General features: G+C 70.8%; 59 protein-coding genes and 1 pseudogene (1 of these 60 cut by a window edge). 28 read left to right on the forward strand and 32 right to left on the reverse strand.

The genetic code is table 11. The features are described 5' to 3' along the window. Positions 1-267: 267 nt before the first annotated feature. Both thrC and thrB read left to right on the forward strand, forming a co-directional pair. A complete protein-coding gene (gene thrC / locus C3K08_RS13530; RefSeq protein ID WP_104991762.1) occupies positions 268-1305 on the forward strand; it encodes a threonine synthase in 1038 nt (345 codons plus the stop codon). After that, positions 1302-2228 (forward strand): homoserine kinase, encoded by a 927-nt coding sequence (thrB, locus tag C3K08_RS13535; protein ID WP_104991763.1) that lies wholly within the window; start codon positions 1302-1304, stop codon positions 2226-2228. The genes thrC and thrB overlap by 4 nt, the downstream gene beginning before the upstream one ends. Positions 2229-2318: 90 nt before the next feature. Here thrB and C3K08_RS13540 read toward each other — a convergent pair whose 3' ends face one another. Next, entirely contained in the window at positions 2319-4547 is a 2229-nt protein-coding gene (locus tag C3K08_RS13540; RefSeq protein WP_104991764.1) for an MMPL family transporter, read from the reverse strand. A gap of 48 nt (positions 4548-4595) precedes the next feature. Further along, positions 4596-5384, reverse strand: a complete 789-nt coding sequence (locus tag C3K08_RS13545) for an APH(3') family aminoglycoside O-phosphotransferase (protein ID WP_104991765.1) — start codon at positions 5382-5384, stop codon at positions 4596-4598. A gap of 52 nt (positions 5385-5436) precedes the next feature. On the opposite strand from C3K08_RS13545, the gene C3K08_RS13550 reads away from it, so the two are divergent. From C3K08_RS13550 to C3K08_RS13560, 3 genes are read left to right on the forward strand one after another with little or no spacing between them, the layout of a single operon-like run. Beyond that, complete coding sequence (locus C3K08_RS13550) at positions 5437-6330, forward strand: hypothetical protein (RefSeq protein ID WP_104991766.1); 894 nt, start codon at positions 5437-5439, stop codon at positions 6328-6330. Continuing rightward, positions 6327-6695 carry a hypothetical protein gene (locus C3K08_RS13555; RefSeq protein ID WP_104991767.1) on the forward strand — a complete coding sequence of 123 codons (369 nt, stop codon included), beginning with the start codon at positions 6327-6329 and terminating at the stop codon, positions 6693-6695. Before C3K08_RS13550 ends, C3K08_RS13555 begins: the two co-directional genes overlap by 4 nt. A 9-nt stretch (positions 6696-6704) precedes the next feature. After that, positions 6705-7499, forward strand: a complete 795-nt coding sequence (locus tag C3K08_RS13560; protein WP_104991768.1) for a CDP-alcohol phosphatidyltransferase family protein — start codon at positions 6705-6707, stop codon at positions 7497-7499. Here the strand turns inward: C3K08_RS13560 and C3K08_RS13565 are convergent. The 11 genes and pseudogenes from C3K08_RS13565 to C3K08_RS13615 form a co-directional block, all read right to left on the reverse strand. Beyond that, positions 7478-8152 (reverse strand): DUF2270 domain-containing protein, encoded by a 675-nt coding sequence (locus C3K08_RS13565; protein WP_104991769.1) that lies wholly within the window; start codon positions 8150-8152, stop codon positions 7478-7480. The two genes, C3K08_RS13560 and C3K08_RS13565, sit on opposite strands and share 22 nt — an antisense overlap. Before the next feature lie 54 nt (positions 8153-8206). Next, a complete protein-coding gene (locus C3K08_RS13570) occupies positions 8207-8851 on the reverse strand; it encodes an MBL fold metallo-hydrolase (RefSeq protein ID WP_199776945.1) in 645 nt (214 codons plus the stop codon). Positions 8852-8867: 16 nt separating this feature from the next. Further along, positions 8868-9809 carry a DNA polymerase III subunit delta' gene (locus C3K08_RS13575; protein WP_104991771.1) on the reverse strand — a complete coding sequence of 314 codons (942 nt, stop codon included), beginning with the start codon at positions 9807-9809 and terminating at the stop codon, positions 8868-8870. A gap of 64 nt (positions 9810-9873) precedes the next feature. Further along, positions 9874-10635 carry a metallophosphoesterase gene (locus tag C3K08_RS13580; protein WP_104991772.1) on the reverse strand — a complete coding sequence of 254 codons (762 nt, stop codon included), beginning with the start codon at positions 10633-10635 and terminating at the stop codon, positions 9874-9876. Positions 10636-10655: 20 nt separating this feature from the next. Beyond that, positions 10656-11687, reverse strand: coding sequence for a S66 peptidase family protein (locus C3K08_RS13585; protein WP_104991773.1), 1032 nt, complete (start codon positions 11685-11687; stop codon positions 10656-10658). Positions 11688-11811: 124 nt separating this feature from the next. Further along, complete coding sequence (locus tag C3K08_RS13590) at positions 11812-12171, reverse strand: macro domain-containing protein (RefSeq protein WP_104991774.1); 360 nt, start codon at positions 12169-12171, stop codon at positions 11812-11814. Further along, positions 12152-13243 carry a transposase gene (locus C3K08_RS13595; protein WP_102128614.1) on the reverse strand — a complete coding sequence of 364 codons (1092 nt, stop codon included), beginning with the start codon at positions 13241-13243 and terminating at the stop codon, positions 12152-12154. The genes C3K08_RS13590 and C3K08_RS13595 overlap by 20 nt, the downstream gene beginning before the upstream one ends. Positions 13244-13303: 60 nt before the next feature. Next, a pseudogene (locus C3K08_RS13600) lies at positions 13304-13498 on the reverse strand (macro domain-containing protein); the annotation flags it as partial. A 4-nt stretch (positions 13499-13502) separates the two neighbouring features. Continuing rightward, on the reverse strand, positions 13503-14234 hold the full coding sequence (gene gmk / locus C3K08_RS13605; protein WP_369848333.1) for a guanylate kinase: 732 nt from the start codon (positions 14232-14234) through the stop codon (positions 13503-13505). A gap of 63 nt (positions 14235-14297) precedes the next feature. Next, positions 14298-14744, reverse strand: a complete 447-nt coding sequence (locus C3K08_RS13610) for a hypothetical protein (protein ID WP_104991776.1) — start codon at positions 14742-14744, stop codon at positions 14298-14300. 215 nt (positions 14745-14959) lie between these two features. After that, positions 14960-15256 (reverse strand): Lrp/AsnC family transcriptional regulator, encoded by a 297-nt coding sequence (locus C3K08_RS13615; RefSeq protein ID WP_199776946.1) that lies wholly within the window; start codon positions 15254-15256, stop codon positions 14960-14962. A gap of 150 nt (positions 15257-15406) precedes the next feature. On the opposite strand from C3K08_RS13615, the gene C3K08_RS13620 reads away from it, so the two are divergent. After that, complete coding sequence (locus C3K08_RS13620) at positions 15407-16474, forward strand: Lrp/AsnC family transcriptional regulator (protein ID WP_104991778.1); 1068 nt, start codon at positions 15407-15409, stop codon at positions 16472-16474. A 52-nt stretch (positions 16475-16526) separates the two neighbouring features. Here C3K08_RS13620 and C3K08_RS13625 read toward each other — a convergent pair whose 3' ends face one another. Continuing rightward, on the reverse strand, positions 16527-17438 hold the full coding sequence (locus C3K08_RS13625) for an SDR family oxidoreductase (protein WP_199776947.1): 912 nt from the start codon (positions 17436-17438) through the stop codon (positions 16527-16529). Positions 17439-17531: 93 nt separating this feature from the next. On the opposite strand from C3K08_RS13625, the gene C3K08_RS13630 reads away from it, so the two are divergent. Further along, a complete protein-coding gene (locus tag C3K08_RS13630; protein ID WP_104991779.1) occupies positions 17532-17798 on the forward strand; it encodes a hypothetical protein in 267 nt (88 codons plus the stop codon). Between the two features lie 63 nt (positions 17799-17861). Here C3K08_RS13630 and tkt read toward each other — a convergent pair whose 3' ends face one another. Further along, a complete protein-coding gene (gene tkt, locus C3K08_RS13635; RefSeq protein WP_104991780.1) occupies positions 17862-19853 on the reverse strand; it encodes a transketolase in 1992 nt (663 codons plus the stop codon). A 345-nt stretch (positions 19854-20198) separates the two neighbouring features. On the opposite strand from tkt, the gene C3K08_RS13640 reads away from it, so the two are divergent. From C3K08_RS13640 to C3K08_RS13650, 3 genes are read left to right on the forward strand one after another with little or no spacing between them, the layout of a single operon-like run. Then, positions 20199-21107 (forward strand): GNAT family N-acetyltransferase, encoded by a 909-nt coding sequence (locus C3K08_RS13640; RefSeq protein ID WP_104991781.1) that lies wholly within the window; start codon positions 20199-20201, stop codon positions 21105-21107. After that, positions 21104-22054, forward strand: coding sequence for a GNAT family N-acetyltransferase (locus C3K08_RS13645; RefSeq protein WP_104991782.1), 951 nt, complete (start codon positions 21104-21106; stop codon positions 22052-22054). The genes C3K08_RS13640 and C3K08_RS13645 overlap by 4 nt, the downstream gene beginning before the upstream one ends. A 15-nt stretch (positions 22055-22069) precedes the next feature. Then, the gene (locus C3K08_RS13650; RefSeq protein ID WP_104991783.1) at positions 22070-22270 is read left to right on the forward strand and encodes a hypothetical protein; all 201 of its coding nucleotides are present in this window, start codon (positions 22070-22072) and stop codon (positions 22268-22270) included. Positions 22271-22343: 73 nt separating this feature from the next. Here C3K08_RS13650 and C3K08_RS13655 read toward each other — a convergent pair whose 3' ends face one another. From C3K08_RS13655 to C3K08_RS13680, 6 genes are read right to left on the reverse strand one after another with little or no spacing between them, the layout of a single operon-like run. Continuing rightward, the gene (locus C3K08_RS13655; protein ID WP_234009094.1) at positions 22344-22796 is read right to left on the reverse strand and encodes a hypothetical protein; all 453 of its coding nucleotides are present in this window, start codon (positions 22794-22796) and stop codon (positions 22344-22346) included. Then, positions 22793-23983, reverse strand: coding sequence for a DUF1501 domain-containing protein (locus tag C3K08_RS13660; protein ID WP_104992089.1), 1191 nt, complete (start codon positions 23981-23983; stop codon positions 22793-22795). Before C3K08_RS13660 ends, C3K08_RS13655 begins: the two co-directional genes overlap by 4 nt. Before the next feature lie 27 nt (positions 23984-24010). Next, positions 24011-25276, reverse strand: a complete 1266-nt coding sequence (locus C3K08_RS13665) for a DUF1800 family protein (RefSeq protein WP_104991785.1) — start codon at positions 25274-25276, stop codon at positions 24011-24013. A gap of 2 nt (positions 25277-25278) precedes the next feature. Beyond that, positions 25279-26049 (reverse strand): transcriptional regulator, encoded by a 771-nt coding sequence (locus C3K08_RS13670; RefSeq protein WP_234009095.1) that lies wholly within the window; start codon positions 26047-26049, stop codon positions 25279-25281. Beyond that, positions 26046-26300: a hypothetical protein gene (locus C3K08_RS13675; protein ID WP_104991787.1), complete on the reverse strand. Its 255-nt coding sequence runs from the start codon at positions 26298-26300 to the stop codon at positions 26046-26048. The genes C3K08_RS13670 and C3K08_RS13675 overlap by 4 nt, the downstream gene beginning before the upstream one ends. A 23-nt stretch (positions 26301-26323) precedes the next feature. Then, positions 26324-26878 carry an RNA polymerase sigma factor gene (locus tag C3K08_RS13680; protein ID WP_369848335.1) on the reverse strand — a complete coding sequence of 185 codons (555 nt, stop codon included), beginning with the start codon at positions 26876-26878 and terminating at the stop codon, positions 26324-26326. A 100-nt stretch (positions 26879-26978) separates the two neighbouring features. Here C3K08_RS13680 and C3K08_RS13685 point away from each other — a divergent pair, with 100 nt between their 5' ends. Genes C3K08_RS13685 through xth form a run of 6 tightly spaced genes read left to right on the forward strand, consistent with a single transcriptional unit; the run spans position 26979 to position 31964 of the window. Beyond that, positions 26979-27647 (forward strand): metal-dependent transcriptional regulator, encoded by a 669-nt coding sequence (locus C3K08_RS13685; protein ID WP_104991788.1) that lies wholly within the window; start codon positions 26979-26981, stop codon positions 27645-27647. Next, positions 27644-28546 (forward strand): metal ABC transporter solute-binding protein, Zn/Mn family, encoded by a 903-nt coding sequence (locus C3K08_RS13690; protein ID WP_104991789.1) that lies wholly within the window; start codon positions 27644-27646, stop codon positions 28544-28546. The genes C3K08_RS13685 and C3K08_RS13690 overlap by 4 nt, the downstream gene beginning before the upstream one ends. After that, on the forward strand, positions 28543-29337 hold the full coding sequence (locus C3K08_RS13695) for a metal ABC transporter ATP-binding protein (protein WP_104991790.1): 795 nt from the start codon (positions 28543-28545) through the stop codon (positions 29335-29337). The genes C3K08_RS13690 and C3K08_RS13695 overlap by 4 nt, the downstream gene beginning before the upstream one ends. Further along, positions 29334-30266, forward strand: a complete 933-nt coding sequence (locus tag C3K08_RS13700) for a metal ABC transporter permease (protein ID WP_104991791.1) — start codon at positions 29334-29336, stop codon at positions 30264-30266. The genes C3K08_RS13695 and C3K08_RS13700 overlap by 4 nt, the downstream gene beginning before the upstream one ends. After that, the gene (locus C3K08_RS13705; RefSeq protein ID WP_104991792.1) at positions 30263-31132 is read left to right on the forward strand and encodes a metal ABC transporter permease; all 870 of its coding nucleotides are present in this window, start codon (positions 30263-30265) and stop codon (positions 31130-31132) included. The genes C3K08_RS13700 and C3K08_RS13705 overlap by 4 nt, the downstream gene beginning before the upstream one ends. Before the next feature lie 55 nt (positions 31133-31187). Beyond that, positions 31188-31964 (forward strand): exodeoxyribonuclease III, encoded by a 777-nt coding sequence (gene xth, locus C3K08_RS13710; protein WP_104991793.1) that lies wholly within the window; start codon positions 31188-31190, stop codon positions 31962-31964. A 10-nt stretch (positions 31965-31974) separates the two neighbouring features. Here xth and C3K08_RS13715 read toward each other — a convergent pair whose 3' ends face one another. Further along, on the reverse strand, positions 31975-33309 hold the full coding sequence (locus C3K08_RS13715) for an MATE family efflux transporter (RefSeq protein ID WP_234009096.1): 1335 nt from the start codon (positions 33307-33309) through the stop codon (positions 31975-31977). 29 nt (positions 33310-33338) lie between these two features. Continuing rightward, positions 33339-34589 (reverse strand): phosphotransferase family protein, encoded by a 1251-nt coding sequence (locus C3K08_RS13720; RefSeq protein WP_104991795.1) that lies wholly within the window; start codon positions 34587-34589, stop codon positions 33339-33341. A gap of 61 nt (positions 34590-34650) precedes the next feature. Here C3K08_RS13720 and C3K08_RS13725 point away from each other — a divergent pair, with 61 nt between their 5' ends. Together C3K08_RS13725 and C3K08_RS13730 are read left to right on the forward strand one after the other, a co-directional pair. Further along, on the forward strand, positions 34651-34890 hold the full coding sequence (locus tag C3K08_RS13725; protein ID WP_104991796.1) for a hypothetical protein: 240 nt from the start codon (positions 34651-34653) through the stop codon (positions 34888-34890). Then, positions 34883-35509, forward strand: coding sequence for a phosphoribosylanthranilate isomerase (locus tag C3K08_RS13730; protein WP_104991797.1), 627 nt, complete (start codon positions 34883-34885; stop codon positions 35507-35509). Before C3K08_RS13725 ends, C3K08_RS13730 begins: the two co-directional genes overlap by 8 nt. Before the next feature lie 286 nt (positions 35510-35795). Here the strand turns inward: C3K08_RS13730 and C3K08_RS13735 are convergent, their stop codons facing one another. Next, positions 35796-36650, reverse strand: a complete 855-nt coding sequence (locus tag C3K08_RS13735) for a metalloenzyme domain protein (protein WP_104991798.1) — start codon at positions 36648-36650, stop codon at positions 35796-35798. Between the two features lie 61 nt (positions 36651-36711). On the opposite strand from C3K08_RS13735, the gene C3K08_RS13740 reads away from it, so the two are divergent. Both C3K08_RS13740 and bshB1 read left to right on the forward strand, forming a co-directional pair. After that, complete coding sequence (locus C3K08_RS13740) at positions 36712-37635, forward strand: carbon-nitrogen hydrolase family protein (RefSeq protein WP_104991799.1); 924 nt, start codon at positions 36712-36714, stop codon at positions 37633-37635. A 94-nt stretch (positions 37636-37729) separates the two neighbouring features. Then, positions 37730-38452 carry a bacillithiol biosynthesis deacetylase BshB1 gene (gene bshB1 / locus C3K08_RS13745; protein WP_104991800.1) on the forward strand — a complete coding sequence of 241 codons (723 nt, stop codon included), beginning with the start codon at positions 37730-37732 and terminating at the stop codon, positions 38450-38452. Positions 38453-38462: 10 nt separating this feature from the next. Here the strand turns inward: bshB1 and C3K08_RS13750 are convergent, their stop codons facing one another. Then, entirely contained in the window at positions 38463-39635 is a 1173-nt protein-coding gene (locus C3K08_RS13750; RefSeq protein WP_104991801.1) for an MFS transporter, read from the reverse strand. A gap of 79 nt (positions 39636-39714) precedes the next feature. On the opposite strand from C3K08_RS13750, the gene C3K08_RS13755 reads away from it, so the two are divergent. Both C3K08_RS13755 and C3K08_RS13760 read left to right on the forward strand, forming a co-directional pair. After that, positions 39715-40689, forward strand: a complete 975-nt coding sequence (locus C3K08_RS13755; RefSeq protein ID WP_104991802.1) for a S9 family peptidase — start codon at positions 39715-39717, stop codon at positions 40687-40689. Between the two features lie 34 nt (positions 40690-40723). Beyond that, on the forward strand, positions 40724-41791 hold the full coding sequence (locus tag C3K08_RS13760) for a S9 family peptidase (protein ID WP_104991803.1): 1068 nt from the start codon (positions 40724-40726) through the stop codon (positions 41789-41791). A 49-nt stretch (positions 41792-41840) separates the two neighbouring features. Here C3K08_RS13760 and C3K08_RS13765 read toward each other — a convergent pair whose 3' ends face one another. The 3 genes from C3K08_RS13765 to C3K08_RS13775 all read right to left on the reverse strand — a co-directional run bounded on the left by C3K08_RS13765 (position 41841) and on the right by C3K08_RS13775 (position 44315). Continuing rightward, entirely contained in the window at positions 41841-42338 is a 498-nt protein-coding gene (locus tag C3K08_RS13765) for a sulfocyanin-like copper-binding protein (RefSeq protein ID WP_104991804.1), read from the reverse strand. A 181-nt stretch (positions 42339-42519) separates the two neighbouring features. Next, positions 42520-43062 (reverse strand): hypothetical protein, encoded by a 543-nt coding sequence (locus tag C3K08_RS13770; protein WP_104991805.1) that lies wholly within the window; start codon positions 43060-43062, stop codon positions 42520-42522. A gap of 89 nt (positions 43063-43151) precedes the next feature. Next, on the reverse strand, positions 43152-44315 hold the full coding sequence (locus C3K08_RS13775) for a tetratricopeptide repeat protein (RefSeq protein WP_104991806.1): 1164 nt from the start codon (positions 44313-44315) through the stop codon (positions 43152-43154). Positions 44316-44494: 179 nt separating this feature from the next. Here C3K08_RS13775 and def point away from each other — a divergent pair, with 179 nt between their 5' ends. From def to C3K08_RS13790, 3 genes are read left to right on the forward strand one after another with little or no spacing between them, the layout of a single operon-like run. After that, positions 44495-45154, forward strand: a complete 660-nt coding sequence (gene def, locus C3K08_RS13780; RefSeq protein ID WP_369848338.1) for a peptide deformylase — start codon at positions 44495-44497, stop codon at positions 45152-45154. Then, positions 45151-46101, forward strand: coding sequence for a methionyl-tRNA formyltransferase (gene fmt / locus C3K08_RS13785; RefSeq protein ID WP_104991808.1), 951 nt, complete (start codon positions 45151-45153; stop codon positions 46099-46101). The genes def and fmt overlap by 4 nt, the downstream gene beginning before the upstream one ends. Before the next feature lie 16 nt (positions 46102-46117). Beyond that, positions 46118-46732: a hypothetical protein gene (locus C3K08_RS13790; protein ID WP_104991809.1), complete on the forward strand. Its 615-nt coding sequence runs from the start codon at positions 46118-46120 to the stop codon at positions 46730-46732. A gap of 3 nt (positions 46733-46735) precedes the next feature. Here the strand turns inward: C3K08_RS13790 and nth are convergent, their stop codons facing one another. The 3 genes from nth to fumC all read right to left on the reverse strand — a co-directional run bounded on the left by nth (position 46736) and on the right by fumC (position 49260). Then, positions 46736-47410, reverse strand: a complete 675-nt coding sequence (gene nth, locus C3K08_RS13795) for an endonuclease III (RefSeq protein ID WP_104991810.1) — start codon at positions 47408-47410, stop codon at positions 46736-46738. A gap of 70 nt (positions 47411-47480) precedes the next feature. Further along, positions 47481-47678 carry a hypothetical protein gene (locus tag C3K08_RS13800; RefSeq protein ID WP_104991811.1) on the reverse strand — a complete coding sequence of 66 codons (198 nt, stop codon included), beginning with the start codon at positions 47676-47678 and terminating at the stop codon, positions 47481-47483. A gap of 187 nt (positions 47679-47865) precedes the next feature. Next, positions 47866-49260, reverse strand: coding sequence for a class II fumarate hydratase (gene fumC, locus C3K08_RS13805; RefSeq protein WP_104991812.1), 1395 nt, complete (start codon positions 49258-49260; stop codon positions 47866-47868). Positions 49261-49362: 102 nt separating this feature from the next. Here fumC and C3K08_RS13810 point away from each other — a divergent pair, with 102 nt between their 5' ends. Both C3K08_RS13810 and C3K08_RS13815 read left to right on the forward strand, forming a co-directional pair. Beyond that, a complete protein-coding gene (locus C3K08_RS13810; RefSeq protein WP_199776948.1) occupies positions 49363-50388 on the forward strand; it encodes a YpdA family putative bacillithiol disulfide reductase in 1026 nt (341 codons plus the stop codon). Positions 50389-50446: 58 nt separating this feature from the next. Further along, on the forward strand, positions 50447-51700 hold the full coding sequence (locus C3K08_RS13815; protein ID WP_104991813.1) for a VanW family protein: 1254 nt from the start codon (positions 50447-50449) through the stop codon (positions 51698-51700). A 79-nt stretch (positions 51701-51779) separates the two neighbouring features. Here C3K08_RS13815 and C3K08_RS13820 read toward each other — a convergent pair whose 3' ends face one another. Beyond that, on the reverse strand, positions 51780-52046 hold the full coding sequence (locus C3K08_RS13820) for a hypothetical protein (protein WP_104992092.1): 267 nt from the start codon (positions 52044-52046) through the stop codon (positions 51780-51782). A 269-nt stretch (positions 52047-52315) separates the two neighbouring features. Here C3K08_RS13820 and fdhF point away from each other — a divergent pair, with 269 nt between their 5' ends. Next, positions 52316-54793, forward strand: partial view of a formate dehydrogenase subunit alpha gene (fdhF, locus tag C3K08_RS13825; protein ID WP_104991814.1) — the 5' portion only. The gene runs 522 nt beyond the window's last position; only the first 2478 of its 3000 coding nucleotides appear in the window; its start codon is at positions 52316-52318; its stop codon lies beyond the right edge, outside the window.

Raw genomic sequence — 54793 nt, forward strand, 5'->3', positions numbered from 1 at the left:
CTCTCGTGCTTAGTTGTGATTGCACAATGAGACCGGACGGAGGCACACAGTGTCATGCAGACTACGTTCTCAAGGGCAGCCCAAGACCAGATGGAGAGGGCACGAATCTGGCCTAAATTTGGGGCGTAAAAATAGCTTTTTGCGCCTCATCTTCAGGGCTGGGCACAGGGAGTTCCCCCTTCAAACAACGGTGCTGGCCACCCCCTGGCGGCCGCTAGGATGCTCGGAGATGGCTGCCGGAAGGCGGCCGCCGGAGGAGACGCCCCTATGCCTGGACTGCTGGAACGCTACCGCGAGTACCTGCCCGTGACCGACCGCACGCCCGCCCTGAGTCTGCACGAGGGGAATACGCCGCTGATCCCCGCGCCGCGCCTGAGTGAACGGCTGGGGGTGCAGCTCTATCTGAAATACGAGGGGCTGAATCCGACGGGCAGCTTCAAGGACCGGGGCATGGTCATGGCAGTCGCCAAGGCGGTCGAGGACGGAGCCGACACGGTGATCTGCGCGAGCACCGGGAACACCAGCGCGGCAGCGGCAGCCTATGCGGCTCGGGCGGGGCTGCGCTGCGTGGTGCTGATTCCGGACGGGAACATCGCGCTGGGCAAGCTCGCGCAGGCGGTCGCCTACGGGGCCGAGGTCGTGGCCGTGAACGGCAACTTCGACGCGGCGCTGCGGCTGGTGCGGCAGATCAGCGCCGAGCATCCCATCGCGCTCGTGAACTCGGTGAACCCCTACCGCCTGCAGGGACAGAAGACGGCCGCCTTTGAGATCGTGGACGTGCTGGGGCAGTCGCCCGACGTGCTCGCCATCCCGGTCGGGAATGCGGGCAACATCAGCGCGTATTGGATGGGTTTCCGGGAGTACCACGCGGCGGGGCAGAGCGCGGGGCTGCCGCAGATGTGGGGCTTTCAGGCGGAGGGCGCCGCGCCCCTGGTCCGCGACGCCATCGTGGACGAGCCGCAGACGCTGGCGACGGCCATCCGGATCGGCAACCCGGCGAGTGCGGACCTCGCGCGGGCAGCGGTGCGCGAGTCGGGCGGGCTGCTGGACATGGTGAGCGACGACGAGATCATGCACGCGTACAACCTCGTGGCGCGGGAGGGCGTGTTCTGCGAACCGGCGAGTGCCGCTCCGGTCGCGGGGCTGCTCAAGCGGCACGCGGCGGGCCAGCTCACGCCGGGGCAGACGGTGGTGGCGGTCCTGACGGGCAACGGGCTAAAGGACCCCGACGCCGCGCTGCGGGCAGTGGAGGCTCCCCAGGCGGTTCAGGCCAGTCTGGAACATGTGCTGGAGCGCATTCTTTGAGGAAGGCCGGGGGGACTCCCTTCACCGTCCGTGCCCCAGCGAGCAGCGCCAACCTGGGGCCGGGGTTCGACAGCCTGGGGCTGAGCCTGCCCCTTTTCACGACGTTGACCGTGACGCCGCAGGCCGTGACCGAGGTGATGCCGCTGGGGCCGGAACTGGCCGGGACGCCCGCCGACGAGAGCAATTACGTCTACCAGGCGATGCTTTTGGCGGCGAGGCAGGCTGCATGCGACTTGCCACCCGCCCGAATCGAAATCCAGACGGAAGTGCCCCTGGCGCGGGGGCTGGGCAGCAGCGCCGCCGCCCTCGTGGCAGGAATTGTCGCCGGAAACGAGCTGCTGGGGCGGCCCCTGAACGGCGCGGAGGTGCTCGACCTCGCCGCCTACGAGGAGGGCCACCCCGACAACGTGGCCCCCGCGCTGCTGGGGGGCATCGTGGTCGCCACGCTGGACAAGCTCGGCACCCACCATGTCCGGCTGGACCCACCCCCGCACCTGGGGGTCACCGTGCTGATTCCCGACTTCGAGCTGTCCACGAGCAAGGCGCGGGGGGTGCTGCCGGGCGAGTACAGCCGGGCAGACGCGGTCCATGCCCTCTCTCACGCCGCGCTGCTGGCCGCCGCGCTCGCGCAGGGACGGCTGGAGCTGCTTCCCCACGCGGTGCAGGACCGCCTGCACCAGAGCTGGCGGGCGCCGCTGGTTCCCGGCCTGAGCGACATTCTGGAGGGCGCGACCGGGCATGGCGCACTCGGAGCGGCCCTCAGCGGGGCGGGGCCGACCGTCCTGTGCTTCCACGACACGCGGGAGGGGACGGAGCCGCTCCACGCCTTTCTGCGGGGGGTGATGGAGGGGCACGGCCTGACCGGGCGGGTGCTGGACCTGCCCATCGAGACGGAGGGGACGGTCGTTCAGCGGAACGGGTAGGAGAGGCCCCTCACCCCCTCGCTGCGCGAGGTCCCTCCGCAAGCGGCTGTACCAGTCTCCCCGTGGGAGAGGAGTCCTCTGGCTTCAGCTTCAGTGCTCCAGCCGCAGCCGGGGCAGCAGGCGGCCGAGCCAGCCCGGCAGCCACCAGTTCCAGCGCCCGGCGAGCTTCAGGAAAGCGGGCACGAGGACGAGGCGCACCAGCGTGGCGTCGAGCGCCACCGCGACCGCCAGCCCCAGACCGATACTTTTGTTCGCCACGACGCGTCCAGCGATAAAGGCCGCGAAGACGATGAACATGATCAGCGCCGCCGAGGTGATGATGCGGGCGGTGCGGCCCACCGCGAGTACGACCGCCTCGTCGTTGGGGTGACCGCGCAAGACCTCCTCCTGCACGCGGGAAAGCAGGAAAATCTCGTAGTCCATGCTGAGGCCAAACAGCACGGCGAAGAGGATCAGGGGGAGGCTGGAATCCAGCACCCCCACGTCGTCGGGGATGCCCAGCGGCCCGGCGAGGAAGCCGCCCTGCACCACCAGGGTCACCACCCCGTAGGCCGCGCCCACCGTCAGCGTGTTCATCAGCAGGCTCTTGAGAGGCACGAGCAGGCTGCGAAACGCCACCATCAGCAGCACGAAGGTCGCCGCGAAGACGGTCAGGACAGCGGCAGGCAGCGCGTCCGTCAGCGCCCGGCTGAACTCGCGCTCGCCCACCGGAGCGCCCCCCAGCAGGAAGCGGAAGCCGGAAGCCTCCAGCACCCCGCGCAGCCCCGCCTCGAACGGGTCAATCTGGTCGGCCCGCAGGTAGGCGTCCGGCACGACGGTCACCCGCAACAGCGTGCGGTCCTCGCTGAAGGAGCGGGAGGTCAGCAGGCTGAGGGCGGCGAGCGCGTCCGTCCCGCCGCCGCCCGCGTCTCCGGCGAGGTCGGCGGGCGTCAGGAAGGGACTGATGACGGTCTGCACGCCCGGCAGCGCCCGCAGGTCCTCTACGACCGCCTGAAAGCGGGCTCGGTCGTCGGGGCCGTAACGTTCACCCTCCAGGTCCAGAATCACCTCGAACTGGCTGAGGAGCCCGCCCGCGCCGAGGTCGCGCACGTCGGCCAGGGCGTCGCGGCTTTCCACGCCAGGAGTCAGGCCCCAGGCGCCCGCGTAGCCCGTTTTCATGTTCAGGGCGGGGAGGGCCAGCAGCAGCAGGAACAGCGTGCTGAGCAGCGCGGCGAGGCCGGGCCGGGCCGTGACCCGGCGGGCCAGCGCGGTCCACGCCGCCGACGCACCCGCGTTCTGTGCCCAGGGAAAGCGCAGGAGGCGCGGGCTGTTCACCCGCTCGCCCAGCAGGGCCAGCAGGGCGGGCAGGGCGGTCACGCTGGCGAGGACGGTCAGCAGGACGGCCAGCACCCCACCCAGTCCCATCGAACGTACGAAGGCGATGGGCGGCAGCACGAGGGCGGCCATCGCAATGGCGACGGTCAAGCCGCTGAACAGCACGCTGCGCCCGGCGGTGAGCACCGTGCGGGCGGCGGCGGCCCGCGAATCCCCGTCCCGCGCCAGCTCCTCGCGGAAGCGGCTGACCATCAGCAGGGCGTAGTCAATGCCCGCCCCCAGCCCCAGCATCGTGATGACGCTCTGGGCGAAGGTGCTGACCTCGGTGACGCGGGTGAGGCCGTACACGCCCGCCATCGCCACCGTGATGCTGAGGACGCCCACCATCAGCGGGAGGCCGGTCGCCACCAGCGCCCCGAACACGCCCAGCAGAACGAGCGCTGTCAGGGGCAGCGCCGCGAACTCGCTGCGCTTGGTGTCCGACTCGGCGAACTCGGTGAAGTCGTCCGCGATGGCCTGCCCCCCGGTCACCCGCACGTCCAGCCCGCCTCCGGTCGCCTCCGCACGGTCGGCGTAGACCCGTACGCGGGCCAGCGTCTCGGTCGCGCCCTCTTCCAGCGGAATCTGCGCGACGGTCAGGGAGAGGCGGCCGTCCTCGCTCACCGTGGGCACGGCCCCCTGCGATCCGGCGGCGAGGACGCGGGTCACGCCGGGCACGTCCTCCAGCCCGCTCAGCAGGCGGTCGTAGGCGGCCTGCCCCGCCGGGGTGGTCAGCGGCGGGTCGTGACGGGTGACGAGGAGGGCGGTGTTCGTGTCCTCCTCCCCGAAGCGTTCGCGCAGCAGGGCCGTGACGCGGGTGCTCTCGGCGTCGGCCAGGCCACCGGGGTCGGCGCTGAGGTTCCGGGGCGCGAGCGAGGCCGGGTAGGCGCTCAGCAGCGCGAGCAGCCCCCAGAGTGAGAGCACCAGCCAGGGGCGACGGGTCACGAACTCGGAGAGGGCACGCACGGGGGCCAGTAGAGCACGGCGGGGAGGGGACTTTGCCCTCTGAGCGGACTAGAACAGTTCGTCCAGCAGGCAGTAATAGGCGAGCTTGCGTTCGTCCACCAGCGCCCGGCCATAGAGGTCCAGGAAGCGTTCGGCGTGGTCCCGGCTCAGGTTATGGATCAGGCTGCGGTGCGTCAGGGCGAGGTCGGCGTGGCGGTCGGCCAGCCCCATGCGGCCCACGTCCACGAAGCCCTCCACGTACTCGCCGTTCAGAATCAGGTTGGGCAGGCAGGGGTCACCGTGGGTCACCACCACGTCCTCCTCCCCCGGCCGGGTGCGGACGAGGTCGTTCCAGACACGGGCCGCCGTCCAGCCCTGGCGTTCGTCGTCAAAGTCCGACTCGTCTACCATCCCCGCCTCCACCCGTTCGCGGGCGAGGCGCAGGGTGACAGGCAGGGTCATGGTGAAGGGGCAGTCGCGCACGGGCAGGGCGTGCAGCTCGCGCAGGGCACGGGCGAGCAGGTCTACCACCCGCTCGGGGTGCAGCAGGGCGTCGGGGTGGCTCATGGGGATGCCGGGCAGCCGGGTCATGGCGAGGAACTCGTGGGTGGGGGTGGCCTCGTAGCCCACGACCGCAGGTACCGGCACCCGGCCCGCCAGCCAGCGCAGGCGCTCGCGTTCCTGAAGCAGGGTGGAGACGGGCAGACCGCCGCGCTCCTGCACCTTGACGACGTACTTCTGGCTGCGCCACACGCCCGCGCCGCTGTGGCCGTCGGTGACCGGCTCCCAGCGGGCGGCGGGCAGCACGCGGCGCAGGGCGGCGGGCAGGTCGGGGCCGGGGCCGGGGCGGGCGGTCATGCCCTGGAGGATACGCGCAGTGGGGAGGCGGGGGGGGGTACACTGCCGGGCGATGAAGGTCGGTCTGCTGGATACGCTGGGGGCGCGCTACGGGCGGTACTGGGCCGCGTTCCTGAAAGAACTCGGGGTCGAGGTCGTCACGCCGGACCTGCCCGCTGCCGAGGCATTCGCGCTGGGCCGCGAGAGCCTGCCGGACGCCCCGGTGCAGGTGCAGCAGGTGCTGGGGCGGGTGCTCGCGCTGGGGCGGGTGGACCTCGTGCTGCTGCCGCAGACGCCGCCGCTGCGGGGAGACGCCTGGGGCGAGGCGCTGCCGGACCTGCTCTCGCGGCGCCTCAGCGGGCTGCCGCTCATGCAGGCGCTTCCCGACGGCGGGCCGGAGATGGTCGCCGCCGCGACCGACCTGGGCCAGCGGCTCACCCGCAACCCTGGCCGGGTGCGGCTGGCGCTGGAACGGGTCAAGCCGCTGGGGGTGGCCCCGCGTGAGGACATGCCCGCGCTGAGCCGCGCCTCGCGGGTCACGGTCGCCGTGGTCGGCCCGCGGGCGCTGCTGGGGGACCCCGACCTGGGGGCGGGCCTGCGGGCGGCGCTGGAGGACCTGGGCCTGCACCCGATCACCTCGCCCGAGTTGCCCCCCTCGCAGGTGGCCGCCAGAGGCGAGCGGATGGAGCGGGCGGCCACGGCCCCGGCGGGCGACAAGGAACTGTACGGGTCCCTCAAGCTGCTGGACGGCAAGAGCGCGGTGCGCGGCGTCATCCTGGCCGCCCCCGCCCGTGACGGCGCGGCGCGGACGGCGCTGGAGCGGCTGGCGGAGCAGACGCATAAGCCCGCGCTGGTGGTGGACGTGGACGCCGGGCAGCGTGACTGGCCCGAGCTGACGGCCTTCCGCGACCGCATCACCGTGGGCGCGGCGGCCCGGCCCGCGACTCCGGAGGGGGACGAAGTTTGAAACTCTGGCGCTGGCTGATGACCCCGGACCCCGAGCCGGGGTTCACCGGGCGCAAGCTGGGGCGGCTGCTGATCCGGGTGGCGCTCTTTACGGTGGTGGCGACCCTGCTCTCGGGGCTGCTGCGGCTGGCGGGGCTGGGGCGGTACCTCGACACCGCTTGGGGCACGCTGCTGTTCGTGCTGCTGCTGTACATCCCGCTCTTCCGCTTCCTGACGGTGGATACCTTCATTCCGCGCCGCCTCGCCGGACGGACCCCGGCGGGCACCCGGCAGCAGTCGGCGGCCCGCACCCAGCGCCGCCGCGAGCGCAACCGCTATGCGGGCGTCAAGAAAAGTCCCCCGCGCGGTGGGGGCGGGCGGCGGTAAGCTTCCCCCATGACCCACGGCAAGGCCCGCCCCGCCCGTGAGTGGGCCGCCGAGGCGGTCTTCCGGCCCCTCGCCGAGCGGCTGGTGCCTCCCCTGGCGCGGCGCCGGGTCAACCCGCTGCATGTGGTGCTGACGCACACGGCGGTGGGCCTCTTGGCTGGGGGGTTGCTGCGGCGCGGGCATCACTTGACTCCGGCCCTGCTGCTTCAGGCCAAGACCGTGCTGGACAATCTTGACGGGCAGCTCGCCCGCGCGACCGGGCAGACCACCGAGACGGGGCGCTATCTCGACTCGGAGATGGACGTGCTCGCCAACGCCGCCGTGCTGACCGGGCTGGCGGGCCGCTGGGGGCCGTCGCTGACCCTGCTGCTGAGCCTGATTCTGACCACCGACTACCTGTGGGAGCGCGACCACCGGGGGGCACGGGGCGAAGTGTTCCGTGACCCACCCGCGCAGGCGGGAGATGACCCCCGGCTGCTGGGACTGCTGCGGAGGGTCTACGCGGTGTATTTCACCCCGCAGGAGCGCGTGCTGGGGGCGCTGTTCGAGGCGCGGCTGCGCTCGGCGGTGGGCGGCGAACCCACCCCCGCCCACCGCCTCGCCTACACGCCTGCCACGATCAGCTGGGTGGCGGTGAACCTGGGCCTCAGCACACAACTCCTGGCCCTGGGGGTGGTCCTGGCCCTGCGGCGGCCCCGGCTCTACCTCTGGAGCCTCCCGGCCCAGGTCCTGCTGCTCGCCGGGGTGCAGCTCTGGCGCGAGGGGCAGGTGCGGGCGCAGCGTCAGCCCTCTTCCAGCGGGTAGGTCCGGGCGGCCCGCACCGCCAGCGAAATCAGGAACCCGTAGAAGACGGCCACCCCCAGAAACACCATCCAGCCGGGAAAGTTGCCGATGTCGGCCAGGGAGAAGGCGTCGGGAAACTCCAGGATCCAGCCCTTGGGCATGGACAGGTCGAGCTTGGCAAGCCAGGCGATCAGGACCGCCGCGTAAATCCACAGGTAGTTGCGGTTCAGCCGCCAGCCCAGCGCGTCGGCGCGGGTCATGGGGGAGCGGGGTTTGGCGAGTTCGGCCAGCAGGAGCTGGTGCCACCCGGCGTCCACCCGGTCGCCCAGCATCGCGGGATAGAAAAAACGCTCCATGATTCGCACCCGGTGGTGGGCGATCTCGAAGGTCCGGAAGCGCCGGGCCTCCAGCCGCAGGAAAAAGTAGTTCATGCCCATGGCGAACAGGAACGTGGCGTGCGAGTTGTTCACGTCGCCCAGCGCAAAGGACGCCAGGCCCGCCGTCGTCACGACCGACCAGTTGGTCGTCATGTCGAGGCGCTGGCGGTAGGCGGTCATCTTGCCGACCTCGGCCCGGTAGAGGTGAATCAGGGCGTTGGCGGTGTTGGTGGAGTAGTCGCGGTCGGTCAGGGCGCCCAGCGGCAACGGTGAGGCGGGCACGGTGCTGGGCGTCACGGCCCCGCCTCCGAACGGACAGGCAGGCTCATGGCTTCAGGGTACCCCTGGCCCTCACCGCAAAAAGGGGTTGGTGCGCCGCTCGGCCCCCACGGTGGTCGCCGGGCCGTGGCCCGGGTAGACCGCCGTCTCGTCCGGCAGACTCAGCAGCTCCCGCGCGATCCCGTCCAGAAGCTGTGCGTGGTTCCCACCGGGCAGATCGGTGCGCCCGATGCTCCCCTGAAAGAGGGTGTCCCCGGCCACGACGAAGCCATCCCCAACAAACACCACATGCCCCGGCGCGTGCCCCGGCAGCTCCCGCGCCGTCAGCGTCAGGTCGCCCGCCGTGAAGGTCTGCCCGCCTCTGATCTCGTGCTCCGGCGCCTCCGGCTGGATGAAGGGCAGGTTCCAGCGGGCCGCCGACGCCGCGCCCAGGCGGTAGAGCGGGAGGTCGGCGGGATGCAGCCACACGGGGACTCCCAGTGCCTCCCGGACGGGCTGCACCGCCCCGATGTGGTCAAAGTGCGCGTGCGTGAGCAGGATGCCGCGCACCCTGACACCCGACTCGCGCACCAGCGCCAGAATCCGCGCCGCGTCGTCGCCGGGATCGAAGAGGAAGCCCTCGTGCCCCGCTCCGGCCACCAGCACCGCGTTTTCCTGGAGGGGACCCGTGGACAGGGACCAGACGCGGGCCGCACCATGTTGCCTCGGCTGAATCATGGTCAGGAGTCTACGGCTAGGCTTCCAGCCCGAAGGCCTCGCGCAGCCGCAGGGCGAACACCTGAAAGCTCAGGCTGGGGCTGGCATAGGCTTCCAGCGCCCCTTGCAGGGCCTCCAGGGCGCTGTCCGCGCGGGCACGCCCGTGCGCGGAGCGGTCCCGCCACGCGAAGCGCAGGGCCTCCGGGTGCCAGGTCGCGTCCCAGCGTTTTTCCAGGCGCTCGGCGGCTTCGAGGGCGGTCAGCAGGCCCTCCTCCAACGCCCCGCTGAACTCGGCGGCGTCCGCGAGGGCCGCCCGCACGGCCTCCCGCGCCTCCAGCACCCCGGCCCGGCCCGCCGCGAAGGCGACGAGCGCCGGGTCGGCCTCCTCGCCCAGCCCCGCCAGGCCGCGCTCGATGGCGCGGTCAGGGGCCGGGGCCACGTCCAGCCGGGCGCTGCGGCTCTGGATGGTGGGCAGGACCGAGCGGCGGTCCTCGGCCAGGAAGACGAACAGCGCCCCGTGCGGCGGTTCCTCGACCAGCTTGAGCAGGGCGTTGGCGGCTTCCGGCCCCAGGTGCTCGGCCCCGTCCACGACCACCACCCGGCGGTGGAAGGTGGGGCGGACCTCCAGAAACTCGAAGACATGCGTCTCGTACTCGTGCGCCTTGTCGCGGGCCGAGAGCACCGCGCCCACTGGAATGACCTTGCGCCGCGCGGCCTTGCCCGTGCTCGTGGTGGTGCGCGGCTCCACGACCAGCACGTCGGGGTGCGCTCCCGCCGCCAGCGCCCGGCACGACGGGCACGCCCCGCAGCCCTCGCCGTACATGCCGCGCGTGCCCGAGCAGTTCTGCCCCCCCGCAACCGCCAGCGCCAGCGCCCGCTTGCCCACCCGCGCCGGGCCGGTGAGCAGCAGGGCATTGCCCGCGAAGCCCCCCGTCTGTTCGAGCAGCGGGCCGTGGAGGAGGGCGGCGGGGAGGGTCATGGGCTGGGCGAGAACGCCCCGGCCCGGCCTCCCGGTCTCCTCGCCCTCTCCCCCATCATTCGCCTCACCGTCCCAGCGCCAGCCGCGCCGCGAGCACCGGGGGCAACCCGGCCTCCAGAATGGCGGTCTGCGCGGCCTCCACCGGATAGGGCACCCGGATCACCTCGAACGTCTGCCGCCCGGCGTCGAAGAGGGCGTAGCTGGCGCGGGGATCGCCGTCGCGCGGCTGGCCCACGCTGCCGGGATTGCACAGGGCGCGGACACCGGGGGCTAGGGGGAAGGTTCCCCCCGCACTCAGGCCCTGAAACTTGATCCACTCGCCTACCGGGGCATTCAGCGCCGCGTACACGCCGGGGATATGGGTGTGCCCCACGAAGGCCAGCCGCCCGCTCCAGCCCGCGAAGGCGTCCCGCGCGGCGGTCACCGAGTCGGTGTAGGTATCCAGGCTCAGGGGGGTGCCGTGGCGGAACAGCACGCCCAGCGCCGGGTCTTCCCGCCCGTCGGGCCAGGACGCGACCCAGGCGAGGTCCCCGGCGCCCAACTGACCGAACTGCCACGCCAGCGCCGCGCCCACCACGCCCGCGCTGCCGGGCAGCCAGACTCCGCGCCGCGCCACGAGGTCGAGGCCCATCTGCTCGTGGTTGCCCCGGATGCACTCGGCCCCCGAGTCGCGCAACCGGGCCAGCACCTCCGCCGGGTGCGCCCCGTAGCCCAGGGCGTCGCCCAGCATCACGGCGCGGTCGTACCCTCTGCGCCCCGCATCCGCCAGCACCGCCTCCAGCGCGGGGGCGTTGGCGTGGATGTCAGAGAGGACCAGCAGTCGCACCGCGCCATGATAGCCGCCGTTCAGGGAAACACCGTGACCCGCCCTGCCGCCGGGTCCAGCCGCGCCCGGCCCCCCAGCGGCAGCGTGAGCTGAGGGCTGGTGTGCCCGAAATCCACGTTCGCCACCACCGGGAGGTCTTCCCGCCCCGCCTCGCGCAGCACCCGGCGCACCCAGCCGTACAGCTCCTCCACCATCTGAGGCGTGTAGTCGCGTGGGCGGGCCAGCAGCAGCCCGGCGGCCCCGGCCAGGAGGCCCTGCGCGGCGTAGTTCCGCAGCCAGTACCCCACCTGACGGGGCGGGGGCACGTCGTTGCTCGTCTCCAGCGCGAGAACGGCACCGTGCCAGAGGTCGGGCGCGGGCCACCCCGGAGTGCCGTTCAGCATGTCCAGCACCTCCAGGCACCCGCCCATCAGGTGCCCCTCGGCGGCTCGCTCGCCCTGAAGCCAGACCCAGCCGTCGCCGGGCTGAAGGGGGCGGCGCACCGCCTGCGCCCCCTCGTCCGCCCAGTCCATGCGGGCCTGCGTCCACTCCGGCGCGGGCATGAGGTCGAAGGGACGTGGTCCCTCCACCAGCGCCCGCCGCACGCCCTCCACGACAAAGGGATGCATTCCGCCGTTCTCCGCGAGGTCAGTCAGCAGCGCGGGGCCGTGGTAGGCCATCACGCCCGCCCGCAGGAACTGGTTCAGGGTGATCGTCGCGTCACTGTAGCCCAGGAAGGCCTTGGGATGGGCACGAATCAGGTCCAGGTCGAGGAAAGGCAGCAGCCGCACCGAGTCGTCCCCGCCGATGATGCTGACCAGGCCGTGAATGTCGGGGTTCTGGAGCGCCCAGTGCAGGTCGTCAGCGCGGGCCTGCGGGTTGCGGTCCAGGTACTCGGGGCCGCGCAGCGCATTGGGGGCGGGCACCACCTCCCAGCCGAACTCGGCGGCGACCTGCCGCACCCCGGCGTGGTAGCGGCCCATCACCTCGGTGACGAAGCCGCTCGACAGACTGAGGGCCGCCACCTGTGAACCGGGCAGAAGGCGAGGCGGACGGACAAAGCTCGGGGCCATGCAGCAGCCTAGAGGGCAGTGGCGGCGGGTGCCATACGCCGGATGGCGGGCCGAGCCATGAAAAAACCGCCCACTTGGGGCGGTGATGTCGAAAACTATAGCGTGGTATGCGCGGGAGGTCAAGTTATGCGCGGCTCTCCCCACCCCACGCGGCCTCTGCCTCCCGGAACGCCCGTACTGCCCCCTCCCCATGCAACACCAGCCGCACGGTGAGGCCAGGATGCTCGGCCAGGAAGGCATGAATCGTCCGTACAGTGACCTCGGCGGCCTGGGGCAGCGGGTAGCCGTACACCCCGGTGCTGAGGGCGGGCAGGGCCACCGAGTCGCAGCCGTGCGCTACGGCCAGTCGCAGGCTCCCTTGGTAGGCCCCGGCCAGCAACTCCGCCTCGCCCTGCCCGCCGCCGCGCCAGATTGGCCCGACGGCGTGAATCACGAACCGCACGCCCTGACGTTCCAGGGCAAACTCAGGAGTTGCACCTCGCATAGCGCAGTGAATAGCCGTGCTGGCGGAGAAATTCCGAGTTTCTGCTGAACGTCAGGAGCAGGCGGTTCAAATGAACGTCTGGCATGACCGTCATCAGTGCCAGAGCAGCACACGCCTCCAGGGTCATCCCGGTCTCTCGGTGCAGGATGGCCAGTGTCCAGGCCAGGAACACCAGCAGGACCCAGCGATCCAGGCCCACAGCAGTTCGCAATGCGAACTGCGCCAGACCAAACTGGTGCTTGCCCTCCTTGAAGAACGATTCCTCACTCCACCGCTTTGCCCCCTCGGCGACCACCTCGTCGCCTTCCATCAGTTCCGAAGAAACCGCGTGAAACACCCGGTCTCCACGGTCGACGCGACCCAGCACCAGCGGGTCATGCGGCCAGTTCTTCAATTCGATGTAGCCTCCATGCGGACAGTCAGCCACCGTGACCTCGCCTGGGTGCATCGTCCGCCGGGTTGACCGAACGCCCACCACAAACTCGAAGCCCAGCTGCCTGACTTCATCCAGGAAGACAGCGGATTCGAATCCGCTGTCTGCTAACACGCGAATCCGGAATCGACGACGGATCGCGTCTGGGACGGTTCGCAGAAGTTCTCGTGCCAGAGTCACTGGGGTCGCTGTCCCCTTGCCCCGGTAGACCCGGTACCCCACGGGAAACTTCACCGCTCCGTATTCGGCGAACAACACGACCAGATGGATGCCGTGAACCTCGTTGTAGACGCGAACGAAGGGCAGCGTGCTGCCCTTTTTTTCGATGCTGGTCAGGTCGACACTCAGCCGCAGGAGTGGGCGGTGTTTTCGTCGGGCCGCGACAAGCAGCGCGTCCCACTGGGCGCGCTGCAAGATGGCCCAACCCTGTGCCGTATCCCAGGGGTACTCGTTCAGGAGGCGGCTCAGCGCACTTTTGCTGACCAACTCAGCGCGGTGCAACGCCGTTTTGGTGGCAGTGTCCAGGAACATCGACAGCGCAGCCTCCAGGCTGCGCTGTTGGTAGGACGTGGTTGGAACGGCCAGGAACTCATCTGCCAGAATGCGGACGCGCTCCCCCAGAATCTGTGACGTAGACACTCCCAGATTTTCTCGGCTGGGAGCGCTTCCCCGTCGTTATGCAGGTGCAACTCCTGAGGCAAACGCAGGGGTGATAACGGCCGTCCCGGTAGGCGTACCCCCGATCTGCCGGATGGCCCGCAGCAGTTCCGGCCCGGCGGCGCGGTGAATCACGCCGTCCACGCCGCCTCCGCCCATCAGTTCCTTGTTGGCGGCGGTGACGACGGCGCAGGTGCGCTCGCGGGCGATGTCTCCCTGAACGAGGTGCAGGGGCACGGCCCTAGCTCTCCACCACGCGGCGCAGGTCCTCGGAGCTGAGCGCCCCGCTGCGGACCGTGTGGGCGAGCTGATGCGCGGCGCGCTCCTCCTCGGTCCAGTCGGCCTCGGGGCGCTGGCGGGCACGCTCAGCTTGCTGCACGGCCCGCAGTTCCTCCACGGCGCGGTCCAGGTCATCGTTGACGACCACGTAGCGGAAGTCGTGGGCGTGCATGATCTCCTCGCGGGCACGGGCAAGGCGTTTCTCGATGCGCTCTGGAGTCTCGGTGGCGCGGCCGGTCAGGCGGCGGCGCAGCTCGGTCAGGCTGGGCGGCATGATGAAGATCAGGATGGCCTCGTCGCCCAGGCGGTCTTTGACCTGCATGGCCCCCTCCACCTCGATCTCCAGCACCACGTCCTGTCCCCGTGCGAGGGCCGCCTCGATGGGTTCGATGGGCGTGCCGTAGTGGTTGCCCACGAACTGCGCGTGCTCCAGAAAGCCGCGCTGCCGGGCCTTGTCCAGAAAGACCTCGGGCGTCACGAACACGTAGTCCACCCCGTCACGCTCGCCGGGGCGGGCCTCGCGGGTGGTCCACGAGGTCGAGTAGAACACGTCCTGCCCGGCCAGCCAGCGCTCGCGCAGGGTGCCCTTGCCCACCCCGGAGGCGCCGGTGATCACGAGCAGCAGGCCCCGTTGCGGACGGGGCTGGGGGGAGGGGTCGGGGGTGGGGGCGGCGTCCGGAGCAGTCACCATCATTCGCATCAGCATACGGGGCGGAGGGCCACTTCCGGCCTCCCGCCCCGTGGGTGCCCCCGGCGCCTACTTCTTGCGGCTGCGGGCCTTGCTGCCCCCCGACGCCGTGCGGGTGCGGCTCTTGCCCAGGGCCTGGCCCTTTTCAAAGCTCGCCTGCATTTTGCGGCGGGTTTCTTCGGCCAGCGTCTTGAAATCCACCAGTCCGGCCGAGATGTTTTCGGCGGTGGGCTTGACATTCCCGGTGCGGCGGGAGCTGGAGAGCGCCTCATTGGTCTGCTCGAACCACGCTTCGAAGTCGGGCGTCACTTCAAAGAGCATGTCGCGGGTATCGCGCTGGTAGGTGCCTTCGGCACCACGGCGCGAGAAGGTCTTGGGCATCGTGAAGCGTTCGGTGAGGAACGTCGCGTCGAACTTGCCTTCGCGGACGGCTTCGCGGAATTGTTTGACAAACACGTCACTGCGCTGGGGGTTGCTGAGGTCCTGAATCTGCTCGCTGAGTTTCCTGTAGGCCATGGTGCCCTCCTCCCCCGAGTATGGGTTTTGTGCCCCCAACTGTAAAGAGCGGGGGGCTTCTTATGCAGCCTGCCCCCGCCCTTTGGTCGGGGTGCCCACAGAATCAAGCTCGCCCTGATCTTTACACGGCACGGGCCGTTTCCTCGGCCGCTGCTGTTCAAAAGGAAACAGCCCCAGGCATCCGGGGCCGTTTCCTTGAGATCAACCGTCGTGGGTCAGGAAAACTGCCCCCCCTCGTCCAATCCCACGCCGAAGCCCTGGTCGAGCAGGGCCTCGCTGTAGGTGCGGAAGGCCAGCATGGTCTGGGTGCGGGCGATGCCTCCGACCCGGCGCAGGTGTCCGGTCACCACGTCGTCGAGGTCCTCGTAGCGCTCGAGCTTGAGCAGCACCACGATGTCCCACTCGCCCGTCACGGAATACACCTCGCGCACGCCGGGCACCCCCGCGAGGGCCTCGGCGGTTTCCTGAATGCGCTGCCGCTCGGCCTGCACCATCACGATCGCTGTGACCATAGGCCGCATTGTGGCAGGTGGAGGCGGTCAGCTTTCAGCCGTCAGCAAGAGCCCTGCCGCTGAGAGCTGAGATCCGACGGCTGGCCGCTGCCTCCCCTGACCGCTCGTTCGGGGACGTTCGCCGCCACGCGGAATCGTACCCTGGAAGGCATGACGGCTCCCGCCTCCACGCCCGCCCCGGTGGCCCCCACGGTCACGCCGCGCGAGCAACTGCTCAACCGCATCCAGAAGGACATTCCCATCGTGCAGCGGCCCTACCGCGTCCTCGCCGAGGAGGTCGGGCTGACCGAGCAAGCGGCGCTGGACATCCTGCGCGAGGTCAAGGCGGAGGGGGTGCTGCGGCAGGTCAGCGCGATCTTTGACACCCGGACCCTGGGGTACAAGTCCAGCCTCGTCGCCGCTGAGTACGCCGAGGATCAGCTCGACGCGGGGGCCGAGGTCGTCAACGGGCACCCCGGCGTCAGCCACAACTACAAGCGCAACCACGCCTTCAACCTCTGGTACACCATCGCCGTGCCGCCCGAGAGCGACCTCGAGGCGCACGTGCAGAAGCTGCATGAGCTGAGCGGCGCGAAAGTCACCCGGCTGATGCCCACCCTGCATCTGTTCAAGATCGGCGTCGAGTTCGACATGACCGGCCAGGAGGACTGGAACGCCAAGGCGAGGCCCCAGTACACCGCCGAGCAGCGCAACATCGGCTACGAGGTCTCGGACCTCGACCGCGCCTTCGTGCTGGAGTTCCAGAAGGACCTGCCCATCACCGAGGAACCCTACGCTGACGCCTGCGCCGCGCTGGGCCTGACCATCGACGAGCTGGCCGCCCACGCGCAGAAGATGAAGGACGCCGGGGCGCTGCGCCGCGTGTCCGCCGTGTTCCGGCACCAGAAGGCGGGCTTCACCTTCAACGCGATGGGCGTGTGGGCTGTCCCGCAGGAGCAGGTGGCCGAGGTGGGCCGCCAGATGGCCGAGTTCAAGGCCGTCTCGCACTGCTACCTGCGCCCGACCTATCCCGAGTGGCCCTACACCATCTTCACGATGGTCCACGGCCGCTCCAAGGAAGAGGCGTTCGGGAAGATCGCGGCCATCGAGCAGGAGGTGGCACCCGGCATCGACCACGCGATCCTGTACTCGACCAAGGAATACAAGAAGGTGCGGCTGGAGTTCTACCAGCCCGAGTTTTACGAGTGGGCGCGGGAGAACCTGGGCACGGAGGCTTGAGGGAAAGGGGAAGGGCGCTGAAGTGAAAGCCGCAGCGCCCTTCCCCTGACCCTTACCCGCCGACGACCGTTCCGCCGTTGGGGTGCAGCACCTGCCCGGAGAAGTACGAGGAATCGTCCGACGCCAGGAACACGTAGGCGGGCGCGACCTCGGCGGGCTGGCCGGGGCGGCCCAGCGGCACCTCGCCCCAGTCGCTCGCCAGCTTGTCCTCGCTGATGGTGGCGGGAATCAGCGGCGTCCAGATCGGGCCGGGGGCCACGGCGTTCACGCGAATCTTCTTCTCGGCGAGGTTCTGGCTGAGGCTGCGGGTAAAGGCCACGATGGCTCCCTTGGTCGAGGCGTAGTCCATCAGCTCGGGGCTGCCCTTGTAGGCGGTGATGCTGGTCGTGTTGATGATGGACGCGCCCTCTCCGAGATGCGGCAGCGCGGCCTGGGTCAGGTAGAACATCCCGAAGATGTTGGTGCGGAAGGTGCGCTCCAGTTGCTCGGGGGTGATGTCGGTGAGTTCCTTTTGCTCGTGCTGCTCGGCGGCGTTGTTGACGAGAATGTCGAGCTTGCCGAACTGCCCGAGCGTCTGCTCGACCGCCTGCCGCGCGAAGCCCACGTCCCCGATATCGCCCGCGATGGCGAGCGCCCGGCGGCCTTCGGCCTCCACCATCGCCACGGTGTCCTGCGCGTCCTGATGCTCGTCGAGATAGAGGAGCACCACGTCGGCCCCCTCGCGGGCGAAGTGGACGGCCACCGCCCGGCCGATGCCGCTGTCGCCGCCGGTGATCAGGGCGACCTTGCCGTCCAGCTTGCCGCTGCCCCGGTAGTCCTCGCGAATGACGACCGGCTTGACGTCCATCTCGGCCTCGTGGCCGGGCTGGATGTCCTGCTTCTCGACCGGCGTCTCCTGCGGCATCTCCTCGGTGGAGGCGGTTTCGGGCTGGGCGCCCTGCCGGGCCTTGTCGTTGTCCGTCATGGGCCGACTGTCTCACCCCTGCCCCGCCCGCCCCCTGTCCTGGCTCACAAGCTTGAGGAGGTGTGAAGGAGGGGTCCGCTTTACACTCTCGCCATGACCACGGCGCTGGTGCTGATCGTGATCTCGCTCGCCGGGGCAGGGCTCTTGCTGCTCACACGGCGGGACGGGGGCTTTCCGGCAGCCCGGAGCCAGGGAGCCGAGGACGCCCTGCTGCGGCAACTGCTGAGCATGACCCTGGGCAACCGCGCAGCCATCGAGCGGGCGGTCGCGGCCCGGCAGCGGCAGTTCCCACGGGCCACCCGCGCCGAGCTGCTGCGGATGGTCCTCGACGAGTACCGCCGCGACCACGCCCGCAACTGACGGCGACCCAACGCGAAAACGCCCGCCTCCTGCTGGAAAGCGGGCGCCGGGTCAGGGTGACCCTCAGCGGGCCAGCACGTCCTTTACGGTCTTGACGACATTCTCCACACTGAAGCCGAACTTCTCGAACAGCACCTTGGCGGGGGCCGACGCCCCGAAGGTGTCCATGCCGATCACGGCGCCCTCCGAGCCGACCCACTCGTACCAGGGCGACTTGCTCGCCGCTTCGATGGCGACGCGGGGCACGCCGGGCGTCAGCACCGAGTCGCGGTAACCGCGCTCCTGCTCGCGGAAGACCTCCATGCAGGGCATCGAGACGACGCGGGCGGGCGTGCCCTCCCCGGCGAGCGCCTCGGCGGCGTTCAGCGCGAGGCTGACCTCCGAGCCGGAGGCGATCAGGACGACCGCTGCGTTCTCGGCGTCACGGACCACGTAGGCGCCCTTCTTCACGCCTTCCGGGTTGGCGGGCAGGATGGGGAGGTCCTGGCGCGAGAGGGCCAGCGCGGTCGGCCCCTTGCCGTACTCCAGCGCCATCTGCCACGCGGTCGCCGTCTCGTTGGCGTCGGCGGGGCGGATGACGTGGGCGCCGGGGACGGCCCGCAGCATGGCGAGTTGCTCGATAGGCTGGTGGGTGGGGCCGTCTTCCCCCAGACCGATGGAGTCGTGGGTCAGCACGTAGGTCACGGGCTGCATCTGGATCGCGGAGAGGCGGAAGGCGGGCTTGAGGTAATCCGCGAACACCAGGAAGGTGCCCACGAGGGGACGCGGCCCGCCGTACAGCGCGAGGCCGTTGGCGGCGGCGGCCATGCCGAACTCGCGCACCCCGAAGTAGACGTTGCGGCCCTCGTAGTGACCCGGCAGGAATTCGCCGCCGTCCTTGATGGTGGTCTTGGTGCTGCCCGACAGGTCCGCGCTGCCACCCATCAGGCCGGGCACGACCTTCGCCAGCGCGTTGATGACCTCGCCGCTGGCGTTGCGGGTGGCGACGGCCTTGCCGCCGGGTTCGTAGGTGGGGAGCGCGTCCGCGAGGTTCTCCGGCAGGTCCCGCCTGAGCAGGCCCATCACCTCGGCGGCGAGGTCGGGGTATTCCTGCCCGTAGCGGTCGAGGAGGGCCTGCCACTCGGCCTCCTGCGCCGTACCGCGCTCGCGGGCGTCCATGTGGGCCTTGACCTCGTCCGGCACCGTGAAGGGCGGGAAGTCCCAGCCCAGCGCCTGCTTGGTCGCCGCCACGCCCTCCTCGCCCAGCGGCTCGCCGTGCGCCTTGCTGGTGCCCGCGCGGGGGCTGCCGAAGCCGATCACGGTGCGGACTTGGATCAGGGTAGGCTGGTCCGTGTGCTCGCGGGCCTGCTGGATGGCGGCCTCGATCTCAGCGAGGTTCTCGCCGTCCTCCACGCGCAGCACCTGCCAGCCGTAAGCGCGGAAACGGGCGGCGGTGTCTTCGGACTCGGCCTTCTCGGTGGCGGTGTCGAGCTGCACCTTGTTGTCGTCGTGCAGCCAGATCAGCTTGCCGAGTTTCAGGTGTCCGGCGAGGGCGGCGGCCTCGTGGTTGATGCCTTCTTGCAGGTCGCCGTCGCCCAGGATGGAGTAGACGTGGTTGTCGAAGATCGGGAAGCCCTCACGGTTGTAGCGGGCCGCGAGGTGAGCCTCGGCCATCGCCATGCCCACCGTCATCGCCGCGCCCTGACCCAGCGGCCCGGTCGTCGCGTCGAGGCCGGGGGTGTGGAAGAACTCGGGGTGGCCGGGCGTCTTGCTCTGCCACTGCCGGAAGCGCTTGATGTCCTCAAGCGGCATGTCATACCCGGTGAGGTGCAGCAGCGAGTAGATCAGCATGGAGGCGTGCCCCGCCGACAGCACGAAGCGGTCGCGGCCCGCCCACTCGGGGTTTTGCGGGTTGTGGCGCAGGAAGCGCTGCCACAGCACGTAGGCCATCGGGGAAGCACCCAGCGGGGCGCCGGGGTGGCCGCTGTTGGCCGCCTGCACGGCGTCGATGGCGAGCGTCCGCATGGTGGTGATGCTCAGGCGGTCCAGGTCCTGACCCTGTCGTTCGGCTGTCATGGGGCGCAGTCTACCGGGCGGCTGCGCGGCACAAAGGACACGCCCCCACCTGCCACGAGGTAGGGGGCGTGATCGACAGACAACTTCGGGGCTCACAGGCTCCATCCGGTCCGGGGAACAAGCACACCCACGGCGCTTCCATTCCGGTATGGGCAGAATACGTCCGGTGCAGAATTCTGTCAAGTCATTCCGTGAATGTGAGTCGGGAGTGAGTTGCAGTCGGTTGTCCGGGAACCTCGCCAGGCCAGGCAAAGGCCGAGTTCGGTTCAGCGCATATACAGGGCTAAGCCATCTGGCGTACCCAGCAGATTCGCCCTCCGCCCCCCTGGGCGACAGGATGAGCGCATGACCGAAGGCCCGCGCGTGACCGTTCGCCCTGCCACCTCCGACGACGCTCTCACTGGGGCACTGCTGCTGAACAGCACGCAGGAGCCGCACTTTCATATCGGTGCCGAACAACTCGCGGCGGCCTTCCGGAAGACGCCGGACCGCTACGCCGTGACTGAAACGAGAGGGCGGGTGACGGGTCTGGGGACCCTGTGGCTCCCAGACTTCCAGGACAAACATGCCTGGGTGGGCCTGCACCTGTACCCCGACCACCGGGCGGACAGCACAGCGGGGGTCCTGCTGGACCACCTCGCGGGGCAGGCACGGGGGGCCGGGCGGGAGCAGCTCTGGACCAGCGTGCGTGCGGATTACCTCCCGGCTTGGCCCGATCTGCCTGCCCTGAAGTTCCGGGAGGTTCACCGAACCTTCGGAGGCGGGTTTCACCTGACGCGGTGGCAGGCAGGGACGACGCGGCTGGAGGCGAGGCTGGCGGGGCAGGGGTATACCCTCGCACCCGCCGCCGACTTCCGCAGGGATGGGCGCCTGACTTCCCTGTATGCCCTCACGCGCGGCGAGAAGGTCAGCGCCGAGCCCACCATCCCCCCGGCACCGGAGGCCCTGACGGACGAGGACGGCCTCTGGCGTATGGCCTGGCTCGCTTGGCACGGGGAGGAACTCGTGGGGATCGCCCTGCCGGAGCGGTCGCGGTTGGATGCCTGGAATGCGGTGCTCGTGGTGCATCCGGGGCACCGGCGGCGGGGGGTGGCGACGGCGCTGCTGGCGCGGGTGGCCCGCAGCGTACAGGCTGGGGGCATGACGTTCCTCAACGTTGCGGGGAGTGCCGGGGACACGGCATATCTGGGCGTGTTGCGGCGTCTGGGGGCGAACATTGAGCCTGACTGGATCGCCTGGGAGCGTGAGGCGTGATCGTCCGGGCCTTCCGGGATGGGGACGCGCCCGCCGTGGCCGACCTCGTGACCCGGAGCGTGCGGGGGCTGTGGACCTACCGTCCGGAGCACTTTCAGGAGAGCACCCGGCCCGAGTGGCGGCGCCTCGTGGCGGTGCGGGGCGGCGAGGTCGTGGCGACCGCACACCTCTCGCCCTTCGGGGACAGCGCCCCGGACGCGCTGCGGCTGGACCTCGCGGGGGACGGGACCGCGTTCAGTCCCCTTTCCCTGGCGCTGCTCGCCGAGTGGCCCGCCGGATACACCCGGCTGCTGGGCGTGACCCGTGAGGACTTCTCCGAAAAGATGACTTTTTTCGCGGCGGCAGGCTTTCGCAACGCCTGGCAGTCGTGGGGAGCGCACCTCGACCTGAGCGCGTGGGACCCCGAGCGGTTCCGGGCGCTGGAGGAACGGCTCTTTCTGGAGGGCTACGAGGTGGAACGCTGGCGGATGGACGCCCCGGAAGCCGAGTGGCAGGCCCTGCATGCCCTGCACCGCCAGGGTGAGGCCGACGTGCCGCGCAACCCGACGACCATGACCGCGCCGCTGGACCTGCCCGCCCTGCGCGAGGTGATGACCCGCGAGGAGGCGGTCTTCGTGGTGCGGCGGCGAGGAGAAATGCTCGCGCTGACCCGGCTGACCTTGCCCCAGCACCGCACCCTTCAGGGCACGGCCGAAGTCTCCAGCGACCTCACCGCCACCCACCCCTCGCACCGGGGCCGGGGCCTCGCCACGCTGGTCAAGGCGCACGCGCTGGCCTGGGCGAAGTCGGAGGGCTACCCCCGTGCCGGGACCGGGGGGGCCATTCTGAATCTGCCGATGCTGCGCGTGAATACCCGGCTGGGTTACGTCCCCGAGGCGATGTGGGTGACGTGGGAGAGGAAGCTGAGAACCCCGGACACCGCCGTCAGAAAATGTTCAGAGCGTTAATGCTAAATTAAGCGCATGTCACAGTTGACGATGGAGGAGCTGGCCTCCTACTTCTTCTATGCGCAGGGCAACGAAGGTCCTTACACCCTCCACGACTTCGTGCGCTTGATCGACGATCTCGGCCTGGGCCGCGCCAATGAAGCGCGCGAGGACGTGGTGCGGCAGATCGCGGTCGGGCGGCGCCTCCCCGTGATTCGCGCCGAACTGGTCGCCTGAATTTCGAACACAACGGGGGAGGACACCCCCTCTCCTTCTCCATGAGGCTCCACTTCCCGCTCGGGCGTGGGGCCTATTTCTTGGCCTTGTCCTCTGGGAGGCCGCCCGCCTGCTCGAACTCGGCTTGAAGGTCGCGCAGGGGTTTGGAGGGCTTGCTTTTCGGGTCGCCGGGCAGCGTGCGGGCGAAGAACTCCAGCGCGTCGGGGGAGCCGTCGGCATCCGCGTCGGCATTCCTCGCCAGAACGGAACGCAGGACGGTACGGAAGTTGGCTCTGGGTTGGGCGCGGAACTCGGCTTGCAGGCTCTGGCCGAACGCATTCCAACCTTTACCCCCCTGAGGCTGGATGTGGCAGGTCACGCAGGGCATCACCTTGCTGGAAAGCTGCCACAGCGGGTCGTCCTTGTCGTGGCCCAGGAAACGCGCGGCTTCCACCCGGTACTTGGGGAGGGCCAACGCTGCCGGAGCGGAGAGCAGCACCAGCCCGGCGAGGAGGGCACCGCCCAGGCGAGCGCCGTCCCTCCTCACGCCACCCATTCCGGCCCCGCGAAGTCGCCGCGCAGGATGTCGCGGGCATCCAGGCCCAGCCACTTGGTGAGCGCCCCCGCGTACACGCCCCGGAAGTCCTGCTTGTAGCGGATGTCGCCGTCCGCGAGGTTTTCCAGGTCGGGGCTGTCGCCGTGGACGCCGCCCTTCACGCCCCCACCCAGCGCGAACATCACGCTGCCCTGACCGTGGTCGGTGCCCGCGCTGGCATTCTCGGCCACCCGGCGGCCGAACTCGGAAAAGCCCATCACGATCACGCGGTCTGCGAGGCCCTGCGCCTCCAGGTCGGTCTGGAACGCCGCGAGGCCGGAGGCGAGGGTCGCCAGCAACTCGTCCTGATCGGCCCGCTGGCCCGCGTGGGTGTCGAAGCCGCCCAGCGAGACGTACAGCACCCGCTGCCCGGTTCCGGCGGCGATCAAGCGGGCCGCGTCTTGCAGGTTCAGCCCGAAGCGGCCTTCCGGGTACTTCGCGCCGGGGCGGTACTTCGCCACGTTCGCCTGCACCTCCCGCGTGTTCGCCACCATCTGCCGGGCGGCGCGGCCCAGGTAGTCGGCCTCGCCCTCGCGGGGGAGGTTCAGCAGCCGCTCGAAGGCCCCGTCCAGCCCCGCCGGGAGCCTCACCTGAAAGCCGTCCACCCGGTCGATGGAGGGCAGGCTGAAGTCGGAGGCCCGCAGCGCCTGCGGGGTGGTGCCGCCGAGATTGGACGCGCAGAAGGGGTCCCCGATCTTCTCAGCGACCTGCCCGATCCAGCCTTCCGCCTGCGCCTGGGTGGGGTCGGCGGTGTGCCAGATCGCCATGGACGCGAAGTGGGAGCGGTTGGGGTTGGGATAGCCCACGTTCTCCATCCAGGCGAGGTGGCCGCTCTCCCACAGGGGCATCAGGGGCTTGAGGGAAGGATGCATCCCCAGGTCGTCAGTGAGGGTCAGCACGTCCTTTTTCGGGATGGCGATATTGGGACGGGCGGCGTAGTAGGCCCCGTTGGAGTAGGGCACCAGCGTGTTCAGGCCGTCATTGCCCCCGGTAAGCTGAATCACCACCAGGGTCTTGCCCCCTGTGCCGGGCGTGCTGGCCGCCTGGGCTGCCGCCCGCGCCAGAAAGCCGGGCATTCCACTGGTGGCGGCCACCGCGAGGGCGGAGTATTTCAGAAAGTCGCGTCGGTCCACGGTCATGGTCACCTCGGGTGGGTCGGGGGCGGCTCAGGCCAGCCCGAATTCGGGGCTGATCAGGGTCAGGTAGAGGCGCTGCTTGGGGTTCAGTCCCCCGGTGACAGCGGCCAGCGGCGAGCGTTCGGTGCCCAGCAGGGCGAGGTCGGAGGGCTGAGCATCGAGCTTCGGCGCCGTCCCTCCGGTGGTGAGCGAGGCCGCGACCTGCATCCGCAGCAGCAGCGTCGTGTCGTTGATCCACTCGCGGCCCCCGTCCCAGCCCTTCACGGTGTCGGGTTCGAGGAGGAGCTGGCCCATCCGCCCGGCGGTCTGCGAGAGCGCCAGAATCTGCTTGGCCTCCAGTTTCGGCTGCCCCAGGGTCCGCACCGCCCCCACCAGGAAGGCCACCGGACCGCGAATGATGGCGGCGCGGCGCGAGTAGAAATGCTCGCTGGCGAGGAGTTCCTCCAGCACGGCGCGAATGTTCCCGTTCGTGCGGCGGAAGGTCTCGGCACTCGCCGCCACCGCCGCCGAGTCCGGCCCGTCGGCGACGAGGGCGCGGTGCAACTTGCGGGCGACGAAGGTGGCGGTCGCGGGGTGGCCCGCCGCGATGCGGATCACGTCCTCGCCGCTCAGGTTGCCGCTCTGTCCCAGGTAGGTCTTGCGTCCGGTGTCGTGCTGACCGGGCCGGAAGACGAACCGGGCGTCTTGCAGGAAGTTCTGGTTGCCGCGCCCGCCATCGAAGGTCCAGCCCGTCAGGGCACGCGCCCCTTCACGCACGTCGGTCTCGGTGTAGGGGCCGATGCCGGTCGTGAACAGTTCCAGCAACTCGCGGCTGAAATTTTCGTTGGGCCGCCCCTTGCGGTTCTGGTCGTTGTCCAGATAGCGCAGCATGGCGGGCGACTGCGCGACCTCCAGCGTGAAGCGGGCGAAGTCGGTCGTGGCCGCGTGACGGCGCAGCAGGCCGAGGTAGCCCGCGAGCATGGGCACGTTCCGCACCTTGTCGGTGCCGATCACGAAATGGTTGCTCCAGGTCAGGGCCAGCAGTTCGCGCAGGGGGTGGGGGCCGTACAGCAGTTCAAAGAGCCACGCCGCCCGCGTGAGCTGAATCCCCGCGCCGGGTGTGGCGGCACTGGAGGGGTCGAAGGGGTTGCCGGGGGCGCGGTCGTCGCCAAACGAGAGGAGGTCGCGGGCCACCTCGCGGGCGGGACGATTCGCCAGCGCACGAATCTGGGCATCTGTCGCGCCGAAAGCCGTGCGGCGCAGCAGGTGGGCGGCGTCCTCGGCGGTGAGCTTGCGGGAGAGGGGGGGCAGGGGCATGATTACCTCTTGGAGTCGGGGGCGGGCAGGAAAGTTCCCAGGGGCGTCTCGTCCACTTCACGGATGGCGGAGAGCGCGTTTCTCAGCGGCCCGCCCGGCAGGTTCCCCACCAGCCACACGAAGCGCCCGCCCACCCGCCGCGAGGCCACCCCCGGCGCGGCCCGGACGTTGCGGGGCGCGACGACCAGCGCGAGGACGTTGATCCCGTCGCTCAGCGAGACGGTCACGCCGCCCCCCGCACGCGGCTCGGCCGAGACGGGCACAAAGCCAGGGGGAAAGCGCAGGCCGGGCAGCGCGGCCAGGACCGCTGCCCGCAGGCCCTCGGGGATGGGCGGCACCTCCGTTTGCACCCGCACGGGCTGGGGCAGCACCCGCGTCAGGGCGGCGCGGCGGGCCAGGGTGCCGTCGGGCATCCGTTCCTCGTAGGCGAGGGGCACGTTCCAGGCGCGGTCAATCCACAGGGTCCAGCGGGCGGCCTGCCCCACCTTGGGAGTGAGGTCATAGCGGGTGACCTCGCGGCCCGCGATGGAAGCGGGCGCGTCCTGGCGGGTCACGTTGAAGTGGCGGGCCAGCAGCGCGGGGCGAGAGGGAACCACCGGAAGCCGAGCTGCCATTCGGGTGGGCACCGCGCGGGGGGGAAAGTACACGCTGACCTCCGCCTCGCCCCGTGCGGCCAGCGTGCGCGACTGGCGCAGGGCCGCCGCGAGGTCGTCTGCGGCGGCGGCCTGGGCCGGGACGCTCAGGGCCAGCGCGAGGGCGAGTGCCCGGTTCACCAGCCCTCCCCCAGCGTGCCCTGATACACGTCGTAGGCGGCACTGGCGGGCAGGGCGGGCGTGGGCCGCAGCACCAGCACTCCGGCGAGGACAGCGGCCACGGCCAGCAGCGGGGGCCAGAGGGGGGTGCGGCGGGCGGGTGGGAGCAGCGCCGCCCGGTGCCGGGCCAGGAAGCGGTCAGCGGCCCCCGCGTCGGCAGATGTCTCGGCACGGGCCTGGGCGAGGAGGAAGTCGAGGTCGGCGTCGGTCATGGTGGGGGCTCCAGTTCTCGGGGTCATGGGGTCACGCCTACGGCGCTCAGCAGCTCGCGCAGGGCCGCGCGGCCCCGGCTCAAGCGGCTTTTCACGGTGCCCACCTCCACCCCCAGCACCCCGGCGATCTCGGCGTAGTCCAGCCCGCCGAGTTCGCGCAGGGTCACGGCGTCGCGCTGTTCGGGGGGCAACCGGGACAACGCCCACGCGAGGCGGGCACGCAGGTCGGCCTGCTCGCCCGCGCGGGCGGGGTTGTGGGGGGCGGTGGGTTCGGGGGCCTCGTCCAGGGGCAGGGCGGAACGGGCGGCCAGCGCCTTGTGGCAGGCGTTCAGGGCGATGCGGTGCAGCCAGGTCGTGAATTGCGCCTCCCGGCGAAAGCCCTGGGCGCTGCGGTACACACTTACCCACACCTCCTGAAGCACGTCGTCGGCGCTGCCCGGCCCCACCAGCCCCGAGGCGAGGCGGTGCAGCCGGGGCGAATGCCGCCGCACGAGCACCTCGAAGGCCGCTTCCCGGTGGGGACCGGGGTGCGCGGCAAGGGGCACAAGCTGCTCGTCGGGGAGGGAATTCAAGGCCACCTCACAGGGTAGGAGGCGGGAAGGGGCCAAAAAGTTCCCGCAGAGATGGGGGGAGGTTTTCCCCCTTGAATCTTAATTTTTGGCGTGCCTAAACTTGGGCATGACGGCCCGCCTCCTCTCCCCCTCCGCCGAGGACTACCTCAAACACCTGTACGTGCTGGGACAGGACGGCAAGGTCAACACGCAGGCGCTGGCGGACGCGCTGGGCGTGGTCCCGGCCAGTGCCACGGGGATGCTCCGCAAGCTGAGTGAGCAGGGCCTCGTCGCGCACGCGCCGTACCAGGGTGCCCGCCTGACCGCCGAGGGCGAGCGGGTGGCGCTGGAGGTCCTGCGGCACCACCGATTGCTGGAACTGTTCCTCCACCGGGCGCTGGGCGTGCCGCTCGACGAGGTGCACGAGGAGGCCGAGCGGCTGGAACATGCGCTGTCCGAACGGCTCGAAGCCCGCATCGCCGCGTGGCTGGGCGACCCCACCCACGACCCGCACGGGGACCCCATTCCGACGGTGCGGGGCGAGGTCCCCACCCGCGCCGAGCGCCGACTCTCGCAGCTCGCGCCGGGCGAGGCCGCGACCGTCGCCCGCGTGCCCGACGGCGATCCGGCGGGGCTGCGGGCGCTGGTGGCAGCGGGGCTGACGCCGGGAGCGGCGCTGACCCTCGCGCGGGTAGACGCGGCGCTGGGCACCCTGACGGTGACGCTGGCGGGCGGCCCCCTTACCCTCGCGCTGGGGGTGGCCGCGCAGGTGCAGGTCCACGGGGGGGCAAGGTGAAGCGTGGCCTCCTGCTCCTCGCCGCGCTGGGCCTGGGCGCCTGTGCCCCCTCCCCCACCACCCCGGACGACGGGCGGGTGCAGGTCGTGACCACCGTGAACATGCTGAGTGACCTCGCGGCGGTGATCGGGGGGGAGCGGGTGCGGGTCACCGGGCTGATGGGGCCGGGGGTGGACCCCCACCTCTACAAAGCGTCGGCAGGCGACGTGCGGCGGCTGGCGGGAGCGGACCTCGTGCTGTACGGGGGGCTGCACCTGGAAGGAAAGATGGTGGATGTGCTGCACGCGCTGAATACGCGCACGCCCAGCGTGGCCCTGTTCGAGACGCTGCCGCGTGACCGCCTGCTGGGACCCGCCGGAGCGCCCGACCCCCACATCTGGTTCGATCCGACCCTGTGGGCAGGGGTGGCGCGGGGGGCGGCCGAGGCCCTGACCCGCGTGGACCCCGACGGGCGCGAGGTCTACGCGGCCAACCTCACGCATTACCTGGGCAAACTGGAGGAGCTGGACCGCTGGACCGCCGCACAGTTCCGCACGGTTCCCGAACGGCAGCGCGTCCTCGTGACCGCGCACGACGCCTTCAACTACATGGCACGGCGGTACGGGGTGGAGGTACAGGGGGTACAAGGGATCAGTACGGTTGCGGAGGCGGGGGGGCAACGGGTGCGGGCGTTGGCCGCCTTTCGGGACGAGCGGGACATCCGGGCGGTGTTCGTGGAGTCCACCGTCTCGCCCCGCACGGTGGAGGCGGTGCGCGAGGCGGCACGGGCGCGGGGGCACCGGGTCGAGCTGGGCGGCTCGCTGTATGCGGACGCGGCAGGCGACCCCGGCACGCCGGAGGGCACCTACCTGGGGATGGTGCGGCACAACGTCACCACCATCGTGGAGGGCCTGCGATGACCGTCACCGTGCCGGGCAGCGCTCCCGCGAGCCTCTCCCAGGCCGCGCCCCCGCTGGCCCTGCACGGCCTGAGCGTGGCCTATTTCGAGGACCCCGCCGTCTGGGACGTGTCCTTCGAGGTCCCTGCCGCCTCGCTGACCGCCATCATCGGGCCGAACGGGGCAGGGAAAAGCACGCTGCTCAAGGCCGCGCTGGGACTGGTGCCCCGGCTGGCGGGCGAGGCCCTCTTCTTCGGTGAGCCGTTATCGAAGGTGCGGCGGCGGGTGGCCTACGTGCCGCAGCGGACCAGTGTGGACTGGGATTTCCCGGCGAGTGCGCTCGACGTAGTGACGATGGGCCTGTATGGACGCCTGGGCTGGCTGCGGCGGCCGGGGCGGCGCGAGCGGGCGCAGGCGCTGGCGTGCCTGGAGCGGGTGGGCATGGCCGACTTCGCGGGGCGGCAGATCAGCGAGCTGTCGGGCGGGCAGCAGCAGCGGGTCTTTCTGGCGCGGGCGCTCGCGCAGGAGGCCGACCTCACCTTCATGGACGAGCCCTTCGCGGGGGTAGACGCGGTGACCGAACGGGCCATCGTGGACGTGCTGCGCGACCTGCGGGAACAGGGGCGCTCGGTGGTCGTCGTCCACCACGACCTCGACACCGTGCGCGACTACTTCGACCGGGTGGCGCTGCTCAACGTCTCGCTGGTGGCGGCGGGGCCGACGGAGACGGCGTTCACGCCCGCCAACCTCCGCACCGCCTACGGCGAGCGGCACGGGGCACTCGCGGCGGCGCTGGCGGGGGGCACCCCTTGAGCCTTGGCCCCGCCGACTTTTTCACCGACTACACCCTGCGCTCCATCGTGCTGGGGTCGGCGCTGTTGGGGCTGGTGGCGGGGACCCTGGGGTGCTTCAGCGTGCTGCGGCGGCAGAGCCTGATCGGGGACACCGTGGCGCACGCGGCGCTGCCGGGCATCTGCGCGGCCTTCTTGCTCACGGGCACGCGGGACACGCTGGGCTTGCTGGTGGGAGGCGGGATCAGCGGCCTCCTCGCCTCGCTGCTGGCCCTCGCCATCCTGCGTTACAGCCGGTTGAAGGAGGACGTGGCGCTGGGGGTCACCTTCAGCACCTTTTTCGGGGTCGGGATCGCGCTGCTGACCGCCATCGGGCAGAGCGGGAACGCGGCGCAGGCGGGGCTGGAGGGCTTCCTCTTCGGGCAGGCGGCGGCGCTGACCGCCGGGGACGTGACCCGCTTCGCGGTGCTGGGGGCGCTGGCGCTGGGCACCGTCGCCGCGCTGCACAAGGAACTCCAGATCAGCCTGTTTGACCCCGATTACGCCGCCGTGCAGGGCTGGCCGGTGGCGGGGCTGACAGCACTCTCCACCGCCCTGACCGTGCTGGCGGTGATGCTGGGCCTCCAGACGGTCGGCGTGGTGTTGATGGCCGCGATGCTGATCGCGCCCGCCGTCGCCGCCCGGCAGTGGACGCGCAGTCTGAGCGGAATGCTGCGGCTGGCCGGAGGGTTCGGGGCGCTGAGTGGGGGGCTGGGGGCAGCGCTGAGCCTGGCCTTTTCCCCGGAGGGGGGGGCCGGGCTGCCCACCGGGGCCGTCACCGTGCTCACCGCCACGGCCCTGGCGGTGCTGTCGCTGCTGCTGGCCCCGGGGCGGGGGTTGCTTGCGGGGCTGGCCCGGCAAAGGCGGGCACGGGCACGGCTGCTGCGTGACCTCGCGGGAGGGCCGCGGTGACCCTTCCCTTTGACCTCGTGATCTTGGGGACCGCCGTGCTCGTCGCGTGGGCGTGCACGCTGCCCGGCCTCTTTCTGGTGCTGCGGCGGCAGGCGCTGCTGGGCGACGCGATCAGCCACGCCGCGCTGCCGGGGATCGTGGCCGGGTACTGGCTCAGCGGCGGGAGCCTCGCCACGCTGCCCGCGCTGGTGGGAGCCTCGCTCTCCGGGCTGCTGACGGTGGGCCTGAGTGCGCTGATCGCCCGCAGCGGCCGGGTGAAGGAAGACGCGGCGCTGGGACTGGTCTTCCCAGCCCTCTTCGCCGCCGGGGTGATCGCGGTCAGCCTGAACTACGGCAACGTCCACCTCGACCTCGACGCGGTGCTGTACGGCGAGATCGCCTACACGCCCTTCCGGACCGGCTGGCTGGGCCTGCCCGCCGCGTGGGTGCTGGTGGGCGGGATGCTGCTCGTGAACGCCCTGTTTGTGGGTGGACTGTTCAAAGAACTCAAGCTCTCCACCTTCGACCCCGGCCTGGCCCGCACGCTGGGCTTTTCGCCCCGGCTGCTGTCGGGGGCACTGCTCACGCTGGTCGCGCTGACGGTCGTGGCGGCCTTTGACGCGGTGGGGGCGGTGCTGGTCGTCGCCTTTCTGGTCGTGCCCTCCGCGACCGCGCTGCTGCTGACCCGGCGGCTGGGGACCGCGCTCGCCCTCGCGCTGGGCGCAGGCCTGAGTGCCAGCGTGCTGGGGTACGCCGTGGCCCTCGCGCTGGACGCGAGCATCACGGGGGCGGTCGCGGGGGTGCTGGGCCTCCAGTTCGTGCTGGCGCTGGCGGCGCAGGCGCTAAGGGCGCGGCGGGTGCGGGGACGGGCAGCGCTGGGGCGGTAGAGGCCGCGTGGCATCATCGCCCCATGCAGGCCCTGTTCTTTTCCGGCGGACTTCGGTGAAGCTCGCCACCTGGAACGTCAACTCACTGAACGTGCGGCTTCCGCAGGTGCTGGCCTGGCTAGAAACGCATCAGCCCGACGTGCTGGCGTTGCAGGAAACCAAGCTCGAAGACCACCGCTTCCCGGCGGCTGACTTCGCCACGCTGGGGTACTCGGCGTCCTTCTCGGGCCAGAAGACCTACAACGGCGTTGCCCTGCTCTCGCGCACGCCCCTGGAGAGCGTACAGATAGGCATTCCCGGCTTCGAGGACGAGCAGCGGCGGGTCCTCGCCGCGACGGTGGGCGGGGTGCGCGTCGCCTGCCTCTATGTTCCCAACGGGCAGGCGGTGGGGTCGGACAAATACGCCTACAAGCTGGAGTGGCTGACCGCCGCGCGGGACTGGCTGCGGGACGAACTCGCCGCGCACGGGCGGCTGGCGGTCGTGGGCGACTTCAACGTGGCCCCGGAAGACCGCGACGTGCACAGCCCCAAGCGCTGGGAGGGGCAGGTGCTGGTGAGTGAGCCGGAGCGGGCGGCCTTCCGTGTCTTGCTCGACCTCGGCCTGCACGACGCCTTCCGGCTTCACGAGCAACCCGAGCGGGTCTTCAGTTGGTGGCCCTATGGCCGCCTGGGGTTTCCCCGCAACTGGGGGCTGCGGATTGACCATGTGCTGGTGTCCCCCACCCTGGCCGCTGAGTGCCGGGCGTGCACGGTGGACATCGAACCCCGGCGGCACGAGCGGCCCTCCGATCACGCCCCGGTGGTCGCCACCTTCGCGGCCCCGGCGGACTGAGGCTCTCCCCTCACAGCCGCGCCCGCACCCAGCGCCCGGAGGCGAAGCGGACCGCGTAGGCGACGGCGGCAAAGGCGATAAAGACGAGTGCCGCCGCCCACGCCCCGGTCACCCCGTAGCGGGGGGTCAGCAGGGTCGCGCCCAGCACCATCACCAGCCACGCGCCCACCAGGGTCACGATCAGCCGGAAACGGGTGTCGCCCGCCCCGCCCAGCGCCCCGCCGAGCACGATGGCGACCCCGTCCAGAATCTGGTAGGCGGCCATGACCGCCAGCACGCCCGCCCCCAGCGCGAGGACCTCGGGGCTGCGGTTGAAGAGGCCGATCAGGGTCTCCGGCAGCGTCAGGAACAGCACCCCCAGCACCCCCATGAAGGCGGCGGCCAGCCCGGTCCCGCGCCAGCCGATGCGGGCGGCGATATCGGCCCGGCCCGCCCCCAGCGCCCGCGAGAGCAGGCTCCCGGTGGCCGACGAGAGGGCGAAGGCGGGCAGAAATCCCAGACTGGCGAGCTGGTTGGCGATCTGCGAGGCGGCGAGTTCGGTCGGTCCCAGGCGGGAGATCACCCCCTGAAACACGGTAAAGGCACTCACCTCCGCCAGTTCAGTCAGTCCGGCGGGGAGGCTCACCCGCCCCAGGCTGCCGAGTTCGGTGCGGGTGGGCCGCGCAGGCCAGAATCGCCCGAAGCGTGGCCCGTGCAGGCGCCCCAGCAGCCACAGCGCCAGCCCGTTCTGGAGGGTCACCGCGATCACCGAGGCCCACGCCGCCCCGGCCACTCCCCACCCCAGGCCGAAGACGAGCAGCACGGCGAGGGCGGCATTGACGACCATCACCAGCCACGCGAGGCGCATCGGCGTGCGGGTGTTGCCCAGCCCCACCATGACCGCGAGGGCCGCGCCCCCCAGCAGCAGGGCCGGGACCTCCCAGACGCGAATCCCCACGTAGGCTCGCGCCACTGCCGTAATGCTGGGGTCGGGTCGCAGCAGGGCAAACAGGGCGTCGAGCAGCCACGGCCCCACCAGCGCGAGCGGCACCCCCACCAGCCCGCAGCCCAGAAAGACGCTCGCCCAGCGGCGCACCCCCGCCTCATCCCCCGCACCGAGCGAGCGGGCCACGAAGGTGGCCGCCGTGTTCAGGCTGCCCCGGAACAGCAGGACCAGCGTCAGCAGGCACATATGCGCGAACCCCACCGCGCCTACCTCCACCACGCCGAGGCGGCCCATCAGCAGCGTGTCGGTCAGGCCCACCACCGTGTAGGCGAGGTTGGAGAGCATCAGTGGCCCGGCCAGCGTGAGCAGTTCGCGGGTGGTGCCCTGCGGGGCGGCGGTGGAGGGGGCGGCGGCCGACACGCGGGGGAGGGTAGCACCCTCCGGCCCGGCTACTCCGGCAGCAACTTCCGAAGATGCTCCAAATGCGCCCCACGCCATTCCTGGGGGTCCTCCACATGGAGCTGGATGTTGTCCACGTACCCCAGCGCCCGGAACAGCTCGCCCACGCGGAGGGCGTCGGCGTGCAGGGCGCGGAGGTCGTCCAGCGGGGCGAGGCCCGCCCACTCGGAGAGGTAGGCCTCGTGGGCGGCGGCGATCTCTTCGGGTGGGGCGGGGGAGTCGTGCGCGGACAGGTAGGCCGCGTTCGCGTCCAGAAAGGGGTGGGTGACGCAGGCGTCCGACCAGTCCAGCAGCGTGAACCCGCCCGCCCACTCCACCACATTCCCGCCGTGCAGGTCGCCGTGTCCCAGGGTGAGGGGCAGCGGGCTGGCCTCCAGCCGGGCCAGAGCCGCCTCCAGCTCGGGCCGCAGGTCGCGTAACTGATCTGCTTCGCCCGGAGTCAGGCCGCCCTCCTCCCCCACCAGCAGCACCGCGTCGGAGAACAGATCATCCAGCCGCGAGCGCACCAGGGCCGGACCACGGTCCTCCAGCCCGAGTTCGGGGAGAAGGGGCAGGGAGGCCCGCTGCACCCGCGCGAGGTGCCGCAGCAGCGCGGCGAGGTCGGGCGCGTCCACATCGGTCCCGGCGTCGGCCAGCAGGAGGAGGCCCCGGCCCCCGTCCGCCGCGAGGACGGGGGGCGCGGCCCCTGGCACCGCCGCCAGCGCGGGCGTCACCCGCACCTCCCGCCCGAAGAAGTCCGGCACCGCCTTGAGGTACACCGCCCCACCCGAGGTCGGGACCCGCCACAGCAGGCTGATCTGCCAGTGCTTGAGCACGGTCGGCTCGCCCGTCCGGGTCAGGCCCTGTGCCCGCAGTTCCTCGTCCAGCCAGGCCAGCGTCCCGGCGGGCCAGTTGGGGTGAAACCAGGGTGCCCGACGGGGGGTGTGGGGACTCAGCGCCGCGTGTGCCCAGGCCCGCTCGCGCTGGGGCCAGGCGTCGGGACGCTGCCAGGACAGGTCGGGGAGGTTGTCGGCGTGGACGTGCCAGACCGTCTCGGCCCGCACCACCCCATCCTGCTCTCCCAGCGAGCTGAAGGCCAGCCGCCGCAAGAGACGCACAGACAGACCTGCGATGTGGGCTGCCTCGGCGACATTGGCTCCGTAGTATGTCCGCGTGTCCACCGTCAGGGTGTGCCGGGCCACCCGCTCGCCGTCCGGGTGGGTCAGGAGGAGGTGCAGGGTGGTTTCACGGCGCGGGGGCACCCGGCCAGCGTGGCACGGTCCCGGCCGCGCGGCATCCGCCACTTGGCCCAGAATGACGGGCATGAGCGACCGCGAACTCAACTTCGCCAAGACGATTCTGGGGGACCGTTCCTACCGCGACGTGCCCGACGACGAGGTGCTGCGTGAGGCCGAGCGCCTGCTGTCGGCGTGGATGGCGGGCGAGCTGCGGCTGGAGCGTCCCAAGCTCTACGACCACTACGCGCTGCTGCTCGCCGCCCTGCTGCGCCGCACCCGCGAGCTGGAAGCGCGGGTGGCCGAGCTGGAGGCCCGCCGTGAGTGACGCCCTCTCCCCGGTTCGGGTCAAGGTCTGCGGCACCACCTCCGTCCACGACGCCGTGCTCGCCGCCGAGGCGGGGGCAGACGCGTTGGGATTTATCTTCGCGCCCGGCAGCAAGCGGCTGGTCTCGCCGCAGGTCGCGCGGGCGGCGGGCCTGAGCGTCGGCCCGGTGGTGGCCCGCGTGGGCGTGTTTCTGGGGCAGGGGCTGAGTGAGGTGCTGCGAACGGCGGAGGCCGCCCGCGTGAGCGCCGTGCAGCTCCACGGGCCTTTAGCGCCCCTTTACCTGAGGACGGTCGCCGCGTATTATCCCGTCCTGCGTGTGCTGCGCCCCGCCGACCTGGGGCACGAGGCCACCGCAGAGGAACTGGACCTCCCCGGCGTGACGCCCATGCTGGACGCACCGCACCCGGGAGGAGGCCAGCCGCTCGACTGGTCCGCGCTGCGGGACCGCTTCCCCGCTGGAGGTTGGCTTGCCGGGGGCCTGGGGCCGGAGAACGTGGCGGAGGCAGTCCGTGTCCTGAAGCCCGCGGGCGTGGACGCCGTGACCCGCCTGGAAGCGCGGGCCGGACTCAAGGACGCAGAGAGGGTGCAGGCGTTCATTCGGGCCGCACGCGACGCCTGAGTTCCAAGTTATCCACAGGCTGGTGTTTCACTGTGGATAACTTGCCGAACCCGTCTTCGGCGATCTGTTGGAGACAGAAACTCTGTCTCAGACGCGATTCCACGGCTTCCGAACCTGTTCGGCCGCGCCCAGACGCGAGAAGTTGTCCACAGGTCTTGTGGAAAAGACTGTGGATAACTTCCACAGCCGAATCTGCCCTGGTTCACTTTTTCTGTTGTGGCCGAGTCCGCCCCGGTGCCGAGGGTGTGGGTGGAGAGGCGCCCCCACATTGCGGCGTTTCACAATCTCAATCACTCCCCGCCTGGAACCCCAACCATCGGGCGATGATTCGCCCGCCCGTCACGATGTCCCTGGCGGGCGGCAGCGGGAGGCCAGCCCCCGCGAAGGGCACCCGCGCGAGCGTATGGCCCTTGACCGCCAGGTTCTCCAGGTTGCCGTGGTCGCTGCTCACGATCACGCGGGCGCCTCCTTCCAGCAGCCCGGCCAGCAGCGCGTCGACCCGGCGCAGGTAGGCGCGGCCCGCCGCGAGCGCGTCCGCCGGAACGGGCACCCGGCCCCGGTGCCCCAGCAGGTCGCTGAGCCACAGGTCGGCGGCGATCAGGTCATGCGTGCGGGCAGCGCGGGCCAGTCGCTCGCCCAACTGGGAAAGGTCAGCGAGCGGAGTTTGCTCGGGCCAGGGCGCCGCGTAGCCCAGCCCCAGGGTGGGAGACACCGGGGGTACCTCGGGGGGGCCAAGCGGCAGTCCGGCGGCCTGGAAGGCGTAGGGAAAACAGCCTGGCCGGGGCCGCCGCGCCTGCGCCGCGTGGTAGGCGGGTGGGTAATGGTTGGCGAGGGCCGCCCGGCCCCCCGCCCGCGTGAGGCGCACGGGCAGGCTCCACTCCGCGAGCAGGCGCCGCAGCGTCGGGCCGGGGTGTGGGCCGAAGTGTTCGCCCATCACGCGCACGGCGTCCCGTCCGGTCAGCCAGCAACTCTGGCCGGTGCCCGACTGCGGCAGGCCGGGCACGCCCAGCGTGGCGTCCAGCGCTTCTCCTCCTTCAACCAGGGGGCGCAGGGCAGGCAATTCGGTCTCCCACACCGACTCCGGCGGGGCGTCGGCCGGGTGGCCCACCCCGTCCAGCGCGAGCCACACCAGGCCAGTCATGCGGCGCAGGATAGCGGCCCGGCCTTCCCTCTGCGGCGAACGGCCCCGCTACACTCCCCCCATGACGGCGACAAACACGGACGTGGTGCGGGTAGCGGCGGCGGCCTATCCGGTGGACCGCCTGCCCGACTGGGCGGCCTACGAGGCCAAACTGTCGCGCTGGGTGGCCGAGGCCGCCGGGCAGGGGGCGCGGCTGCTGGTGTTTCCGGAGTACGCGGCGCTGGAACTCATCGCGCTGCTGCCACCGGAACTGCACCACGACATCCTGGGGATGCGGCCCGCGCTTCAGGCCCTGCTGCCGGACTTTCTCGCGCTGCACGCGCGGCTGGCGCGGGAGCATAGGGTCGCCCTTGTCGCGGGCAGCTATCCGGTCGCGCACGGGGGGGGGTACGTCAACCGGGCCTACGTGTTCGGACCGGACGGGACCCACAGCCATCAGGACAAGCTGCTGATGACGCGCTTTGAGGCCGAGGAGTGGGACATCGCGCCGGGCGAGGGCGTGCGCGTCTTCGACCTCGGTGGGCTGCGCTTTGGGATTGCCATCTGCTACGACAGCGAGTTTCCGGGGCTGGCGCGGCGGCTGGCCGAGGGCGGGGCCGAACTGCTGGTCGTCCCCTCCTTTACCAGTGGGCGGGCCGGGTACACCCGCGTCCGGGTGGGCAGCATGGCCCGCGCCCTGGAAAACCAGCTCTATGCCCTGCACGCGCCGCTGCTCGCGGACGCCGACTGGACCTACGCGGTCGAGACGGCGGTGGGACAGGCGGCCTTCTACGCTCCCGCCGATGTGGGCCTGCCCGACACCGGCCTCGTCGCCGAGGGCGAGTGGCAGACGCCCGGCTGGGTCGTGCAGGATCTCGACCTCTCCCTGACCCGGCAGGTGCGTGTGGACGGGCATGTGCTGAACTGGCGTGACCGTGAGGTAGCGACCCAGCGGCCGGGGGAAGCTGAGGTCGTGGCCCTGACCCCCGCGCAGACGCCTGCATAACTTGACCTCCCGCGCATCCCACGCTAGAGTTTTCGACATCACCGCCCCCAGTGGGCGGTTTTTCGTTGGCACGGGGCTGGCCTATGCTGCCCCCATGACCCTGCTGCCCTTCCGGACCGTGTACGGCACCGCGCAGCCGCTGGACTGGCTGTGCCTGGCCCCCCACCCCGACGACGCCGAGATCGGCGCGGGGGGGACCCTGATCCGGCTGGCGCGGGCGGGGCGGGCCGTGGGCATTCTCGAACTGACGCGGGGAGAGCGGGGCACTCAGGGCACCCCGGACGAACGCGAGGCCGAGTGCGTGGCGGCGGCGGAGCTCATGGGGCTGGCGTGGCGCGGACAGGTCGAGCTGCCCGACGGTGGGCTGGCCGATACGCCGGGCGGTGCCCACGCGCTGGCGGCGGCGCTGCGGGCGGTGCGGCCCCGCGTGCTGCTGGTGCCGCACCACCGGGACCGTCACCCGGACCACTTCGGGACCTATCACCTCGCGCGGCGGGCGCTGCACCTCGCGGCGCTGCGGCGGGCCGAGGTCCCCGGCGAGCCGCACCGGGTGGGCCGGGTGCTGCTGTACCAGGGCAATGCCGACATTCAGGCCAACCTGCTCGTGGACGTGGAGGCCGTGCAGCCCGAGTGGGAGGCGGCGGTCCGCGCCCACGCCAGCCAGTTCGGGGGCAGCTACGTTTCCGAGACGGTCACCCCCGAGATCGTGGAGCGCCGCCGCGCCCGGCTGATGTACTGGGGCACCCTCGCCCGCGTGCGCTACGCCGAGGCCTTCGAGGCCGAAGACCCACTGCTGATCGACCCGGAAGCGCTCTGAGGGGAGGCCCTCACAGCGTCCGGTCGGCGTGCGGCGGGACGTGGGCCACCGCCCGGCCCGGCCACAGGTAGTAGGCCTCCGCGAGCAGGAAGACGAGCGCCCCCAGCGCGAAGACCCCCCCCGGCCCGAAGCCCGCCCAGGCGAGGCCCCCCAGCACCGGGCCGACTGCGAAGCCCAGCGCTTCCACGGCCATCACGGTGCCCCAGGCGGCGGCGCGGTTGGTTTCCGGCAGCACCCGGCCCACCAACCCGTTCCACCCGGCGAGAAAGGCCCCGTAGCCCAGGCCCAGCAGCGGCGCGAGGACGAGGAGGCGGTCTTCGACCCCCGGCGGCGCCGCGAACGCGAAGGTCAGGGCCAACCCCAGCAGCCCCGGCGTGAGGGCGCGGCGCGGGTGCGCCCGGTCCGCCAGGCGCCCGGCGAGGGTGAGGCCCACCCCGAAGCCCGCCAGCGCGAGCAGCCCCGGCCCCAGCAGGTCGGTCAGGCCCAGTCCCAGCCGCTCCAGCAGCGGGTAGAGCAGCGGCACGAACAGCCCCGGCGCCAGCGTCTGCGCGAAGGCGGCGGGGAGCAGGGTGGCGACCCGCCGCCAACCACGCCACACGCCCCCGGCCACCGCGCCCGCCGCCGGGAGGCGCAGGCCCAGCAGACTCAGCGCGAGCAGCAGCGCCGCTCCCTGCGCCCCCGCGAGCAGCGCCCAGGCCGCCTCCGGCCGTGCCTGCATCAGCGGCCCGACCCCCAGCACGCCGCCCAGGATGGCGGGGGCCACTGCCACCCCCGACACCGCCAGCGCCCGCGCCGCGTAGCCGGGCCGGGCCAGCGCCTGCGACATGCTCATCAGCCCCGGCCACAGGGCCGCGTAGCCCAGCCCCCACAATCCGGCGGCCAGCACGACCCAGCCCGGCCCTGGCGCCAGCCGTGCCCCCAACACCACCCCCAGCCCCAGCGCGGCCCCCAGCGCCAGCACCCGCCCCAGCCCCAGGCGCTCGGAAAGCCAGCCCACCGGCCCCTTCGCCAGTCCGTCGGCGAGGTAGTGGGCTCCCACGATCAGGCCCACCGCCGCCGCGCCCCAGCCCAGCCCCGGCGCGGCCTGCGGCAGGACCGACACCAGCAGCCCGGTGCGGACCAGCTCGCTCAGCAGCAGCAGGGCCAGCAGCCGCAGCATCACCAGGGGGCGGGTCCAGAGCATCGCCCCGCCAGTGTAAGGGGTCCGTCCAAGCGTGGCCGCCCTTCCGGTGCCGCGCTTTCCTCCTCCGTAGGGTGGACCCATGACCCGCCCCCTCCTCGCCCTGCTGGGCGCCCTGACCCTCGCCGCCCCCGCCGGAGCGCAGTCGGCCGCTGCCCTCGCGGGCGTGGACGCCGCGCAGATGAGCATCCCCGCCGCCCGGCAGAAGAGTTACCCCGGCAGTGCGCTCACCGTGCGGCAGACCCTGGCCGCCGGGGTGAACTACCGCCGCTACGTGGTGAGCTACCTCTCGGAGGGGCTGCGGATCAACGCCCTCCTCACCGTCCCCAACGGCACCCCGCCCAAAGGCGGCTGGCCCGCCATCGTCTTCAACCACGGCTACATCCCGCCGAACGTATACCGCACCACCGAGCGTTACGTCGCCTACCAGGACGCCTTCGCCCGTGCCGGGTTCGTGACGCTCAAGAGCGACTACCGGGGGCACGGGAGCAGTCAGGGGGAGGCGCTGGGCGGCTACTTCGCGCCGGGGTACACGACGGACGTGATGAACGCGCTCGGCAGCCTCAAGCGCGATTCCCGCGTGAATGCGGCCCGTATCGGGATGTGGGGGCACTCCATGGGCGGCTTCCTGACCCTGCGGGCGATGGCGATTGACCCCAGCGTCAAGGCGGGCGTGATCTGGGCCGGGGTGGTGGGCGATTACGGCACCATCATCAACGACTGGAACAACGTCCCCCCCGCCTCCATTCCCCGCCGGGTGCTGGAGCTGCGCCAGAAGGCCATCGCCAAGTACGGCACGCCGGGGAGCAACCCCGCCTTCTGGAACAAACTCAGCGCCAACTCGTACCTGAAAGACCTCGGCGGCCCCCTGCAACTCCATATCGGCACCGCCGACCAGGACGTGCCCGTGCTCTTCCACGAGCGCCTCGTCAGGCAGATGAAGGCGGCGGGCAAGCCGGTCCAGAGCTACGTCTATCCCGGCGACAACCACGACCTGACGCGGAATCTGGGGACGGCCCTGGCGAGGTCGGTGGCCTTTTTCAAGGCGCGGCTGTGAGGGTCAGCAGACGTCTGGCCCCCGGTGACTCCCGGTGAGGCGGCTCCTCCAACTCCTTTTGCTGTTGCTGGCCCTGGGCGCGGGCTACGTCGCGCTGGTCGGGCCGGAGCGGTTGCCCTTCTCCCTCCCTTTTGAGGTCCCATGGACCGGGCAGAGGGCACCGACAGGCGAGGAGGACGCCCCCATCCCGAGCAACGCCGAGCCGGGCGGGGCGCTGGAAGGAGTCACGGACGCCGCGCTGGGGCGCCTCGTCGCCCGGCAGCCCATCAGCATTCAGGCGCTGCGGGAGCGCGAGTACCCCGGCAGCGCCCTGACGGTCGTGCAGACCCTTTCCCCCGGCGTGAACTACTCGCGGCAGGTCGTGAGCTACGAGTCGGACGGGCTGACCATCTACGCGCTGCTGACGGTTCCGAACGGCACTCCACCGGAGGGGGGATGGCCCGCCATCGTCTTCAACCACGGCTATATTCCGCCCGACGTGTACCGCACCACCGAGCGTTACGTCACCTATCAGGACGCTTTCGCGCGGGCGGGCTTCGTCACCCTGAAAAGTGACTACCGGGGCCACGGCAACTCGGAGGGCGAGGCGACCGGCGGCTACAACGATCCCGGCTATACGGTGGACGTGCTCAACGCGGCGGCCAGTCTCAAGCGCGACGGGCGGGTCAACCGGGGCCGGATCGGGCTGTGGGGGCACTCGATGGGCGGGCAGCTCTCGCTGCGGGCGATGCTGGTGGACCGCGAGTTGCGGGCGGCCTCGCTGTGGGCGGGCGTGGTCGCCGGGTACGACGTGCTGGCGACCGACTGGGGCCGAGGCCCCGGCGAGGAGCGGCCCACGCTGGACCCTCTGAACCGCCGCTACCTGCGGGCGCTCAGCCCCAACGCATATCTGCAGGACCTGAACGGGCGGCCCCTCCAGCTTCACCACGGCACCGCTGACGAGGACGTGCCCTACAGCTTTCAGCAGGCGCTGGCGGACGACCTGCGGGAAGCCGGGCAGAGCTTTACCGCCTACCGCTACGAGGGCGACGACCACAACCTAAGTCAGAACCTGGGGCTGGCGCTGCGGCGGAGTGTGGCTTTTTTTCAGGAGCACCTGTAGACGAGAAGACCCCACCTTCCTGCGCGGCGGGGTCCTCTCGCCTGACTCTTCAGCGGTAGGTGGGCGCCTTCACGCTGTTGGAGACGGTCATCTTCACGTACATGCCGTTCTGGGCATGCCGCCCGACGCGGCACAGGATCAGATAGGTGCCGGGCCGGTTCGCCACGAAGCGGGTGGTCGCCGCCGCGCCGCCGGGCGCGATCACGCTGGTGGCCGCATTCGGAAACGCGAGGCGCACCTTGCTGAAGTCGGTGGGCACCGTGCTGCCCGCCACGACCGCGAAGTCGTGCGGCATCTTGCCCGCATTGCTGAGGCTGACCTCCACGGTCCAGCCCAGCGGCACGGTCAGGGTCTTCTCGCCTTTGGCGTCCCCGTTGTAGTTCAGGCCATTGTTGTGCCCCTCGTGCCCGGCGACGAACGCCACCTGCACCGTCTTGGCCGCCGCCCGCGAGGTCACGGTGGGCGGGGCGGAGGCGGTGCCCGACGACTGCGCGAGGGCGGGAGCGAGGGCCGTCAGGAGCACAGCGGACAGTGCGAGTCGGTTCATGGTGTTCCCCCTGGGCCGCCCGATGATTCCAGCGTGCCACTTTGCCCCCGCATGGGCACAGGAGCGGCGGGGCTGGGGCTGGAGAAAGGCGGCTCGGGTTCACCGTACAGGGGGCCGCCGTCCCGCGGGAATGCCCGGACGGGACGGCGGCATGTCTGTTTTGCCGGGCTTCCGCCCCGCGTCAGCGGCTGAGGTCATAGCCCGTCACGGTGGTCACCGGACGGGGATTGCCCGCGCCGAGCGGCCGGGCGCGGTCGTAGAGGTTCCAGCCGCGGGCCACCGTGGTCGCCTCGATAAGCACCTCGTCGCTGCCGGGAAACTTGACGGCAGGCAGGTCACCGCCGAACTCGCTGTAGATCAGCCACTGACGGTTGCGGGCGAACGTCTCCCCGACGTTGAAGTCACCGCTGTTGTTCGCGTCGTTGTACACGATGACCTGATAGACACCCGCCACCGTCGCCAGCGAGGGGCTGCGCGGCAGGTCGAGGCCGAACTGCCAGACGTTCTGGCCCTCCACCTTCACCACGTTCTGCTCTTGGTTGCCGTCGTTCGTCACAGCACTCGGAAAGCCCGCCCCCACCAGCGCGAGCCGCAGCCGGGGACTCGCGCCCCAGTCGCCGCGGACGGTGCCGCTGAGGTCGTAGGCATCGGGCGGCTTCACCTCCCGCGAACCACACGCGGCGAGCAGGAGGGTCAGGGGCAGCAGCAGCGAAAGGCGGCGCATGGCCCCAGCCTAAGCTGTTGGCCTGACCGCCGCGTGAACCGCGATGAGGAGCCTCGCCGGACGGGCCAGGCTCCCCGCCGGTTCTCCCCTTACTTGCCCTGCTGCGCCAGCCGCAGGAAATAGGCGCTGCTCTTGTCGTTCGGGTCGAGCGCCACCGCCTGCCCGTAGGCTTCCGCCGCACCCGCGTAGTTCTTCGCCTCGTAGCGCACGCGGCCCAGCCACGCCCACGCCTTCGCGTAGCGGGGATTCAGGCGGGTGGCCTCCAGAAATCCGGCTTCCGCCCCGGCACGGTCCCCCGCCGTGTAGCGGCTATACGCCGTGCGGAAGGTCTGCACGGCTTTCACTCCGAACTGCTCGCCCTCCTGCGCCAGCGCGAGGTTGTAGCGGTCGCTCGCGGTCGCGCCGGGCAGGGCGGCCGCCCCCTGGTAGGCAGCTCGGGCCGCCGCCGCGTCCCCGAGGTCCAGCGCCAGCCGTCCGGCCTCCCGCCACGCTTCCGCGAAGTTGGGGGCGCTGCGGGCCGCTTCCTGAAATCCGGCGAGGGCCTGGGCCTTGCGGCCCGCCTCCAGCTCGCCGTAGGCCCGGCTGAAGGCGCGGGTGGCGGCGGGGCCGTACCGGGAGGCACTCGCGGCCAGCCCCCGGAAGTAGGTCAGGGTGCGGTCGCCTGGGGCGAGTTGCAACGCCCGGTCATAGAGGGTCTGCGCCTGGGCGTAATTCCCCGACTCCAGCGCAGTACGGGCCGCCCACGTCGCGCAGGGAACACTGGCGGGGTCGAGTTGCAAGCAGGCCGCGAAGGAAGCCGCTGCCTGGCTGGGCTGGTTGCGGGTGTAGGCCGCGTACCCCAGGTTGTACTGGGCGGTCGCCGCCTGCCGCGCATCCGCGCTGCCGGGGCTGGCAGGCGCGGCGCGGAACAGGGCCTGCCAGCCCAGCTCGGCCTGACGCCAGAAGCCCACCTCGGTGTAGAGCTGGGCGCGGAGGCGCAGGGCGTCCACGTTGCCGGGTTCCAGCGTGACGGCCGCCTCCGCCGCGTCCACCGCCGAGCGCCACAGCGTCTGGTCGATGCTGGCGCTGCCCGCCGGGTACGTGCGCCGGGCCTCGTCCGCAAGGCGGCGGGCTTCCGCGATGGCCTGGGCTGCACTTGCAAAGGCGGGAGCGGTCGCGGCGGGCTGAGCGGGCGCCGTCTGGGTCGTCGTTTGGGCAGTAGCAGGCGCAGCAAGCAGCAGGGTGCCGAGCAACAGCAGGGAACGGGTGGACATGGAGCCTCCTTACGGGCAAGGAATCGGGGAAAAGGGCCAGAAACGTCCCCCCGATGCTGGGCAGCGGGCATGGCCGCCGCGTGAGAGTCTCCTCAAGCCCCCAGCCTCCCCTGCCTTCCTGGCCCGAAGGTGCCCGCGTGCAGGGCCGTCTCACCGGCCTCTGGTAAAACGGAAGCATTGTGAAGGTCACCGACGCTCCGCCCCGCATCTACCCCATCCGCCTGTACGGCGACCCCGTGCTGCGCCGCAAGGCGAAGCCTGTGCAGCCGGGCGACACGCTGACCGTGCCCGGCTTTGGTCCGCAGACCGTCCGCGAGGTGGCGAACACCATGCTGGAGACGATGTTCGAGGCGCGGGGGGTGGGCCTCGCCGCCCCGCAGGTGGGCCTCCCCGTGCGGCTGTTCGTGGCGGTCGAGTACGAGGACGACGAGGAGGAGCAGGAGGGCGGCGAGAAGCCCCTCAAGTCCCGCGTCCTGCGCGAGTTCGTGATGCTCAACCCGGTCCTGACCGTCACCGACAAGAAAAAGGACCGCTCCTACCAGGAAGGCTGCCTGAGCATCCCCGGCATCTACGAGGAAGGGGTCGCCCGCGCCCGTGGGGTGCAGGTGCGCTACACCGACCTGGACGGGCAGGAGCGGACGCTGGAGGCCGACGACTACCTCGCCCGCGTCTTCCAGCACGAGGCGGACCACCTCGACGGCGTCTTCTTCCTCGACCGCCTGCCCCCCGAGGTGACCGAGGACTACCGCAAGGAACTCGCGGCCATGCAGCGCAAGTCCAAGCAGTTCCTCGCGGAGCTGGCCGAGGTGCAAAGGGCGCAGCGGGAGCGCTCCGAGTGACGTTCGCCCCCCGCGTGGCCTTTTTCGGCTCGCCCGCCTTCGCCGTGCCCGTGCTGAATGCCATCCGCGAGCGCTTCGAGGTCGTGCTGGTGGTCGCGCAGCCCGACAAGCCGGTGGGCCGGGGCCTGAAGCTCACGCCGCCCCCGGTCGCCGCCCGCGCCGCCGAGGTGGGGTTGCCCCTCGCCCAGCCCCGCAAGCTGCGCGGCAACGCCACCTTCGAGGCCCGGCTGCGTGACTCTGGCGCGGATGTGGCGGTGACCTGCGCCTACGGCAAGATTCTGCCGGGGTCACTGCTGGCGGTGCCCCGCTTCGGCTTCCTGAACACCCACACCAGCCTGCTCCCGAAATACCGGGGGGCCGCACCGATCCAGTGGGCCTTGATCGGAGGTGAGACGGTCACGGGCACGACGATCATGCAGACCGACGAGGGCCTGGACACCGGGCCGATCCTGCTGCAAGAGGCGCTGCCCATCGCGCCGGCGTGGACCAGCCTTGAACTGTCGGATGCGCTGAGCACCCAGGCGGCGCGGCTGATCGTGGAGGCCCTGTCGCGCCTGCCCGACCTCTCCCCCATCCCGCAGGATGACGCGCAGGCCACCCACGCCCCGCTGCTCACCAAGGAAGACGGCTTCGTGCGCTGGACTGACTCGGCGCAGGCGGTCGTCAACCGTTACCGGGGCGTGGCCGCGTGGCCGCAGACGACGGCCTTTCTGGGAGGAGCGCGGCTGAAGCTCTCGGGCCTGATGGTCGCGGAGGGGCAGGGGCAGCCCGGCGACGTGCTGGGCGTGGACGCCGAGGGTCTGACGGTCGCGTGCGGCGAGGGAGCGGTGCAGGTAGCGACCGTGCAGCCCGAGGCCCGCAAGGCCCAGCACGCCGCCGTGTGGGCCTCGGGCGCGGGGGTGGGCCGGGGCACCCGCTTCGACCTCTGGGAACCGGCCGCCGGGTAGGGCCGTATCCCCGAGCGTGAACCCCACCTTTCCCCTCACGCTGGACTTCAAGTTCAGCCTTCTGACCGAGCTGAGAGTCTCCGACGCCGAGGGGCGGGTGGTGGCGGTCGTCAAGGAGAAGTTCTTCAGCATCCGCGACGAGGTGCGCGTCTACAGCGACGAGGCGCGGCAGGTCCAGACCCACGGCATCCGCGCGCAGGGGCTGATGGCGGGGGCACTCGACTGGCGGGCACGGCGGTTGATTCGCCGGGTGGACGGCTCCGCGGTGGGGGCCTTGCAAGCCCAGGGGATGCGGACCCTGTGGGGCGCGAGCTACGAACTCCTGGGCGCTGACGGTGACCTCGCCTTCACCCTGCGCGACGACCATCCCTGGATGAGCGTGGTGGAGGGTGTGATCAGCGCCGTGCCCCTGGTGGGCGACCTGATCGCGGCGGGCTTCGACTACTTCGTCAACCCGACCTACACGGTGCGGGACGCGGCGGGGGAACCGGCCTTCCGCGTTCGCAAGCGCCGCAGCCTGTTCTCGCGCCGCTTTGAGGTCGAAGCCCTACGACCCGTGCGCCCGGAGGAAGGCGAACTCGTCACCCTGGGGCTAATTCAACTCGTGCTGCGCGAGCGGGAACGGGGCTGAGGCTTAGCCTTTGGCGGGCTTTTCGCTGAAACTCGGCACGTTGTTGCCGTAGACGGCAAAGGCATCGCAGCGCTCGCGCAGCACGCACGCCGGACACTTCGGGCGGGTCCATGTGCAGACGCGCTGGCCGTGGCGCAGCAGGTTGACGTGCAGTTCGTAGAGGTACGGCGGGTCGGGCGGCAGCAGCGCGAGGATCGCCCGGTGCGCGGCCTGCTCGCCCATCCGGGGAATCGTGCCCACGCGGGTGTTGATGCGGTGGACGTGGGTGTCCACCGGAAAGACGGGCCGCGCGTAGTTGAACAGCAGCACCAGCGAGGCCGTCTTGACCCCCACGCCGGGCAGGTCGGTGAGCCACTTCATGGCGTCCCTGACGGGCCACTCGGCCAGAAAGTCGAGGTCATAGCCGCCCCGCTGCTCCCGGATGGCCCGCAGGGTGGCCTGGATGCGCGGGGCCTTGCTCTCGGGGTAGTTGCTGCGGCGGATGGCGTGCGCGACGGCCTCGGTCGGAGCCTCTATGATTGCGTCCCAGTCCCCCAGGGTCAGCAGTTCCTGATAGGCCGCCTCCTCGTCCTGGTGGGTGGTGCGCTGGGAGAGGATGGTGCTGATCAGTTCGTGCATGGGGGCACGCCGGGCGACCAGCGGGCGCTCGCCGTACTCGGCCCGCAAGCGTTCGTACATCCACCCCAGCAGTTTGGCCCGCTCCTCGGGAGGGCGGGCCGCGTTGAGGGTCGGCCCAGATGGAGCCGGATCAGTCACGGGCGGTGCTGGAGCGGTCGGCGCCCTCGCCTCCGGCCTCGTCCCGGCCCCCCTCGGCAGGCTGGTCTTTGTCGGCGGGGTCAATGCCGGGGTTCTCGCCCCGCGCCCCCTCGGGAATGGCGTGGCTCTGGCCCTCGGCGGGCGAGGTCTGGGCGGGGTCGTAGCCTTTCTTCTGGGTGTCGTCGGTCATGGCCTCAGCCTGCGCCCGGCCCCGCACCGCCGGACGAGACCGGCGTAAAGGCGGGTTTAGAGGCTGAAAGGCGGTATGAAAAAACCGCCACTACGGGCGGTTGAATGAAACAAGGATAGCGCGGTATGCAGGATTCGTCAATCCCAACCGGGTCATCCGGGAGGGCCGCCCCCCCGCGCACCCCGGCTTAGCTGTGGGTCATGTCGAGCGGCACGACCCACTCGGCAAACTCCTCCTCGGTCACGTGCCCCAGTGCGAGCGCCGCTTCCTTCAGGCTGGAGCCTTCCTTGTGGGCCTTCTTGGCGATGGCGGCGGCCTTGTCGTAGCCGATGTGCTTGTTCAGGGCGGTGACCTGCATCAGGTTGATGTCGAGGTTGTGCCCGATTTTTTCCAGATTCGGCTCGATCCCGACCGCGCAGTTGTCGTTGAAGGCGACGGAGGCGTCCGCGATCAACCGGATGCTCTCCAGCACGGCGTGGACCATCACGGGCTTGAACACGTTGAGCTGGAAGTTGCCCTGCGACCCGGCGAAGGCGACGGTGGCGTCGTTGCCGAAGACGCGGGTGGCGACCATCGTCAGCGCCTCGCTTTGCGTGGGGTTCACCTTGCCGGGCATGATGGAGCTGCCCGGCTCGTTTTCCGGAATCACGATCTCGCCGATGCCGTTGCGCGGCCCGCTGGCCAGCCAGCGCACGTCGTTCGCCATCTTCATCAGCGCCCCGGCCAGGGTCCGCAGCGCCGCCGAGGTCTGCACCAGGGCGTCGTGGGCCGACAGGGCCGCGAACTTGTTCTCGGCGGAGCGGAAGGGGAAGCCCGTCTCGGCCTCGTACTTCTTCGCCGCGAGGTCCCCGAACTGCGGGTGCGCGTTCAGGCCGGTGCCCACCGCCGTGCCCCCGATGGCGAGGTCGTAGAGGCCCGTCTCCGCGTGCTTGACCTCCGCCAGCGCGTAGTCGAGCTGTGCGACCCAGCCCCCGATCTCCTGGCCCAGCGTGATGGGCGTGGCGTCTTGCAGGTGGGTGCGGCCCACCTTGACCAGCCCGGCGTACTGCTCGGCCTTCTGCGCCAGCGTGTCGCGCAGCTTGCCCACGCTGCCGTACAGACGTTCATTCAGCTCCAGCACCACCGCGATGTGCATGGCGGTCGGGAAGGTGTCGTTGCTGCTCTGGCCCCGGTTCACGTGGTCGTTGGGATGAACGGGCGACTTGCTGCCCATCTGCCCGCCCGCGAGTTCGATGGCACGGTTGGAGATCACCTCGTTCGCGTTCATGTTGCTCTGGGTGCCCGAGCCGGTCTGGAACACGACGAGGGGGAAGTGGTCGTCCAGCCGCCCGGCGATCACCTCGTCGGCGGCCCGCACGATCAGGTCGGCGATCTCCTGCGGCAGTTCGCCCAGTTCGGCATTGGCCTGCGCCGCGCCCTTTTTCAGGATGCCCAGCGCCCGGATGACGGGGCGGCCCCACACGAAGGTGTCGCGCCCGATGGGGAAGTTGTGGATGGAACGCTCGGTCTGGGCGCCCCAGTAGCGGCTGGCGTCCACGTCCAGCGTGCCCATCGTGTCGGATTCTTTGCGGGTCTGCGTCATGCGGCCAGTGTACCGGGGGCCATTTGGGGCGGGGGCGTCACAGCCGGGGGGACGCGCCCGACCTCACCGTCTCGCCCGCGCCCCCATGCCACACTTCCCCCCATGAGCCAGATGTTCGACGTCGCCATCGTGGGAGCCGGGCCGGTGGGCCTCGCCGCCGCCATCGCCTGCAAGCGGGCAGGACTGACTTACGTGGTGCTGGAGAAAGGCTGCGTCGTCAACGCGATTTTCGAGTACCCCACCTACATGACCTTCTTCACCACCGCGCCCGAGCTGGAGATCGGCAACCACCCGATGGTCACGGGCCACGACAAACCCGACCGCCGCGACGCGCTGATGTACTACCGCCTCGTGACCCAGCGCGAGGAGCTGAACGTGCGCCTGTACACCGAGGTGAGGCGCGTCCACGCGGCCCCAGCGGGCTTCACGCTGGAGGTCGAGGCGCAGGACGGCACGCCGGACGTGGTGGAGGCGCGGCGGGTCGTCGTGGCGACTGGGTACTACGACAATCCCGTTCACCTCGGGATTCCCGGCGAGGACTCGCCCAACGTCAGCCACTACTACACCGAGGCGCATCCCTTCCTGGGGCTGAACGTCACCGTGATCGGGGCAGGCAACTCCGCCGCCGACGCGGCCCTCGACCTCTGGCGCGGCGGGGCCAACGTCACGATGGTCGTGCGGGCGCCCGAGCTGAAGTCCACCATCAAGTACTGGGTGCGGCCCGATCTTGAAAACCGCATCAAGGAAGGCTCCATCGCCGCGCACTTTGGCTCCCAGGTGGTCGAGATTCACCCCGAGCACGTCGTCGTTCAGCGGGCGGACGGGACCACCTCCGAGCTGCCCACCCACTTCACCTTCGCGCTGACGGGGTACCGCCCGGACCTGTCCTTCCTGTCTGGGCTGAACCTCGCCCAGCATGCCGACGAGTGCCTGGTGCTGGACGAGCACTACCAGAGCAGCGTGCCGGGCCTGTTCGTGGTGGGGTCGGCGGGCTTCGCGGGCAAGACGAATCAGGTCTTTATCGAGAACGGGCGGCACCACGCGGTGGCAGCGGTGGCCGAGATCGAGCGGCAGCTCGCGCCGGGGCAGGTGGACGGGACGCCGGAGACGGTGCTCTCGGTCCATTAACCCCCTCCCACACGGGCGAGACACGTTTGGCGCCGGGGGGCGTGGAATACTGCCCGGCATGACTCAAGCCCGCACCCTTCTCCTCGCGGGGCTGCTGCTGGGCGCCGCGCAGGCCCAGACGGCCCCCGAGCCCCTGCCCCCGGTGGACGCCCCGGCGCCTGTGGGCGAACCGGCTCCGGCGACGCCCCCGACCGCTCCAGCCACGCCCCCGGCTGCCACGCCCGCCCGCACCGCGCCCCTGCTGATCACCGTGCAGGTGAATTTCCCGGCGCTGGTCGGCGGCAAGAAAACCACCGTGCCCTTTGTGAGCACGCTGAACCTCCCCGGCGAACGGGTGGCGGTGCTGCGGCAGCGCGGGATCATCACCGAGAGCCTGGAGGCGGACCTGAAGACCTTCCTGGCCTCGCTCCCCGCGCAGGGACAGGACGCCCGCTTCGAGAACCTCGGCACGGCGGGCTGGGCGGTCGTGCAGCGCAACGGGCTGAAGGTGGACACCGAGCAGACCCGCGCCAGTGTCCTCGCCGCGCTGAAAGACCCCCGCGCGGTGCGGGCGAACGTGGTCGTGACCGGGCAGGTCGCGCCGAAGCGGACGCTGGACTTCTTCGCAGGTAAGAGCATCACCGCGCACCTCGCCACCGGGGTCACCAACTACGCCGGGAGCAGCGCCGCCCGCATGACCAACATTCATGTGGGCACCCGCAACTTTCAGGACCGCCTGTTCGAGGGCAAGTCCTTTTCCTTCAATCAGTTTATCGGCAACATCTCGGCGCGGGCCGGATACGTGCCGGGCCTGATCATCGCCGGGGACCGCACCGAGACGGGCCTGGGCGGGGGCATCTGCCAGGTCAGCACGACGGCGTTCCGGGCGCTGTACGGGGCGGGCCTCCCGGTCGTGGAGCGGCACACCCACTCCTATCAGGTGCACTACTACCAGCCCCAGGGCCTCGACGCGGCGATCTACCAGCCCACCCTCGACCTGAAGTTCGCCAACGACACGGGCGGCGCCCTGTGGTTCCAGGCCGACTGGAACGACGCGGACGGTCACCTGGAGATCAGCGTCTTCGGCAAGGCCCGCGACTTCACGGTGGAACTCAGCCAACCCAGGGTCCTGAAGACGGTGCCCTCCCCCGCCGACCGCCTGATTCGCAGCACTGCCCTGAAACCCGGCGAGCGCCGTCAGGTGGACTGGGCCGCGCCCGGCGCCACGATGGAAGTGACGCGCAAGCTGGTCCGGGGGGGCAAGGTGATCCGGCAAGACACCCTGAAAAGCACGTATCGGCCCTGGCCCAACATCTATCTGGTCGGGCGCTGAGGTTCATGGGGAGAGGGGCGACCATTGCAGATGCGGTCGCCCCTTTCCCCATTCGTGGTCTCCCCGCCGACGAAGAAGCTCAGCTCCCGTCGCCGCTCCCGTTGCGGTCCGAGCGGGCGCGGGGGTCGGTGCCCAACACGCTGGCGCCGGTCTCGGCGTCCGTGCCGGTGCTGTAGGCGGTGCCCTGGGCGGGCGTGGCCGCGTTCTCCTGCGGGGCGCGGGTGCCGCCCAGGAGGTTCGTCATGTCGGCTCCGAAAGGCCCCTCGGCGTCCTCCCGGTGCTCGTTCACCGCGTCCTGATCGGGAGGCTCGGGCGTCTTGTAGGGCGTGGTCGGGTCGTCTGACATGAATACCTCCCCTGAGAGCCGCAGCATCGCCCTTCCTGGCTTCCCGACCGTGAGGAATCGCTAAAGCCGCGCAAAGGCGGATGCCGCTAGCCAAAACGCACTGCCGGGCGCAGAGTGCGCGGCAACGGTCAGCGGGAACTTGTCCAGGGGAGTGGGGGCCACGCCTCCTTCCGGCCTGCGGGCGGCCGCGCCCGGCCGTTATACTTCCGCCACAGCCCACAACCCATGGTCCGCCGCGCCTCATCCCGAACCCGACTCCGGAGGATGCCTTGCCGCCTTTTGATACCCACGTGACCGTCAACGGAGTGCCGCAGCCCGCAAGGACGGGCGAACCCCTCGTCGAGGTGATCAACCGCGCCTCGGTGGAGCTGGCGCAGGTGTGCTACCACCCGCAGCTCGGCCCGATCCAGACCTGCGACACCTGTCTCGTGGAGGTCAACGGCGAACTCGTGCGGGCCTGCGGCACGCCGGTCACCCACGGCCTGACCGTGCGGACCGAGACGACCGCCGCCCGCAGTTCCCGCAAGGCTGCCTTCGACCGCCTGCTCGGCAACCACCTGCTCTACTGCACCGTCTGCGACAACAACAACGGCAACTGCGTGGTTCACAACACCACGGCGCTGCTGAAGGTCGAGCATCAGGACACGCCGTACCAGCCCAAGCCCTATCCCAAGGACGAGTCCAACCCCTTCTACCGCTACGACCCCGACCAGTGCATCCTGTGCGGGCGCTGCGTGGAGGCCTGCCAGAACCTTCAGGTCAACGAGACGCTCTCCATCAACTGGGAAGACCCCCATCCCCGCGTGCTGTGGGACGGCGGCTCGCCCATCAACGAGTCGAGCTGCGTGAGCTGCGGCCACTGCGTCACCGTCTGCCCGTGCAACGCCCTGATGGAAAAGTCCATGCTGGGCGAGGCGGGCCTGATGACCGACATGCCGCTGCCGGTGTTCCACTCGGCGGTCGATCTGGTCAAGGCGGCGGAACCCTCCATCGGCTACGGACCGATCCTGCAACTCTCGGACACCGAGTCGGCGATGCGCGAGGGGTCGATCCAGCGCACGAAGACCGTCTGCACGTATTGCGGGGTGGGATGCTCCTTCGAGGTCTGGACCAAGGAGCGCCACATCCTCAAGGTCGAGCCGACCCACGGCCCGGCGAACGGCGTCTCGACCTGTATCAAGGGCAAGTTCGGCTGGGACTACGTGAACAGCGAGGAGCGCCTGACCACGCCCCTGATCCGCGAGAACGGCACCTTCCGCGAGGCGAGCTGGGACGAGGCGCTGAACCTGATCGCCCGGCGCTTCACGGAGATTCGCGGGCAGCACGGCCCCGACGCGCTGGCCTTTATCGCCTCCTCGAAATGCACGAACGAGGAAGCGTTCCTGATGCAGAAGCTCGCGCGGGCGGTCGTCGGCACGAACAACATGGACAACTGCTCGCGCTACTGCCAGTCTCCCGCCACGATGGGCCTGTGGCGCACGGTGGGCTACGGCGGCGACTCGGGGTCCATCCACGACATCGAGCAGGCCGGGCTGGTCATCGGCATCGGCACGAACACCGCCGAGTCGCACCCGGTCCTCGCCACGCGGGTCAAGCGGTCGCACAAGCTGCGCGGCCAGCGCCTGATCGTGGCCGACCTGCGCGAGCACGAGATGGCGCAGCGGGCCGACCTCTTCGTGCGCCCCGTGCCCGGCACCGACTTCGTGTGGCTGACCGCCGTGGCGAAGTACATCCTCGACGAGGGGCTGGAAAAGCGGGACTTCACTGAGCAGTGGGTCAACGGCCTGGACGAGTACCGGGCCAGCATCGCCCCGTACACCCTCGCCCACGCCGAGGAGATCACCGGCATCCCCCAGGACACCCTGCGGCAGATCGCGCACGAGATCGTGCAGGCCGACGGCACCTGCATCCTGTGGGCGATGGGGGTGACCCAGCAGTGCAGCGGCTCGGAAACCTCCACGGCGATTTCCAACCTGCTGCTGATCACCGGAAACTACATGCGCCCCGGCGCCGGGTCCTACCCCCTGCGCGGACACAACAACGTGCAGGGGGCCTCCGACATGGGCGCCATGCCCGGCTTCGTGGGCGGCTACCAGAAGGTCGAGGACCCGGCGGTGCAGGAGAAGTTCGCGGCGGCGTGGGGCGTGCCCCTCCCGCAGAACAAGGGCCTGGACAACCACGAGATGGTCCACGCGGTCCACGACGGCACCCTGCGGGCCATGTACCTCAAGGGCGAGGAGATGGGCCTGGTGGACGCGAACGCGAACTACGTGGACGCAGCCTTTGAGAAGCTCGACTTCTTCGTGGTGCAGGACGTGTTTTTCAGCCGCACGGCGCAGTTCGCGGACGTGGTGCTGCCCGCCAGCCCCAGCCTGGAGAAGGACGGCACCTTCACCAACACCGAGCGCCGCATCCAGCGCCTCTACCGCGCCCTGGAGCCGCTGGGCCAGAGCCGCCCCGACTGGGAGATCATCCAGGGCGTCGCCAACGCCATGGGCGCGGGCTGGTCCTACGCGCACCCCGCCGAGATCATGGCCGAGGTCGCCTCGCTGGTGCCGCTGTACTCTGGCGTGACCTACGAGCGGCTGGAGGGCTTCCGCTCGTTGCAGTGGCCCATGCTGCCCGATGGAAGCGACACGCCGCTGCTGTTCACGGAAGGCTTCCCCTTTCCCGACCGCAAGGCGCGGCTCTACCCGGCCGAGTTCATCGCGCCGCTGGAGGTACCGAACGAAGAGTTCGACCTGCAC

Source organism: Deinococcus sp. NW-56 (genome assembly GCF_002953415.1).
GTDB lineage: Bacteria > Deinococcota > Deinococci > Deinococcales > Deinococcaceae > Deinococcus.

Coding starts and splice junctions, on each gene's coding strand:
- thrC (WP_104991762.1), top strand. CDS start 268: ATGCCTGGACTGCTGGAACGCTACCGCGAGTACCTGCCCGTGACCGAC.
- C3K08_RS13545 (WP_104991765.1), bottom strand. CDS start 5,384: ATGACCGCCCGCCCCGGCCCCGGCCCCGACCTGCCCGCCGCCCTGCGC.
- C3K08_RS13550 (WP_104991766.1), top strand. CDS start 5,437: ATGAAGGTCGGTCTGCTGGATACGCTGGGGGCGCGCTACGGGCGGTAC.
- C3K08_RS13560 (WP_104991768.1), top strand. CDS start 6,705: ATGACCCACGGCAAGGCCCGCCCCGCCCGTGAGTGGGCCGCCGAGGCG.
- C3K08_RS13570 (WP_199776945.1), bottom strand. CDS start 8,851: ATGATTCAGCCGAGGCAACATGGTGCGGCCCGCGTCTGGTCCCTGTCC.
- C3K08_RS13575 (WP_104991771.1), bottom strand. CDS start 9,809: ATGACCCTCCCCGCCGCCCTCCTCCACGGCCCGCTGCTCGAACAGACG.
- C3K08_RS13585 (WP_104991773.1), bottom strand. CDS start 11,687: ATGGCCCCGAGCTTTGTCCGTCCGCCTCGCCTTCTGCCCGGTTCACAG.
- C3K08_RS13590 (WP_104991774.1), bottom strand. CDS start 12,171: ATGCGAGGTGCAACTCCTGAGTTTGCCCTGGAACGTCAGGGCGTGCGG.
- gmk (WP_369848333.1), bottom strand. CDS start 14,234: ATGATGGTGACTGCTCCGGACGCCGCCCCCACCCCCGACCCCTCCCCC.
- C3K08_RS13610 (WP_104991776.1), bottom strand. CDS start 14,744: ATGGCCTACAGGAAACTCAGCGAGCAGATTCAGGACCTCAGCAACCCC.
- C3K08_RS13615 (WP_199776946.1), bottom strand. CDS start 15,256: ATGGTCACAGCGATCGTGATGGTGCAGGCCGAGCGGCAGCGCATTCAG.
- C3K08_RS13620 (WP_104991778.1), top strand. CDS start 15,407: ATGACGGCTCCCGCCTCCACGCCCGCCCCGGTGGCCCCCACGGTCACG.
- C3K08_RS13625 (WP_199776947.1), bottom strand. CDS start 17,438: ATGACGGACAACGACAAGGCCCGGCAGGGCGCCCAGCCCGAAACCGCC.
- C3K08_RS13630 (WP_104991779.1), top strand. CDS start 17,532: ATGACCACGGCGCTGGTGCTGATCGTGATCTCGCTCGCCGGGGCAGGG.
- tkt (WP_104991780.1), bottom strand. CDS start 19,853: ATGACAGCCGAACGACAGGGTCAGGACCTGGACCGCCTGAGCATCACC.
- C3K08_RS13640 (WP_104991781.1), top strand. CDS start 20,199: ATGACCGAAGGCCCGCGCGTGACCGTTCGCCCTGCCACCTCCGACGAC.
- C3K08_RS13650 (WP_104991783.1), top strand. CDS start 22,070: ATGTCACAGTTGACGATGGAGGAGCTGGCCTCCTACTTCTTCTATGCG.
- C3K08_RS13660 (WP_104992089.1), bottom strand. CDS start 23,983: ATGACCGTGGACCGACGCGACTTTCTGAAATACTCCGCCCTCGCGGTG.
- C3K08_RS13665 (WP_104991785.1), bottom strand. CDS start 25,276: ATGCCCCTGCCCCCCCTCTCCCGCAAGCTCACCGCCGAGGACGCCGCC.
- C3K08_RS13675 (WP_104991787.1), bottom strand. CDS start 26,300: ATGACCGACGCCGACCTCGACTTCCTCCTCGCCCAGGCCCGTGCCGAG.
- C3K08_RS13685 (WP_104991788.1), top strand. CDS start 26,979: ATGACGGCCCGCCTCCTCTCCCCCTCCGCCGAGGACTACCTCAAACAC.
- C3K08_RS13695 (WP_104991790.1), top strand. CDS start 28,543: ATGACCGTCACCGTGCCGGGCAGCGCTCCCGCGAGCCTCTCCCAGGCC.
- C3K08_RS13725 (WP_104991796.1), top strand. CDS start 34,651: ATGAGCGACCGCGAACTCAACTTCGCCAAGACGATTCTGGGGGACCGT.
- C3K08_RS13735 (WP_104991798.1), bottom strand. CDS start 36,650: ATGACTGGCCTGGTGTGGCTCGCGCTGGACGGGGTGGGCCACCCGGCC.
- C3K08_RS13740 (WP_104991799.1), top strand. CDS start 36,712: ATGACGGCGACAAACACGGACGTGGTGCGGGTAGCGGCGGCGGCCTAT.
- bshB1 (WP_104991800.1), top strand. CDS start 37,730: ATGACCCTGCTGCCCTTCCGGACCGTGTACGGCACCGCGCAGCCGCTG.
- C3K08_RS13750 (WP_104991801.1), bottom strand. CDS start 39,635: ATGCTCTGGACCCGCCCCCTGGTGATGCTGCGGCTGCTGGCCCTGCTG.
- C3K08_RS13755 (WP_104991802.1), top strand. CDS start 39,715: ATGACCCGCCCCCTCCTCGCCCTGCTGGGCGCCCTGACCCTCGCCGCC.
- C3K08_RS13765 (WP_104991804.1), bottom strand. CDS start 42,338: ATGAACCGACTCGCACTGTCCGCTGTGCTCCTGACGGCCCTCGCTCCC.
- C3K08_RS13770 (WP_104991805.1), bottom strand. CDS start 43,062: ATGCGCCGCCTTTCGCTGCTGCTGCCCCTGACCCTCCTGCTCGCCGCG.
- C3K08_RS13775 (WP_104991806.1), bottom strand. CDS start 44,315: ATGTCCACCCGTTCCCTGCTGTTGCTCGGCACCCTGCTGCTTGCTGCG.
- nth (WP_104991810.1), bottom strand. CDS start 47,410: ATGTACGAACGCTTGCGGGCCGAGTACGGCGAGCGCCCGCTGGTCGCC.
- C3K08_RS13800 (WP_104991811.1), bottom strand. CDS start 47,678: ATGACCGACGACACCCAGAAGAAAGGCTACGACCCCGCCCAGACCTCG.
- fumC (WP_104991812.1), bottom strand. CDS start 49,260: ATGACGCAGACCCGCAAAGAATCCGACACGATGGGCACGCTGGACGTG.
- C3K08_RS13810 (WP_199776948.1), top strand. CDS start 49,363: ATGAGCCAGATGTTCGACGTCGCCATCGTGGGAGCCGGGCCGGTGGGC.
- C3K08_RS13815 (WP_104991813.1), top strand. CDS start 50,447: ATGACTCAAGCCCGCACCCTTCTCCTCGCGGGGCTGCTGCTGGGCGCC.
- C3K08_RS13820 (WP_104992092.1), bottom strand. CDS start 52,046: ATGTCAGACGACCCGACCACGCCCTACAAGACGCCCGAGCCTCCCGAT.